This window comes from Moorena sp. SIO3I8, assembly GCF_010692325.1.
Classification (GTDB): domain Bacteria; phylum Cyanobacteriota; class Cyanobacteriia; order Cyanobacteriales; family Coleofasciculaceae; genus Moorena.
In genome coordinates, this window is sequence record NZ_JAAHHW010000016.1 from 114,610 (window position 1) to 155,508 (window position 40,899).

Consider the following 40,899-nt stretch of genomic DNA (forward strand, 5'->3'; position numbering starts at 1 on the left):
GATTCCCGATTCCCGATTCCCTTCCTTAGACGATATAAAAACAATCGTACTTTTATCTTCTGAGCCTTGACTAGTAATCTCTGACTCTTCACCTTTGGCTGCTAATTCTTGTCCAGTAATTAACTCAAAGGCACCGGCAATATTAACCTTGCCCAGCAAACAGCGTTCTGGTTCTTCTACTTCTTCTGGGTCGCAGGGAATGGCACTATTGGTAATAGCAGCACGAATCGCTTCCGCATCGGGAGCTGCCCCTTGTTGTAATTGCAAACTCATTAACAAGGCCGAAATTCCAGTAATTACCGGAGCCGCACAACTGGTTCCTTTTTTCCGCACTGCTTCATCGGTTCCCGGTTGTGCCCCCAGAATATTTTCTCCCGGAGCCAGCACCCCTTGTTTGGCATACTGGCCACCGAAGTTACTGAACTTGGCCGGTTGACCATTATCTTTGTAGGCTCCAACCGTTAGTACTCCCGGCAAAACTGCCGGAATACACCAACATTCCCCTTTATCATTACCACCAGGGGCAACCACCAGAACATTATTCTCCTGGGCTTGACGCACTGCTTTTTCCAACAGTTCATGGGCGACACCGGATTGGGTGGGGTGACAGGCGGCGCAGTGAATAATATTCGCTCCCAGTTCCAAAGCTTGATTAAAGGCATGAACTAGGTTCAGGGGGTTGATGAAGTTCTCCCCATCCCGAGCAATGGGGATATTAATGCCTCGGCAACCAGGGGCAATGCCTTCAACCGGAGAGCCTGGTTGTCCAAAAATGGTACTGGAAATATGGGTAGCATGGAAATTGCAGAAAATCCGATAACGAATCCGGTCGTCTGGAATAGCAGCTTCTAGTTTTTCTTTTTTGGTGTCGTCGTCAAAGTCATCTAACTGATTAATCTCTCGGAAGACTTTGATCAGATCGGGGTCAATTTCAAGTTCTTCTGACCAAAAGGGGGTAATTCGACTCAGCTTTGCCCCCTGGAAACAGGCTCGGTCTAAGTCTACTGAACCATCTAATACTGCGATCAGAAGGCGAGAATCACCGGTGGTGTGGGTTTGGAGTTCGGTGAAGCCGGGGATGGTGGAGAGGTCGGGCATTTTTTTTTAAGGTTATGGATGGGGAGTGGGGAATTAAGAATTAAGAATTAAGAATTAAGAATTAAAAATTAAGAATTAAGAATTAAGAATTAAGAATTTAGAATTAAGAATTTAGAATTTAGAATTTAGAATTGGGAGTGGGGAGTCGGGAGTGGGGAGTCGGGAATCGGGAGGATGGGGAGAATTTTGGTGTTGCTGAATCAAGGGATCAATAGCAGTAGAGTGGGCATCCTGCCCGCGACCAAGGATCAATAGCAGTAGAGTGGGCATCTTGCCCGCCCGACTATCTATTGTAACGGGCAAGATGCCCATTCCACAGCAAGATCACTATTTTACAGCAACGGGCAAGATGCCCGTTCCACTAAGATGCCTATTCTACTACCAAGATGGCTGTTCTACTATCAAGATGCCTATGCTATCAAGATGCCCGTTCCCGCCAAATATTACCATCAACTAGTCACACATTGACTATCTACTCCTCCCGATTCCCGATTCCCGATTCCCGATTCTAATTGGGTATTGGTGGGCATTGCTTATTTAATTGCTCGCCGTTCAATAAAGATCATGTTCAGCAATGCCCACCCTACAAGTATCCCGATTCTTACCATCAAATAGTCAGACCTTGGGTATTGGTGGGCATTGCCTATTTAATTGCTCGCCGTTCAATGCCTGATCTTTCGGAAGCAATGCCCAGCCTACAAGTATCCCGATTCTCCCGACTCCCGATTCCCGATTCTAATTGGGTATTGGTGGGCATTGCCTATTTAATTGCTCGCCGTTCCATGCCTGATCTTTCGGAAGCAATGCCCACCCTACAAGTATTCAAATTCTTAATTCTTAATTCTCAATTCTTAATTCTTCATTCTTAATTCTTAATTTCCGATTCCCCTATTTAAAACGAAAAACCCCAATAGCTGGGGTTTCTCTATCGGAATCACAACATTTGTCAAAAAAGTCTCACCAGGGCAAGCATCGAGCAAACACCCAGCCGTGCCAGGTAACCGAAGACCCCGAAGTAGCCAGGGTTTCCCGTAAATTTATAACGGCCAATCGACCGCCCAGCAATGAAAAAAAAGACTTTTGAGATAATTTGCATTAACTGTGATAGAGTGATTATTACTCGTCCCCTTCCCCCGCAAAAGGAAATGAAAAAGTGACCCCCGGTGGTGCACTTATGGAAGGGGTAACACCGTGGCTGGTGGTGCCTCCCATGCCCTCCGTCAGGGCTGTTTCTTCCAAGCCGGGGATGGGCTTAGCTGTGGTGGAACGTACGATGGGAGATTTTTGGCCAGGCAAGAGTTTTTTCTTTCCCATTTGCTTTTGCTCCTGTTAGATTTTGTTTGTTACAGGGGTTATAATACCATTGGGTAAGGGCGGGGAGTCAAGGGGGGTTTACAATTCTTTACAGTGGGGAATTGAGAATTAAGAATTAAGAATTAAGAATTAAGAATTAAGAATTAAGAATTGGGAGTAGGGAGATGGGGAGATGGGGAGATGGGGAGATGGGGAGATGGGGAGAATTGTAACAGGAGCAATGGGCAAGATGCCCGTTCCAAAGAATTAAGAATTAAGAATTAAGAATTAAGAATTGGGAGTAGGGAGATGGGGAGATGGGGAGATGGGGAGAATTGTAACAGGAGCAATGGGCAAGATGCCTGTTCCACAAAACTTTGAACAGCCACTATAAAAAAGACTTTTGATACAACTTGCCGCTTGTTTAGATCGACTGAGTCTTACTCCGCATCGTCTCCGGCAAAAGGAGGACAGGCATAACTATGTAGTGTTTGACACTGTTGGGCGGGTTGGAGCCCCTGGGCTTGCCCGTCCCATCCAGTCGTCAGCTCGGTTTCGGTCAAGCCGGGGATGGGCTTTGCGGTGGTGGAACGTAGGATGGGAGATTTTTGGCCAGGGAGTAATTTCTTTTTGCCCATTTTGTTTTGCTCCTCTTTATTTTTAGTTATTTCTAGTGGTTAGAATACCATTGGATAAGGGCGGAGAGTCAAGGGGAATGGGGAGTTGGGAATGTAGAATTAAGAATTAAGAATTAAGAATTGGGAATCGGGAGTAGGGAGTCGGGAATCGGGAATCAGGAGTCGGGAGGAGGAAGGGTGGGGAGTTGGGGTGATGGGGTGATGGGGTGATGGGGAGTATTGGAGTCAAGCAGCAACAGGCAAGGTGTTGGTGGGCATTGCTATTTAATTGCTCGTCGTTCAATAAAGATCATGTTCAGCAATGCCCACCCTACGAGTATTTATGCGATCGCTTAAAATCTCCCTATCTCCCTATCTCCCCATCTCCCTATCACCCTATTTCCCTACTCCCTACTCCCTCTTGTAAAACCCCTAACACAGTGCCTAGATCTCCTGATAATAAGGCGGATTTGGCTAGCCACAAACCAGGGAAAATTGTTGAAGTGAGAATGCCTGATTGATCAGGTTGCAAGGCAATATATTTCCCCTCTTGTAAACAGAACCAATCCAATTCTTGGTCATACACTCGCCAGACCAAATACTCCTGCACCTGATTACGGCGATAGACATTGAACTTTTGGTGTAGATCATACGACGCGCTACTGGCCGCAATTTCAACAATCAGTTCCGGTGCCCCTTCGACATAGTCGTCGTTGCTGATCGTAGATTGTCCATTTTCCTCGATGCGCAGCAGAGCATCGGGTTGGACTTCGTTGTCAGCATCTAGACCCACGGTAGAGTTATTCAAAACTTCTACACCAGTAGTAACCGCTTCGTAGGCAACCAGCCATCCCATAATGTGAGCATGGGGTTTACCGTGAGCTTTAGCATGAACAGCAGGAGTCATATACACACATCTTTCTATTAATTCAGCTTTTTTGATCTCGGGCATAGCGGCGTAGCGCTGCTCAAATTCAAAACGGGTGAGTGTGTCGCCGTTTTCTAGGGGGGGTATGGTTAAGGGTAGGGTAGAAATAGTCATAGAGCGGTTTGCAATGTAGTTAAGTACAAAGTTTTGGGTTTTTAGGGAGCAGGGAGCAGGGAGCAGGGAGCAGGTAAGAGGCAAGAGGCAAGAGGCAAAAGTGCGATCGCATAAGCTAGCTTGTAGGGTGGGCAAAAAAAGTTGGGTTCAAATCAGTATTCTAGATAATATAATTTTGCCCACCCTACTTGAATTCGTTTTTTTTTACACTCAATTTACTCTAAGTTTTAGCTTGTAGGGTGGGCAAAAAAAGTTGGGTTTAAATCAGTATTCGATACCATAAAACTTTGCCCACCCTACTTAAATTATGTGTACTGATAGCTGATAGCTCAGATTAAACGGATGCATTTCATATTTGCTGTTTTGGTGGTGCGTTACGGGACGGGCTGTTCCCCGGGCGTTGAGGCGCAAAATTAGGGTGAGCTCGTCCCTAACACACCCTACGCAGCTAATAACTGACCGCTGATTCCTTACAACTCTTCCTCTATAGGCTCGCCGTGATCAAAAATAATAATAAATTCAGCATCCGGCATCAACCGTTTCAAAGCCTTTAAATGGCCCTCGGCATCTGAACGCTTGCGGAAACGAGCAACAACGACCCGTTGCATCTTCGATAGCAGCCTAATAATCACCCATGGATGTAGGCGTTGATGGTAAGACATAATCTATGTATCTCCTTGTACTGGGGACCAAGAGCCAGCCACACCGGCCTCGCAAAATCCGTTGGCTGGCTCTTCCCGTGGACGTTTGGCGGGTAAGGCAGGAGATGTTACCATCTCCTCCTCCCCTAAGAACCGGACTTGAGACTTTCACACTCATCCGGCTCAAGCCTATTCAGTCCACCCTTTTGTGTAGATGTTTATTTTTGGCTTTNCGAAATATTGGGCAGCAGGCAAAAAATATTGTAGATTATAGCGGTTCTCATAGTAATTAGAGACATACAATATTTTTATCAATTTTTGCGTGAGCAAGGGGGAGTCTCATCACTGGTAATTACCCATCGGGGTGGTATTGGTAAAGCAAAGGAAATTCAGGAGAGTATGGGGTGCCAAGTCCTGATTCAAGAACAAGAGGCTTACTTACTGCCGGGATTAGACCTAGTTACATTTCACCAGGAGTTGACTATAAATCCCTACTGCTACGTCATTTGGACTCCTGGTCACTCTCCTGGTTCTTCTTGTCTTTACTACACTGGTGCCGGGGGTGTGCTATTTTCTGGGCGTCATTTGCTTCCTAGTAAACAAGGAGAACTGTTGCCCCTGCGAACCCCGAAAACATTTCATTGGCCGAGACAGATTCGGAGTCTGCAATCGTTGCTTGAGCGTTTTACCCCAGAGACTCTTCAATTTATCTGTCCTGGTGCCAATACTGGTTTTTTGCGAGGCAAAGGCGTGATTGACCAAGCTTATCAGCATTTATCAGCAAGTTTGGGCGAAGTTTAAAAACCCAGAAGAGCTATATATCTGACGCCCTGACCCCCTGATGCTCTGACGCCCTAATCTACAGATAATCTAACTTGCCTTAGCAAGAAAAGTATCAGAGGTTAACAACTTGATTGCTTCCTGATACTGAGTATCTGCTTTTGTTCCCACTTCGCTCAAACTAATTGCTTCTAAAGGCACTTCCAAGTCTGGCTCAATCCCTAATTTATTAATATCCCGGTGATTGGGGGTCTCGTACTTGGCAACGGTAACTGCTAATCCTGACCCATCTATTAGTTCAAATAAGGACTGAATTAACCCTTTGCCAAAGGTTTTTTCCCCGACTAGCTTTGCCCTACCATTGTCCTGTAAAGCCCCAGCTAGAATCTCACTAGCACTGGCGCTGCCTTGATTAACTAATACAACCAAGGGGTCTTCCGTAAGAGCGTCACCATAGGCTTCAAAGCTACCAATGGTGCCTTGGCGGTTAACGGTGTAAACAATAGTGCCTTGATCTAACCAGAGGCGAGCAATTTCAATACCTGCCTGCAAGAGACCCCCTGGATTATTCCTGAGATCAAGAATATAGCCATCTGCACCCATCTCCTTGAGTTTAGCAACGGCGTGGGCAACTTCCATTGGGGCGTTGGCACTAAATTGAGACAGGCGAATATAACCGACTGGGTCTCTATTGTCCTGGGTATCGAGGACAGAATACACTGGGTTTAGGGAAATGCGATCGCGTACTATTTCCACCAATTTTGGCTGTTCTTTCTGGCTTTGAATCTTCAAGGTAACTGTTGTACCAATTGGTCCACGCATCCGCGCTGCCGCTTCATCTAGAGTCATGTCCCTAGTCAGCATGCCATCAATTTCTAGGATGTGATCCCGTGGTCGGATACCGGCTAAATCCGCTGGTGATTGAGCAATTGGGGTGATTACTTCTAACTGACCAGTTTCCACATCAATGGCAATTTGTAGCCCGACACCGGAGAGTTCACCAGAGGTGCTGATTTGCAAACTATGATATTGTTCAGGTCTGAGCAATCGTGTGAAGGGATCCCCAAGACTCCCTAACATTGTTTCTATGGCAGTATAGGTAGCTTCACGATTAGGCAGCCGCTTTTTCAAGGTCTTCTGACGTAACGACCACCAATTTTGATGGTTAAAGGTATCATCAACGTAGGATTGAGAGACAATCCGCCATGCTTGGGAGAAAAGCCTTTCCTCCTGAGAGAAGGCAGCCGCTTTTGGTGTCCAGCAGGCAGACAATAGCATGATTGGCAAGATTAGTAACAGTCCAACCCACAAGGATCGTTTGTGCATGATCAAAATTATTAGAGTACTTGTTAAGTTATATTACCTGTAACCGCTATCAGGTATAATATTAGGGCTGTAACCGCCAGAGTTTACGGCAAATTAATGAAGCAAGTCATGTTAAAATTAACATCATGTAACATATAGGCTGTATTCGTTGTAACTTAGGGAGTTGAAGACTCCGACATTCAACGTCTGACGGCAAAATCCTTTCGGAAACTCTGGCCTCATGTTTTCTAAGCAAATCACTGACTCGAAAGTATACGACTGGTTTGAGGAGCGTCTGGAAATTCAGGCACTTTCCGATGACATCACTTCAAAGTACGTACCTCCCCACGTTAATATTTTTTACTGCCTGGGTGGAATTACTCTAACTTGCTTTATAATCCAGTTTGCTACTGGATTTGCCATGACCTTCTACTACAAGCCGACGGTCGCTGAGGCATTTAGCTCTGTACAGTACATTATGACTGAAGTGAGCTTTGGCTGGCTGATCCGCTCTGTTCACCGCTGGTCTGCCAGCATGATGGTGCTGATGATGATTCTGCACGTCTTCCGGGTCTATCTGACTGGTGGTTTCAAAAAGCCCCGTGAACTGACCTGGGTGACAGGGGTAGTTTTAGCAGTAATTACAGTCTCTTTCGGTGTGACTGGCTACTCCTTGCCTTGGGACCAAGTTGGTTACTGGGCGGTCAAGATTGTATCTGGCGTTCCTGAAGCTATTCCCGTAGTTGGTTCTTTAATCGTCGAACTGCTGCGCGGTGGTACTAGTGTAGGTCAGGGTACTCTGAGTCGCTACTACAGCCTACATACCTTTGTTCTACCCTGGTTTATCGCTGTCTTCATGCTGCTGCACTTCCTGATGATTCGCAAACAGGGCATTTCTGGTCCGTTGTAAATCTGTACTGACTAAAAGTCAGGAAAGTGTTAAAACTAAATGCAAACCTTCCTGCTGCCACCTGCTTACCTTTACTTATTAAGGAGAATAATTTAAGCAATGTCAGTTCTTAAAAAGCCGGATCTAGACGATCCCATTTTACGTGCCAAACTAGCCAAGGGGATGGGTCATAATTATTATGGCGAGCCAGCTTGGCCTAATGACCTCCTCTACGTTTTCCCAGTGGTAATCATGGGTTCCATTGCTCTATGCATTGGTTTAGCTGTGCTCGATCCAGCTATGATTGGTGAGCCAGCAGATCCCTTTGCCACACCGTTAGAAATCCTCCCGGAATGGTATCTATATCCTGTTTTCCAAATTTTGCGGATTCTCCCTAATAAACTTTTGGGTATTGCTGCTATGGGATCAGTTCCCTTGGGTCTGATGCTGGTTCCCTTCATCGAAGGTGTTAACAAATTCCAGAACCCATTCCGCCGTCCAGTGGCAACTACGGTATTTTTATTTGGTACCCTAGTCACCATCTGGCTTGGTGTTGGTGCTACCTTCCCCATTGATCAGTCTTTGACTTTGGGTCTGTTTTAAGATAAGCCTAACCATCAGGCTGATCCTACAACTAGAGTTTGAACAAGACGTGAGACGCATTCCCCCACCTCGTCCAGGTGGGGGTTAGTCCACGCCAACAACAATAGCTAAAAACCTAAAACATCAATCAATCTATTGTCGTCTACATTTTTAGAGGTTAAAATATTAACTAACAATAGAATCATAGACTAGTGAAAACGCCGACCAAAGTCATCAGGACTGATAAATGGAAGCTTAATCCGTCTCCCGGACAAAAAATCTTGTTTTCGGAGACGGTTAAAGTTTATCGTCAGGCTTGTAGGTACTTAGTCGGTATTATCTATACTCATTGGTCTGAGCTTGGTGGCTTGACTGCTGTACAGCTAACTCCTGCTGTCGAAAAGTTGATGCATAAAACAGCCAAGCGTCCAAATATCAAATATCCACAATTCAACAAGGCTTTTTACAAGTTCCCTAGTTACTACCGTCGAGCTGCGATAGCATTTGCCGCTGGACAGGTTAGTAGTTATGTGACTCGATACCGTGAATGGCAGTCTGGTAGTCGAAAAAGAAAAGATAGCAAGCCACCAAGATTAAATGCTGATACTGGCTGCTATCCAGCTTTGTACAAAGGTCAATGTTACAAGCTACATGGTTTTGACCAAATCGAAATCAAGGCTTTTAATGGTAAAGATTGGGTTTGGACTACAGTTCAAATAACTGGTCTAAGAGAGCGTCATAAGATAGCTACAAACAAGATGATGTCCCCTTCGTTGATTTTTAACGTACGGTACTGTCATCTGTCTGTTCCGTTTACTTGCAAACCAGAAAAACGCCAGCCATTGGCTAACATAACTGCGGTAGATTTAGGGATTAATACTACCGCTACCGTAGCAGTTGTAACCCATAGTGGCACTGTAATCCATCGTGATTTTATTCATCTTGGAAGAGACATAGACCGCAGGGACAAACGACTAAAGTCCGTATCAGCAAGAGCATCGAAAACGATGGGAAAAGGAGGAAAACTACATAAAGGTTTTTGCTCTTTGACTTATCAAAAATGCCAAAGAATCAATAACCAAATTGGCCATATTGTTTCCAAGCGGATTGTTGAGATTGCTGAAAAGTTTAACTCGGAAGCCATTGTATTCGAGAATCTTAAAGGGTGGAAGCCCATTGGTGGACGAAAGCGGTCTAATTTAAAACAAAGATTCCACGGATGGCTCAAGGCAAAAATCCGCGACTTCACAGAAATGAAATGGGCTGAATTGGGTGGAAAAGTGATAGAAGTCGTTGCGTCTTATACCTCTAAACTTGCTTTTGATGGCTCTGGTACGGTTAAGAGAAATTCTCAAAAATACTCTTTGGCAACCTTCCCTTCAGGTAAGCGGTTTAATGCCGACTTAAACGGCGCTTACAACATCGGTGCTAGAGGTGTGTTTAAACTCACTCGCAGAAATGACGGTGAGGGTCGTTCCAGCAAAAGTTCTGGACGACCACCTAGAAGCTGGGTTTGCTTGTGTGATTTGTGGGCTGCGGCTAGCCCTAGATTAGCATAAGACACCACCACCTGGCTATCGCCACGCTACGCGAACGGTGATAACCAGGTGGTGGAAGCTTCATCTAGAGTTTGTGGGATTTCGAGTGGTAGCGTAATTAGTCTTTTAAAAAAGCTTTTCTGAAAATCCCACGTACTTTGAGCCGTGGGATTTTTGCTTGATAGCAATTTCAAAGAATTTCCTCAGTGCCAAGTATCGTAACCCTGTCTCCCATGGCTACAAGTTCTTGGTTGTTTTTCCCTAATATCCCTAATGCTTTTAGAAATAGTTCGAGGGTAAGATAGGTGAATCGAATTCAAAACTAACGAATTTGAGCGACACACAGAAAACCGCATCTAACTACGTATTCATTTTCCTAGAGATTTTTGAGTGTGAAGGGGGCATCCAATCCTACGTCAAAGATATTTTCGAGGCATATTTGTCTGTTGCTGCTAAGACTGTTACCAGTTCTAGCGCTCAAGTATTTTTGCTGCGGGATGGTCTAGGTTGTGACAATCCCTTTGATGTCTACCCACTCAAATTCCATTACCTGAAAACTAAGTCTCCTGTGCTAGGGCGTGTTCGCTTAACAATAGCGCTATGGTTTTATTTATGGCAAAAACGTCCCAAGCATGTTTTCTGCGGTCATATCAAACTGGCTCCCCTGACTCAGCTGTTGTGCAATAGTCTGGGGATTCCCTATACAGTTTTGACCTATGGCAAAGAGGTTTGGCAACCCTTACCCCTAAAAGAACGTAATGCCCTAGACCGGGCAGGAGCAATTTGGACTATCAGTCGTTACAGTCGCGATCGCGCTTGTGCTGCCAATAAGCTAAATCCTGAAAAGGTAAAGATGTTGCCTTGTGCTGTTGATGGGAATACTTTTACTCCTGGTCCGAAATCACCAGCCTTAATCGAAAAGTATGGTCTGGCTGGTGCTAATGTGTTGATGACCGTTGCCCGTCTGTGGTCTGGGGATATTTATAAAGGAGTAGATGTTACCATTCAAGCACTTCCTGCGATCGCAAAAATCTTTCCAGAGGTTAAATATCTAGTCATTGGTCGTGGTGATGATCAACCTAGACTGGCACAGCTAGCGAAAGATTTGGGTGTTGCCGATCAGGTGGTTTTTGCTGGTTTTGTCCCTACACCAGAATTAGTGGAACACTACCGAGTGGCTGATGCCTACGTCATGCCCTCCCAAGAAGGCTTTGGGATTGTATACCTAGAGGCCATGGCTTGTGGTAAACCTGTCCTTTCTGGGGATTCTGATGGTTCTGCTGATCCGTTGCAAGATGGTCAGCTTGGTTGGCAAGTTCCCTATCGAGACCCTGATGCAGTTGCTGCAGCTTGTATTGAAATTCTCAAGGGAGAGGATCAGCGCTGTGATGGTCAGTGGTTACGAGAACAATCCCTAGGATTATTTAGTAAAGAGGCTCTGACAAAGCAGTTAAAAGAGTTCCTCGATTTTGCTTAAACACAGAGACATCAAGCGAGAGTTAGCCACTCAATAAATTAAGTGGCCGGGGAGCTTACCGGGATTCCCATACGGCCATCGTGTTAGAATAGAATCGTGAGTAAGAACAAGGTTGGTCGCGTTTATATTTTGCTAGTACGGTGAGATTCCGGCCAGGAGGAGACGGGGTAATTCCTACGACCATGGTACAGGCAAGTAATGCAGCAAAAGGTAGCGATTTATTGCCCTGATCTGTTTGGTACAACCACTCCGAAAGCTATTCAAATTAAAAGTAAATCCACAGGTTGACTTTTTGTTAATTCGTTCGCGTAGCGTGGCCTACGGCCAGGGAGGTAGGGCAGTTTTGAGTCTGCCACAACAGTACAGACTGGATTTTTTTCTAGTCAGTATTGTAAGCTTCGTGGAGAGGCGCTTTCCAATGGCGAATCTCATTCGCCATTGGAAAGCGCGCCAAGCGCGGTTTTAACCCGCGTAACGACACGACTCTTAGAATTCCTGCGTTTTCAAACCAGGGAGAACTCAATAGGATATAACTACCCGATCATATTTGTTATTGTTAAAAGAAAACTGTGAATCAGAATACCCCGAGACAGTTCCAGTTCAACCTGTCAGGTATGGGCTGTTGGCTAGCGTTCTTCTTAACTTGTTTCTTGCTAGGCACAGTTGGCTTGGGATGGGTAGTCAATGGTTTTTTGATTTTGATTGCTTTTTTAATCATCTCACCAGTGATTGCCTGGTTCGGAGTTCGCTGGTGGCTCAGACGTAATCTAGTGGAAGATCAATGTCCAGTCTGTGCCTATGAGTTTACTGGGTTTAATAATACCCAGTGTCAGTGCCCCAGTTGCGGGGAAGTTTTGAAGATAGAACAGGGTCGTTTTAACCGCTTAGCAGCTCCAGGCACCATTGATGTGGAAGCGGTTGAGGTATCGGTTCAGCAGATTGAAGATTAGAGTAATCGCTAATCACCAATAGACTTCGCTGCAGTTGTCAGGCAAAAGGCTTGCACCCAAAAGCCTTACGTACAATAATTATTGACTGTTGAACTTTTCATTCTGCACGCTGGTACTAGGGAGTTTTAGTGATCGATAAGGTATAAGGATGCTGTTCACCATTGCGATCGCCGACGTAGAATGAGTAGCTGCCTTGCTCCCAATATCCCATTTTAACAATATTCCCCCCAGATAAATTATCGGCCTGTGTACATGAGGTACCATTGGGCTCCTGAATCAATAGAGTGGGCTGGCCCTGGCTTTCTAGGTTGAAGCGCAAGTAGGTAAAATCTTGGTTCAAATTAATGACATGATTGGGCTGGTTACTAATCATACCGCATTGGCTCTTGTTTGATCCTCCAGAGTTTCCAGTAACTACGATGGGATCAGGCTGGAATTCAGGCTCAAGGTTGATGGTTTCGGCGCTGGCGACACCAGCGCTACTTAAGCATACAGCTATGGTGATCGGAACAATCATCCAGTGTGGGAATAGTTTAGTCATTGTCATCCCCTAAAGTCTTGTGTTCTATTACTAATACACTTGTTCTAGATTACTTGACTATCTCCATTTGAATTTGTTTCGGGTAAGCTATCAGCTATCAGCTATCAGCTATCAGCTATCAGCTATCAGTTATCAGCTATCAGTTATCAGCTAGCATTAAAATGCTGAAGGCTGAGGGCTAAGGGCTGAGGGCTGAAGGCTGACTGCTGATAGCTGACGGGTACCTCACCCAATTTAAAACTGCTATATAATGATGAGGCTTGATTTCATAGCAGTTCAGTGCTATTGCCGATATTCAACTGGTTAAGTCTAGACATAGTTAAACATAGTCATCAGGTGTTTGCAAAAAAAAATGGTATCAAGCAAAATCTGCTATAATCTCGGGGAATTTGCTTACTGATCCTTGAAATCAGCGTTTAAAGTCATTACAAAGCAACCATAAGCAGCCTGGTAATTAAATATGGCTAGCCCCACTCTAAAAACAGGTCAACATCGAGAAGGTAGCTGGTATTTTCCGCTGCGACTGAACTTGGTTCTGCCACTGGTGACTAGGCGTTGCGTGGCAGCGCTTTTGGAAGTATCGCTGGTAACTACTAGTGCATTGCTCCCTTACGGGATTGGTTTGTATGCAGAAAAATACTCGAAGGCAGAACCGGTTCCCCTTAACCCAGTGTTGGGGGCAACCCAGAATGCGATCGCAAAAACTCTAGCTTACCCGCGCCTACAACTAACCAAGCGAGTCACTCCCCTGACCAATTTTTTTTGGTGTGCTTCGTTAGTGATGCCAGTAGGAGTAACCCTATGGCAACTTTATCTGCTGGGAAAAACTGGTCAAACTATTCCCAAAGGTTGGTTTGGAGTGCGAGTGGTTACCGCTTCGGGAAAACCGCCTGGTTTGATCGGTGCGGTGTGGCGTGAGGCAGTGGGACGCTGGGGATTACCACTGGGAAGTGCTTATCTACTCTGGCGCTACACTGGAGCGTTTCCCGACTTGTTAATTTTGTTGGGATTGGCAGGATTGATGCTATTGGCAGAGAGTTTTAGTTCTGTATTAAATGCTCAACATCGCAGCCTCCACGACTACATAGCCGGAACTTATGTGTCGGATTCCTCTCGGTTGCTCTTGCCGTACTGGTCAAGTTTTGAATCCTCCCCCTCACCAGAGTATGAAGAGGTAGAGCTAGAGGAGGAGACTGATGGGCAATGGTCTCAAGAGTATGAAGAGGTTGAGCTAGAGGAGGAAACTGATGGGCAATGGTCTAATCACCAGAAAGCTACCTGGGGTTACCGTAGCGCAACAGTTAATCCCATTACCCTGTACTCAAAATCTCAACAGCACTCCCCCAATCTTTGGTTGTGGATGCGCCGAAATCCTGGTCTTACTCTGCTAATTGTTACCTTTGGCGGGATGGGTTCTGTACTCGGCACGTTTGTGGGTACCCAAATCTATATTCAAAGTCAGGCCAATTGGCGAGCGTTCAATCAGCAGAAAAATCAGGTCTTTCTGACCTTAGTGAAACAATTAAGCTCCACTGATAGCACTGCTCAAGAAGAACGTTTGGGATCAATTCTGGCTCTAGGTAGGATAGACGACCATCGTGCTGTACCGTTTCTGGTGGATTTGCTGGGTCAGGAAAATACCCCTAGCTTGATTGATACCCTCCAACAAACCTTGGTCAGTAAAGGTGTTCAACCCCTTCCCCATCTACGAATATTGAATCAATCTTTGGCCAACGACCAGAAAACCCTAACCAGGGAAGGTAAACCAGGGGTTGGGGGAGTGCTAGCGGTGCGGCACCGAGCAACTAAGCAAGCTATCTCGAAAATTCTGACTATCTACGACGGTCAAGTGCATAATGCTAACCTGAGCTATATTAACCTCAGTAAGGTTAATCAGGGTTATGGCTATTTTAATCCAATTCTGAACAATCTGAATTTGTCGGGCATTAATTTCCGCTACGCTAATTTGTCCGGTGCTAATTTGCAGGGTAGTCGCTTCTATGGCCCTGGTGAGGATGAACATTTTGGCACTTTTGATGATTGGGTCAGTGACTTCAGCGGAGCTGATCTCAGAGAAGTTAACCTAACTGGTGCTATTCTCGACAATGTCTTGATGAATCGCACCAATTTAATCGGGGCAACCCTGAACCGAGCAAGGTTTTATAACGGTAGCCTGATCGGTGCTAATCTCAGCAGTGCCCAGCTGATTAATGCTGATTTCCGTAGAGCTATCTTAGAAAATGCTAGCCTCACAGGAGCTAATTTGGGGGAAGCAAAATTCAGTCTCTCTAGTCTTCATGGTGCTCGTTTGGGCAAAGTTAGTGCTGTGGGGAGTGATTTCTCTTCTGCTGATTTAAGTCAATCAAGCTGGCAAGGAGCGAATCTTTCTAGGGCAAATTTGAGTAATGCTAATCTCAAAAATGTTGATTTCAATTCAACCCAATTGGTAGGGGCTAATTTACGCAATGCCCAGCTGTACAATGCTAAGCTACGTCACGCTAATCTAAGTGCTGCGGATTTGCGAGGGGCTAATTTAGCTGGAGCAGATTTTCTGGGAGTTACCTTTGCTATGGCTAAACAGAACAAGGCTAATCAATTTATTACCTTGCCACCACCTAAATCGAATTTAGCCCGGATTAAGGGGGTGAATTTTACCAATGTTAAAAATTTAGATGAGCAGCAACTTCGATATATTTGTACCTATGGTGGACTTCATCCTAGATGTTTGTGACACTATTTTAGAGTAGGGAGTAGGGAATAGGGAGTAGGGAGTAGGGAGTAGGGAGTAGGGAATAGGGAACAGGGAATAGGGAATAGGGAGTAGGGAGTAGGGAGTAGGAATAAAATCATGTTTACCTGATAACTATGAGAAACGCTATAAACTTTTAATCATATAAATTGACCACGAAAAAAATCAGCCTACTTGATTTTTTTCTATTGTCAAAAAATTAGCGATGCTCTGAAAGATCCGCTACGCGAACGCATAAATTCAAAAGCTACTGAGTCGATTGACTATCTTCGAGTTGACTTGAGTTGAAAACCCCCTTAACCAGAATAGATTGCTTAATGGATTGCGTTGATTTAAAGTTAACTATCAACAGTGAACAAAACATCAACCTGTATATAGCGGTTTATATTATAATCAAATAATTTTTACTTTCTTGCCTGTTCCCTGTTCCCTATTCCCTGTTCCCTATTCCCTGTTCCCTATTCCCTGTTCCCTATTCCCTTTGCTATATTAGTTTCACCAAAGCAATTAAGCTAATATGAGCGAGAAAGCAGCCATCATTAGAATTAGGTATTGAGGAGTTGAGGAAATGGGTAATGCTATTGGTTTATTGTCCACACTAGGAACGCTGGTGCTGGGGAGTCTGGCTAGTTTAATGATTAAGTCGCAACCAGCATTTGCTCAAGCTGCCTACGGAAGTTATGTGGGAATCGGTCCTACCTTTGGTATTACAAAGGATGATGATGGAGAAGGTCAGCAAATTGGTGGATTAATTGCGTTTCGCTACAAATTCCTAGAAATCCCGATTTCCTTCCGGACACAAGCCCTGATTGGTGCTGGCACTGCTATTGTGCCAACAATTAGTTACGATTTCCCCCTTAACTGGCAAACCGATGCTTACGTGGGAGCAGGGGCTGTATTTGCTAGCGGTCACTCTCCCTCACCAGTAGGAGATAAAACGAGTTTTGCTATACAACCTGGTATTGATTTTATGATCCCTAATAGCCAAACGGTTTTGTTTGGTAATGCGATTATTGCTTTTGATGCCTATCGGGAGGGTGGCGGCGTGGCTGCTTCTGTTCAAGGTGGATTTGGTTTAAGATTTTAGTTTGAATCGTCGGGAGTCGGGAGTCGGGAGTCGGGAGTCGGGAATAGGGAGTAGGGAGTAGGGAGTAGGGAATATGGCATCAAAAATTCTCACAATTCCGACACGGATTGCTATATTACTTTATAATCACCTGGCGTTAGCGATGGTGTAGTCTTGACCATGCCAGGCTTTTGCCTTGATCAAGGATAGTTTGGATTGGGAAAATGCGTTCGCGTAGCGGCTCTTTCAGAGCATCGCTCTTTTCGTTTTGCTCTTTTCGTTTTGCTCAGAAGTCCTGAATCGAGTAATATAGCAACTCTCATAGTCATAAAGTACACAGGATTTTTTCCGTTCTCCCTGCTCCGAAGTCCCTGCTCCGAAGTCCCTCCCCTCTCCCCAAACTCTTCGCCCTGTTTGCTTCAATTCAAAATAGCCCCGTCCGGTATAGTTTCCTGTTTCATTGCCCAAAACTTGCTCAGTACATGAATTTGCTTTAATCCCACTATTAAATTTAAGCCAGGTATAAAAATCCACCACACTACCAGAGGTTCTGTCATTCCTTCTCGTCGATACAGTTCGTTTACTGTGCGATAAAGCCTAAACTGCACAATGTAAATCCAAACTATACCGACCAGGGAAAACCAACCAAACCAGCCAGGAACATCGGGATCTAATATCCATAAGGCTTGTGGAACGGCGACACCTAAAACGAAAGGTAGTAAGCACAGGGTACCGGACCAACCATAACTGTTATAGTGTCGCAACTCTTCCTGAATGATCCACTTGTACCAACCGTAGTACAACATTAATGTGGCTACCGATAGCAGCATCACTTTTACCAGAGGACGGGGTTTACCAAGAGGTTGGTCAGACATAAGCCAAAACTATTGCATCGGAACATCAGTCTGTATTGTAAAATCCCTTAACAAAAATTAATACAATTGGTAAAATAACAAAGCGTTGGACTGAGGCACAGCAAGCACAAACACCATGGTAAAAGCACAAATTGGGATTATTGGCGGTAGCGGACTTTACAAAATGGCTGCTCTCAAGGATGTGCAGGAGGTACCGATTGAAACCCCCTTTGGTCCTCCGTCCGATGCCTTGATGGTGGGAACCCTAGAAGGAACTACTGTGGCTTTCTTATCTCGTCATGGTCGCAATCATCATTTGATGCCTTCGGAGTTACCCTTCCGAGCCAATATCTATGCCATGAAGCAGTTAGGCGTGGAGTATATCATTTCTGCCTCAGCAGTAGGTTCTCTCCAGGAAGAGGTCAAACCCTTAGATATGCTGGTACCGGATCAGTTTATTGACCGGACGAAGAATCGGGTTTCGACCTTTTTCGGGGAAGGGATTGTGGCTCATATTGGGTTTGGACACCCGGTGTGTAACCAACTGGCGGGAATTTTAGTGGATGCGATCGCAAGTTTGGAGTTACCAGAGGTGACCGTACATAACGGTGGGACTTATCTGTGCATGGAAGGTCCAGCATTTTCCACCATGGCGGAATCTAATCTCTACCGCAGTTGGGGCGCAAAAGTAATTGGCATGACCAATTTGCCAGAGGCCAAGTTAGCACGGGAGGCGGAAATTGCCTATGCTACCCTCGCCCTAGTCACGGATTATGATTGCTGGCATGAGGATCATGACCATGTCACCGTGAATATGATACTTGATAATCTACAGCGCAATGCGATTAATGCTCAGAAGGTGATTCAAGAGACAGTGCGCCGGTTAGTTGAAAATCCACCCGTTTCTAAAGCCCATTCCGCCTTGAAGCATGCTATTTTCACTCCCTTAGATCAGGCTCCAGAAGCAACTAAGGAGAAGTTGGAGTTGTTGTTGCAGAAGTATTTGTAAAATCGCAAATATCGAAAGGTGGCGCAGGATATATATAGCAATTCTCTTTCCCATGAGGTACAAAGGGATCCCCCTAAATCCCCCTTAAAAAGGGGGACTTTGAGGTTGATAATTGTACCTCATACATGCAATAAACGCTATATATAGCGTTTTTATCAAGGGAGCAGGGAGCAGGGACTTCGGAGCAGTAGGAAAGACCTTGGAAAATTTTTTGGTGTTATAGGTACAAGGAAATAGGGAACAGGGAATAGGGAACAGGGAAAAGTAGGAAAGAGCTTGGATAATTTTTTCCCACTCCCCACCCTCCCCAAACTTCCCACACTCCCCACTCCCTACTCCCTACTCCCTACTCCCTACTCCCTACTCCCTAAAACCCAAGAATTTATACCTCACCCCAATAATAATTGCTATTAAAAATGAGAAATGATCTACAGCAATCCCTAAATCGAAGTTATATAGACCCCTCGACTCTGAGTATTTTCCAAAGAATTCTCTTAACGACAGATGGCACAGTAACCGATATGTTGGAAGCCTATCTGTTTGAACAGATTCGTCTAGTTAAGTTGTCGGAAGAATTGGTAACGACAACTGATGATATAGATCCAATGCAATTAAATAAAGGAAGCTCAGTACTTGATAGGAAAATACTATTACAGGGTAAAATAAGTCGCAAGAATTATATCTATGCTGAGTCAATTATTGTTATTGATCGTCTAGATGAGTACTTTCAAAAAGATTTACTTAAAACTAAAACCCCCATTGGCAAAATCTGGCGAGAGCAGAGATTCGAGACCTTTAAAGAAATTGTGGATACTGGAAAAAAGCCAGCTAAGGAATTAGCTGATTATTTCCAGATTGAACCGGAAGCAAATTTGCTTTTTCGTACCTATTGCGTCTTTTCTAATCGCCAATCCGTAATGATGATTAGTGAATATTTTCCTGAAAGCTATTTTTTGAATAGAGTATAGGGAGTAGGGAGTAGGGAGTAGGGAGTCGGGAGTCGGGAGTCGGGAGTCGGGAGTCGGGAGTCGGGAGGGTGGGAAGAGGCGTAGTGGACTGGCACAGCTAAAATAGTGCAATAGAAGGATCATTATTTGAGGTCAAAAAAATGGGAAGAGGTCGTAGAGATAAAGTGCTGCTGACAATCGAACAAAGACGAAGACTAGAAAACATCAGTCGCAATGGCTATGCTCCTGCCAAGAAAATCCTCCACGCTAGGGTTCTTCTGATGTGTGACGAAGGAGAACAAGCGATAGATACATGGACAGATGAAGGGATAGCCAAAGCTTTAAATCTACATCGAAATACCGTAGGGCGTATCAGAAAAAGATATCTGACCCAAGGAGAAGAACCAGCACTCAATAGAAGGTTAAGAAAGAAACCACCAACTCCGCCAAAAATAGATGGCGCGACAGAAGCCCAAATCATTGCCATGTGTTGTTCAGACCCTCCAGAAGGAAGAGCAGATTGGACGATTAGACTACTGACATCGGAACTGAAAAAGCGAAGAGTAGTCACAGAAATCTCTCGTGAAACGGTACGTCGCACTTTAAAAAAAACCAGCTACGTCCTTGGAAAGTAAAACGTTTCTGTATTCCTGAACGAGATTTGGCCAGATTTGTCGCCCAGATGGAAGTAATTTTAGACCTTTACTGTTCTGAGCATTGTCGAGATCAGCCATTGATTTGTATGGATGAAGCATCAGTCCAACTCCTAGATCATCTCTATAAACCGATTAAAATGCAACCTGGTCAAGACCAGAAAGAAGATTATCACTATACTCGTGAAGGGACACAAGCCCTGTTTATGTTTTTTGACCCTAATGCTGGATGGCGGCGAGTTAGCAATCGAGACCATCGGTCTCGTGTAGACTGGGCGGAAGAAATTCGCCAATTACTGGATGTTGACTATCCCCATGCTAGTAAAGTCAAATTAGTCTGCGATAATCTCAATACTCATGTGGATTGCTTCTCTTTATGAAGCTTTCCCGGCTGATGAAGCTCATCGTCTTGCCAGACGACTAGAAATTTATCATACTCCTCGTAATGGCAGTTGGTTAAATGTAGCAGAGATTGAACTAAGCATTTTAACCAAACAATGTTTAGCCCGCAGGATTTCTAGTCCTGAAAAATTGGAAAAGAAGTTAAAAGCTTGGGAACAAGAGCGAAACAAAACAGCCAGTCAAGTAATTTGGCATTTTTCAACCCCGGATGCCAGAGTCAAACTTAAACACCTTTATCCAGTGTTTGAAGATGAAGAGATGGCAGATTCTAATGCACCAAATTAGCTGTGCCAGTCCAGTAGGGTGCGTTAGGGACGGGCGAGCCCTGATTTTCCACATTTTTGCCAGTGTTGGGACAGCCCGTCCCGTAACGCACCACCGGGTCAAACAGAAAAAATGAGATGCACCCGTCGGGAGTCGGGAGTCGGGAGTTGGTATAATAAACGCTATAGTTTTAATTTATTATTTTATTGCTTAATAATTCAACTGAACTATGAAACTAACAGGACCGCAATATCAACAATTAACCGATGCTTTACTTAAGGCGTTCCCATCAAAATCAAGACTTGCTGAATTAGTTGAATATAAATTCAGTAAAAATCTAGATGCTATTTCAATGGGAGACGACTTAAAAGAAATTGTATTTAAGTTAATTAAAGCTGCCCAAGCAGAAGGATGGGTTGATAACCTGATTGCAGGTGCCCGTGAATCAAATCCAGATAACTCAGCCTTATTCGCCTTTGCCCAGGAGTTTAATCTTGCTATTGCTATGCCGCAACCGCTATCAGCAAGAGGTAGATTAGAAAGACTGATTAAGAAAACCAATTCTTTTTTAGATGTAAATCAGTGGCGGGAGAAGTTAGGTCAAATTGAAGGGCAAGTCTGTCGTGTAGAAGTTACGAATAACGATAATAGTCAGGAATTTGGGACAGGTTTTCTGATTGCGCCCAATGTGGTTATTACTAATTACCATGTGGTGGAATCGGTAATTTTAGAACAAGCAACGTCTAGTAATGTTATCCTGCGTTTTGACTACAAGCAGTTAGGGGATGGTAAAGTTATCAACCCAGGTACAGAGTATCGCTTAGTAGAGGATGACTGGCTAATTGATCAAAGTCGTTATACCAACAATCCGTTACCAACCCCTGACGAATTGGATTATGCCTTGCTGAGAGTAGATGGAGTTCCTGGGGAAGAACCGATTGGGAAAAATCCCGATCCCGATTCTCCCAAGCGCCAGTGGATTGAGTTACCACAAGAGCCTTATCAGTTTGTGCCCAATACTCCACTGTTTATCGTGCAGCATCCCAAGGCCGAACCCTTAAAAATAGCCTTTGACACCGAGGCTATTATTACTATTAACGAGAATGGGACAACGGTTAAGTATAAAACCAATACCGAACCCGGTTCCTCTGGTTCTCCATGTTTTGATATTAACTGGAATTTAGTAGCCCTGCATCATAGTGGTGACCCAAGCTGGAAACCTAGTTATAACGCTGGCAGCCCCTTCAGTGCTATTTGTGCGCGGTTAGAGAAGCAAGGGTTATTGACAGATTTACTTAAAGGTGAAGCAATGTGGTGAATGGTTGTCTGAACCTGTAAGCCGCCACCAGGTTGCCAAATACCAGCAAATAAAGCAGAATTTAGGGAAGTAGTTATCATCAGAGTGTAGATACTTAATTAGAGTCAGAGTATTAACTTCTATTGTTCACAGGTCTTGAAGTAACCATCAATGAATGCTGGAAATCCCCCTGGTTATCTCCTCAAAAAGATAAACAAAGCACTGTGTAGTGCTTTCCCTAGTAAACCTGACTTAAAAATGATGGTGCTGTATCAATTCAGTATACATCTTGAAGAGGTTGCTGGTGGTAAAAATTTAAAAGAAATTGTTCAGGAATTAGTTGACGATTTTAATAATCAAAATAAATTAATAAAATTAATTAACAAAGCCCTTAAAGAAAATCCAGATAATCCTGACTTAAAGGCAATCAAGGAAAAATTTAAAATTACCACTAGTTTAGTCAAATTATTGCTTCCTTTAGAAAAAAACTTTATCAACCAAATGCAACAAGCTTATAGAGCTTGCTGTCCCGATGAATTATTGGATGATTGGGAAGACGAACTCCCTGAAAGTTTAGCTGAAATCCTAGGGAATTTGGATGATATCCCTCAACAAAATGATGATGAAAAACTTATTGTACAATTTGTCGCTCGTTTATTAAAAACTGGTGATATTCCCAAATCTCATGGTGATAAACTCAAGCAATGGATAAAAGAAAATGCTAATAACCCTTCTGATTTATTATCTCAGAGTAGCAGTAACTCTCAAAATCATCAGCAACAAAATTTACATGCACAACCTTATCTGCTTGTCAAGGTAGATCCCAGTAAGCAATATCACCAACAACGTCAACCTAGTTATTTCGTTTCAGCTTGGTTTATTCCTGACATAAGTAATTATGATTACTTCCGAAATCATCAAGACTGTAAATTTTTAGAGACTCCACTAGCTGATGGAGAATCTGAACAAGATGTCTTCTCTCTTGAAGACTTGCAAAAGTTAATAAAATTTTTTCTAAATCAGTCAAACCAATATTATAAAAAATCTTCCTGTAAACCAAGTATTGTATTTGTTTTGCCTTATCAACTCTTGAACTATGAATTTGAAAGAATTGAAATTAAAAATAATTTTGATTTAACACTTCCTATTGGTAGCCAGTATTGCGTAGTTATTCGCTCTCTTAAACGTTTGGATAATTTGAAAGAAATTCCTTACCGAACAAATTGCATCACAAAATGGGAAACAATCAAATCTAGTTGTCAAAATAGATGCGCCCAAAAATTTGTTGATGTTACTAATTTTAATGACTGGAATAAATTATATGCTTATTTAGAGACAACAAATGCGGCATTAAAATTAAATAAATCACCATGTAATAATATATTTAGAGTAATTGACACGACGGCAATACCAGTTGCTTTATGGCTCAGGAAAAATAATTTTACAACTATTAATTGTCAATATGAACTCGAGCAATTACTCAATTCTCAAATAAATCAGCTTCCCGAAAAGGTAAAACAACAACGTTTAGACGCTTTTGGAAAAGGGAATAAACAAGAACATATCGGACACCATCTTTCTCTTTTGTGGGAAGACCCCTATCTACTACCACCCCAGATTGACTATACAACCTTATGACTAATAACTCTTGGAAAATCTTTCGCGGAACTCCCGAAGAACCCCACAATGGCATTGAACGCCTTCCTGAGCCTCCTAGCTGGCGGAAATTTGACAAAACAGAACGGGGTACAACCTATCAGACCAGGCCAGAGGAAATAGAGTTAGTCAATGCAGCGTTGTATCTGCGTCGTCCTTTATTAGTAACCGGAAAACCAGGCACAGGAAAAACATCGTTAGCCTATGCAGTCGCTCAAGAGTTACAATTAGGAGAAGTGTTACGTTGGAATATTACCACTCGCTCCCATTTACAGCAAGGACTTTATAGTTATGATGCCATTGGTAGATTACAAGATGCTCAAGGAAGCGGCAAAGATAATTTAAGGAAAATTGGTAAGTATATTCAATTGGGTCCCTTGGGAACAGCGTTACTCCCCTCAACTTACCCGAGGGTATTATTAATTGATGAAATGGATAAAAGCGATATTGATTTACCCAATGATTTATTGACTATTTTTGAGGAAGGAGAATTTGAAATCCCGGAATTAACACGACTAGTTGAGCAGTTTCCAAAGATTGTTGTCAAAACCTGGGATAATCAAAGTACAACCATCGACAAAGGAAAGGTAACCTGTGATGCATTTCCTTTTGTAGTCCTGACCAGTAACGGAGAGAGGGAATTTACCCCGGCTTTTTTACGACGCTGTTTAAGATTAGATTTACGGAAACCAACTCGGGAGGAATTAGAAGCAATTGTCAAAGCTCATTTAGGGGATAGTCTTGAACAAGCTGAACCGATTATTGAAACCTTTCTCAAGCGACGGCAGAAAGGAAACTTGGCTACAGACCAATTGCTTAATGCCATTTATATATTAACTAACACAGTCAATACAGACGATGCTCCCATGGTTGACTCTCAAGAAGAAGACAAAGACCAGAACAAAGAAAGGTTAATTGACCGATTGCTGCAGTACCTCAGTAGTACCTAAGGGATATGGTTGAAAAAGCGATCGCTATTCTACAACAAGCAGGATTTGATTTAACTGCTCGGGAAATAGCAGAAATTTTCTGGTTGGCTGTTCATCTAGACCAGCCCATAGACCAGTCAGAGGAACCACAGCAGCCATTACCACAGCAGCCATCGCAATCATCAACGGTATCCCAAGACCAATCACAGCAACCACAAAAGCGATCGCAATCATCAACGGTATCCCAAGACCAATCACCGCAACCCCCAAATCAAACTCCAGATATCCAACCAGATACCCAAGAATTACCGTTACCTGAAGTCACAGAACCTGGTGCTGATGTTGGTCTTGCCTCTTCCAAACCTAAAAAGACTAAAGCAAGTGGAGAAGCAATTCCGATTAAAGTGCCAGCAGCGGTAGCATTGAGAAATAGTCTGGCGTTGGGACGGGCACTTCGTCCGTTAAAGCGGAAAGTCCCATCTGCTACAGAAACGATATTGGATGAAGAAGCTACTGTTTACCAAATTGCCGAATCAAACATTTGGCTACCAGTTCTGAAACCCGCTTCCGAACGATGGTTAGAGTTAGCGTTGGTGGTTGAAAAAACTAGTTCAACTGCGGTTTGGAAACAGACAATCATTGAACTGCAACATTTAGTCAAGCATCATGGAGCGTTTCGAGATGTACGCACGTGGGAATTAAGGATTACTGAAACACAAGACATCAATAAACCAAAGGTAGACTTATTTCCTCAAACTAGCACCGGTCGGTATGACTCCACGCCCTATCCTCCCCAGGTCTTAATTGACCCGAAGAAACAACGTTTAATTTTATTGGTGAGTGATTGTATTTCTGTGGCTTGGCGCAGACAATTAATTCATCCAGTGCTAGAGTTTTGGGGACGCAATGGTTTACTGACTATCCTTCAGCTACTTCCTGAACGGCTTTGGGAACGCACGGCTTTAGGTTCAGAAACACCAGTGCAACTGCATTCTTTTAGTCCTGGAGTTGTCAATTCTCAGTTTATTGTTAAACCTTGGGATGAAGATGACATTGGACTTCTTTCAGAAGTCGGGAACAGGGAACAGGGAACAGGGAACAGTAAGTCTATTCAGAATAAATCCTCTGTCAATGTTCCCGTCGTTACGTTAGAACCCTACCCGCTGCTGGCGTGCTCACAGGTAATAGCTGGTCAGGGAAATGTTAGTACAGTGGGGTTTAACTTTGATGTATCCCAAGACCCCCAAGCAGAGAGAACAGGGGTAGATGCTAAACCCAGTCAACCCCAACTCGAAGCACCAGCATTAGTTAGTCGATTTCGTGCGACGGCTTCTCCGATGGCGCGTCGGTTAGCTGGATTAATGGCAGCTGCTCCAGTTAGTTTACCTGTAGTGCAACTAATTCAGCAAACCCTGCTACCAAAATCTGCCCAAATTCACGTAGCGGAGGTGTTTATGAGTGGACTGCTCCAGTCTATAACCCCTGTAGACCAAGATTCAAATCCGGATTATATTGAGTACGAATTTAAGCCAGGGGTAAGGGAGTTATTAGTAGATTCTGTACCCATTAGTAAAACCGTTTCAGTTCTTGATAAAGTATCTGAGTTTATTGCTAAAAAGTTAGGGTTATCAGTAAAGGAATTTGAAGCGCTTTTACTTAAACCGGCAACTGCAAGTAATGATTGGTTAGACCAAAAAATTCGTCCCTTTGCACACCTCAAGGCTCAAGTTTTACAGCGATTAGGAGGGGAGTATGCTCGTTTAGCTGAAGAACTACTCATCTCACAAACCCCTACCTCAGCTAATCCCTCAGGGTTAAAGCAGTTTTCCTTTGAAGTAGTAACAGTTAACCGTAAAGGAGTAATAATCAAGAAAGAAAATAAGCAAGCGGATTATTTCACTCAAGATCTGGGGAATGGAGTAGACCTAGATATGGTGTATATCCCAGCAGGACCCTTCTTAATGGGTTCCCCGGAAACTGAGAGGGGGAGTTATCAAAGGGAAAGACCTCAACACCAAGTAACCATCCCACCCTTCTTCCTAGGGAAATATCAGGTAACCCAGGCGCAATGGCGAGCTGTGGCCAACAACCTCCCAAAAGTTAACCGGGACTTAAAGCCAGACCCCTCTCACATTAAAGGAGACAATCGACCAGTAGAGCAAGTAAGCTGGGACGATGCGGTGGAATTCTGCGATCGCCTTTCTGAATATACAGGAACCGAATACAGATTACCGAGTGAAGCGGAATGGGAATACGCCTGTAGAGCAGGAACTACCACGCCATTCCATTATGGAGAGACCATTAGCAATACATTAGCTAATTATGACGCTTCCTATACCTATGCACAGGAAGCAGAAGGGGAATATCGAGCAGAAACCACCGAAGTAGGAAGTTTTCCCCCCAACCGCTTTGGCTTATACGATATGCACGGCAATGTTTGGGAGTGGTGTGAGGATCCAAGGCATGATAATTACGAAGGAGCCCCTATAGATGGGAGTGTATGGCTTAATAATAATAATGATTATCGCAGACTGCGGGGCGGGTCCTGGGACGTCAATCCTAGGCTTTGCCGTTCTGCCTCCCGCAACTACTATCACGCGCGCGATTTCCTCTACCTCTTTGTCGGTTTTCGTGTGGCGAGGGGTGTTGGGAGGAAATAGCCCTTGCGCAAGTCAGAAGTTAGAAGTCAGAAGTCAAAAGTAAGCGATTACTTACGTTTCGGAGTTTAGGAGCGATGCAGCGCGGTCTTGGGGGTTTCCCCCATGAGCGACTGCATCAAGACAATGTCCTAAGCTTAATGCCTAGTGCAATACCAATAAAAAAAAATCGGTCAAGTTCTGGTTAACCCCAATGCTTGACCGATTTCTATTGTGTAAGCCACCACAAATACAGCGCAGCTCAACTCAAATCTAGATACTGCTGATCAACGAATACATTCATCAGTGGTCAGCTTTGTGGCACAGGCTTCCAGCCTGTGACCTAACCCATAAGCTGATCGCTTCAAAATAACCTCCACAATTCCTAGTCGCCAGGGCGTCAAAACCCTGGCAAAATCCTATCCTAGTCTACATAAAAATATCGAATCAAAAAGGTCATAACCTCACCAGGCTTTTCAGTAGGTTCTGGAGTGCTCCACTCGTCGGGATAGGCGTATTTCAGGCCATAGATGGCATTAATCGTATTCCGAACTTGTTCAGGAGAACCGATCAAAACGTACTTGACTTTCTTAGGTTTACGACCAGGGTTTTCAGGAGTTTGATTGTCATCGGAGTTAGGCGGAATGTTTTTAGTCATGATCAACAGTATCCTTAAATGTTGTACATTATTAATATATAAATAAATTAATCAAGTGTCAAGGGGTTTAGGAATTTTTTTTATTACGAAATTTAAAATTGCTATAATAGTAAATAGGGCATAAATAAGAGAGTAATGTGGTTAGTATGGGGAGGGTATTTAGTGTAGCTATCAAAAAATATATTAGATTTTTTGCCTAATTCAAAAAGCGATAATCCCTGCTCCCTGCTCCCTGCTCCCTGCTCCCGACTCCCGACTCCCTACTCCCTACTCCCTAAACTAAAACTGTAGATGGAGGATTTTAATAATGCCTAGTTTAACGGTCAAAGATTTAGAAACGCTGCAAGCACAGCATCCTGATTATCAGATAGAATTAATAGGGGGAGAAATTATTTTTATGAGTCCTTCAGGGTTAGAATCCGATGAAGTAGCCATAGAAATCGCTGCTCAACTTCGTAACTGGGTAAGACCCCGCAAATTAGGAAGAGTTTCTGGTTCTAGTGGTGGTTTTCGCTTACCGAATAAAGATGGGGATGTTCGTGCCCCGGATGCGTCTTTTATCTTAGCTGAACGTCTACCTCGCACTACGGAAGATTACGCCGAATTAGTCCCTGATTTGACATTTGAGGTAAAATCTAAAAGCGATAGCCTACCAAAATTGCGCCAGAAGATACAGCAATTTCTGGAATTGGGAACTACAGTTGGGGTGTTAGTAGATCCGAGAACTCGCACGATGGAAGTTTATCGCCTCAATCAGGATAAAGTTGTGCTGGGGGATGGGGATGTGCTGCAAGTACCAGAATTGCTTCCTGGTTGGGAATTACCTATTGTTGAAGTGTGGGCACCGGAATTTGATTGAGTATATACAAGGGAACAGGGAATAGGGAATAGGGAAGAGGCAATAGGCAATAGGCAATAGGCAATAGGCAATAGGCAAGAGTGAGATTATAAAGTAGGGTGGGCAAAGTAATATAATCATTAATACTCAACAAAACCAAACTGTTTTTGCCCACCCTACTACTCTCCCCTATTCCCTATTCCCTGCTCCCTGTTCCCTGCTCCCTATATAAAGCTGTAAAACCATGAGATTCATCAGCCCGAAAACTGACTTTGCTTTCAAGAAAATCTTTGGCTCAGATCAGAGTAAGGATATTCTGATTTCCTTCCTCAATGCCATGATATACTCTGGTAATTCCGTCATCCAGGATTTAGAAATTATTGATTCCTATAGTGACGAGTATTTGGTAAATTTCAAAGATACTTATCTGGATGTTAAGGCAGTATTAGAGGATGAAACGACTGTCCTGATTGAAGTGCAAATCTGGAATGTAAAGGATTTCGAGAAGCGAGTGGTTTATAACTTGTGCCAAACCTATGGAAATCAACTTAAATCGGGAAAGATATATTTCGATATCAATCCGGTCATTGCTTTAACCATCACGGATTTTAAGTTATTCCCCTCAACCGAAAAAGTCATTAGCTGTTTTTACTTTCAAGAAGAAGAAGACCACTTGCCTTATCAGGAAAATGAATTAAAGCTGGTGTTTGTGGAACTCCCTAAATTTACTAAGCAACTGGAAGACTTGGAAAGTGTGATCGATAAGTGGATCTTTTTTATCAAAGAAGCACCCAACTTAGAAATCATTCCTGACCAGCTCAAAGAAATCCCACAGCTAGAAAAAGCTTTAACTATAGCGAATCAAGCGGGGTTTAGTGAGTCAGAATTGGAAAAGATTTGGAAACAGGAAATGGCCTTGTGGGACTGGCGAGGTGCATTGAATTTTGCGAAAAGGGAAGGACGAGAAGAAGGACGAGAAGAAATAAGGCTAGAAGGACGAGAACAAGGTAGACTTGAAGGAAAATACCAGATTGCTAAACAGATGAAGGCCGCTGGGTTACCCCTGAGTGATATTGCTCAATATACGGGGTTGACTATCGATGAAATTAATCAGTTGTCCTAAGAGAGTAATAAAAAGTTCAAAAAAATACCAATTAACGTAGGGTGGGCAAAATAGTATAATCATTAATAATCAAAAAAAACTATTTTTGCCCACCCTACTACTCTCCCCGATTCCCGATTCCCGATTCCCGATTCCCGATTCCCCTTCCTATATCCCTTAACTAATCCATTCGTTTCAACCGCACCATAAAAAAACCATCCATCTGGTCTCGATAGGGCACAACTTTGAGCCAACCTTCCGGTCTTGAAAACCCCTTAAGAAACGAAAGAGTAGGGGGTTCAATTTGCCACTGAGAATGACCTTCCAGAAACCATTGTATTACCCCCTCATTTTCTTGAGGATTTAAGGTACAGGTAGCATAAACTAAAACACCTCCGGGCTTGACCCAAGTTGCGCTATGCTCTAACAATTGTTTTTGCAAAACAGTAAGTTCCTGGACTTTTTCTGGAGTCATGCGCCAACGAATATCAGGACGTCGGTGAAGGGTACCATTACCGGAACAGGGAGCATCTAATAACACAGCATTAGCGAGGTTAGTAAATTCAGGGCAATCCCGACTATCACCAGTAGTAATGTGAATCGATTGTAATTGTAACCGTTCGGCATTCTGTTGGACTTTTTTGAGGCGGGAAGCTGAGCGATCGCATGCCCAAATCTTGCCCTGATCAGCCATTAATTCCGCAATATGAGTTGTCTTGCCCCCCGGTGCCGCACAGGCATCAATCACCACATCACCAGGTTGAGGGTCCAGCAGATAACTGACCAGCTGGGCACTACAATCTTGAACAGTCCACCAACCTTCCTTAAATCCTGGTAGCTCTTGAATCGCACCAACACCACCCACAATCCGCAGTGCTTGGGGTACCTGAGCTGCATTGCTGAAAATAGGGATAATCTCACCATTCCCCTCGTCCTGGTGGGAGACCAAGGTCGGTACCCGCTGAATAGCCAGTTCAGCAGATTGCATCCCTGCCTCCACCTCCTCCATGGACACCTTGAGGGGATTTACCCGTAAGTCAATAGTAGGAGATTGGTTAAACCATTGACACAGCTGTTCTGTTTCCTCTGCTCCCAGCTGTTGTAACCACAGCTGGATCATCCAATCGGGAAAACTGTGTAAAATGCCCAAACCCTCGATATCCCCTTCTGGCAACTGCAAAGGGTCAGGGGAATTGGCAGCTAAACGGGCATAGTTTCGTAATAAACCATTAACCACCCCTGCCAGTCCTTTGAAGCCATTGTTCTTAGCTAGCTCAACGGTGGTATTGACCGCTGCTGAAGCAGGAATTCGGCCTTGATAGCGCAGCTGATATAGTCCAAGGTGAAGTATAGTGCGCAAATCTGGAGGTTGTTGATTCGCTTTCTTTTTGCCCAACTGGTCAAGTAGAGCATCCAAAGTGCGCTGTCGTCGGACACTACCATAAACTAATTCTGTCACTAAGCCCCGATCAGCACCAGTTAACTGAGCAGTGTGTAGCACTCGATTCAGGGCAATATCAGCAAAAGCACCCCGCCGATGAATATCCCGGAGAGCTAGGAATGCTAACTGGCGAGGATTTTGTTTATCAAAGGTTGACGGTTGACCCTTGACCGTTGACGATTTATATTGGCTCACAAACTCTGTACTCCTCTGGATGTCAACTGATCAGCTAATATGCAGTTATAACAGTTATTAATTCGGTTCGGAACAAAGTCCTGGGTTTTAGGGAGTAGGGAGTAGGGAGTAGGGAGTAGGGAGGAAAAGGAAGACAAGTCCAATCACCCCACACCCCACACCCCAAAGTTGATACTCACGTCTTTGTTAAAAACCTACCCTGATCAGCTCCTCCCTGTTCCCAGATCCGCTGTTCCCTATTCCCTGTTCCCGACTTCTGCAAGAAGTCTAGTTATCAATTCGGTATTGAGAACTGCTATAAATAAAATGGTTAATCCTTTTTAAACATTGGGTATGTCAGCCACCTCAAGCCCTTTACCAGAAGCTCTTGCTCGGATTGTAGAACGCTTTCAGCGCCGCAAAGACCCCAAGCAACGGTATCAGCAGTTGCTGTGGTACGCCAAGAAGCTTCAGACAATGCCAGAAACTGATAAAGTGCCAGAAAACAAGGTTCCTGGCTGCGTGTCCCAGGTTTATATCACTGCTAACTTGGATGATGGCAAAGTCTTGTATCAGGGAGACTCAGATGCCCAATTGGTTAAAGGATTAGTAGCGTTGTTGATTGAAGGCTTGAATGGACTGACGCCGACAGAGATTGTCAACCTATCTCCTGACTTTATTCAAGACATAGGATTGAACGCTAGTTTAACCCCTTCTCGCGCTAATGGATTTTACAACATTTTCCAGACCATGAAGAAGAAGGCCCTGGGATATCAGTTGGGAATGTCTTCCAGAGAATTGAATTGAGGGATTTTCCCTTCTATTTTCCCCACACCCGGTCACCCACCCCGGACCGGGGATTAACTGACAAGACCCTTGAAATGCTGATTCTCCCGTAGGTTGGATTACGCGATCGCTAACCCAACGAACACCTCACGCTTTGTTGGGTTTCGTTGCCTCAACCCAACCTACGCCATGATCTAAAGTCACTCAACCAGCTCTGTTCCCTATTCCCTGTTCCCGATTCCCGATTCCCGATTCCCGATTCCCGATTCCCGATTCCCGATTCCCGATTCCCGATTCCCGATTCCCGATTCCCGATTCCCTAGATTTGGCTCCTGATTAAATTAAGCCTGAAACCCTTGTATAAACAGGGTTTCAGGTGTTTTTCTATGACAAAGCTACTTGAATTCCAGCCTAGCATGGGCAATTTGCCCTTGACTTATCCACTGGAGTTTCAGTACAATCAAGGAGAACATTTGTACTACTATAGTCTTTCCTCTTAACCATTGCACCCACACCCCTAGAGGCATCACATCCCTCCTACAACGAACGATTCTAGAGCAGCGATTGGCCTACGGCCACGCTACGCGATCGCGTATCGCTGTGGGTAGTTTCGGGTACTTGCCATTAGCCACTGGCTGATAGGGAAACCTCTTGTTTGGGAATTATCTCAAATAAGAGCATTGTCAATACTGCGTGGCTTTTGGATAAATTCCCCCAACCCCCCGTCGGGATCCTCACAGGGGTAGGTTTTTTACATTTGGGTCGGGAGTCGGGAATCGGAACCCACCCCTAACCCCTCCCAGGAGGGGAACGGGAATCGGAACCCACCCCTAACCCCTCCCAGGAGGGGAACGGGAATATTATATTTGAGATATCAAAGCAAAATGCTATAGCAATTCTGATACTCATCAGGTAAACAGGATTTCTTCCCGATTCCCGATTCCCGATTCCCGACTCCCGTTCCCCTCCTGGGAGGGGTTAGGGGTGGGTTCCGATTCCCGACTCCCCGATTCCCTACTCCCTACTCCCTACTCCCTACTCCCTGCTCCCTCTAACAACTGCTATACAATAGAACGGAATTAGCTGATTCAACAGGAGACACTAAGCTAATGCGAATGCTACACACAATGCTGCGAGTCGGCAATCTTGAGGAATCGATCAAGTTTTACTGCGATGTCCTAGGCATGAAGCTGCTCCGTCAGAAGGACTTTCCAGGGGGAAAATTTACCTTAGCATTTGTAGGCTACGGGGATGAATCTGACAACACAGTTATTGAACTAACTTATAACTGGGGGGTTGATCAGTACAACATCGGGGATGCTTTCGGTCATATTGCCCTTGGTGTAGACGATATCTACCAAACCTGCAACCAAATTAAATCCCTTGGTGGTAAGGTAGTGCGAGAGCCAGGACCGATGAAGCACGGTTCAACAGTGATTGCTTTTGTGGAAGACCCGAGTGGATACAAGATTGAACTGATCCAGCGCAAAGATCAGGAGTCTGCCCAGAAACCAGAAGCAACAGCAGTAGCTGGGTAATAACTATCGGGAGTCGGGAGTCGGGAATCGGGAATCGGGAATCGGGAGTCGGGATAAGAAAATTGAATCTAGCTGGTAAGTATGGGAAACCCTATAAAAATGTTTCCCATCTCCCCATCTCCCTATCCTCATAAGGGTAGGTTTTTTACAAAGGGGCGAGTAGGTACTTTGATTGTCTTGATGCAATAGCGAGTGGTTTGAATTTACCGTAAGATAGTGGAGCCTTATTAAAAAATATTTAACCCTTTTCTGCATAACCTGCTAACTATAAAGGCTCCACTATCTAAGGTTTTGTCTCCGGGGGAAACCCCCAAGACCGCGCTGCATCGCTACGTAGAAATTCCTAAAAATATGTATCAAAAGACACACTAGTTTCCGGGATAATTCTCCCCATTTCCCGCTCTTCCCCTCCTGGGAGGGGTTAGGGGTGGGTTCCGATTCCCGACTCCCGATTCCCGACTCCCGATTCCCGACTCCCGACCCAAATGTAAAAAACCTACCCCTGTGAGATCTCCCTATCTCCCCATCTCCCTATCTCCCCATCTCCCCACACTCTTACCCCTGTTCCCTATTCCCTTTGAAAAATGATCACTCAAGCATCTACTACAAAAGGCTGGGCGAATGCGATCGCAAAACCCGCAACTGAATTTCCGCCTACTGCCCTCCCGGTCATCTCTGGCAAAATTCCAGAAGGGTTGCGAGGTTCTCTGTATAGAAATGGTCCTGGACGGTTAGAGCGAGGTGGTGTAACGGTTGGACATTGGTTTGATGGTGATGGGGCAATTTTAGCAGTACATTTTACCCCTGCTGGTGCCACAGGAGTTTATCGCTACGTCCAAACCTCTGGCTATCAAGCAGAAGCAGCTGCTGACAAATTACTGTACCCCAACTATGGCATGACAACACCAGGACCAATCTGGAAACGCTGGAGTAAGCCAGTTAAAAATGCTGCCAATACCTCAGTGCTACCATTACCTGATAAATTGTTAGCCCTCTGGGAAGGTGGTCATCCCCATGCCTTAGACCTGCAGACCTTAGAAACCAGAGGCACTGATGACTTATCTGGCCTAGGCAAAGGAGCAAGCTTTTCTGCCCATCCCAAGATTGATCCCAAAACTGGAGAGATTTTCAACTTTGGACTGACCCCTGAACTTAATAGCAGACTCAACATTTACAAGAGCAACTCCACTGGCAAAATTATCCAACAAGGGTCAGTACAGCTAGAGGGTTTCCCCTTCATCCATGATTTTGTCCTCGCAGGGCAGTATCTAGTATTTTTTGTACCCCCAGTGCGAGTGAATTTCCTGAAAGTAGCTCTAGGTTGGTGCAGCTATGGTGATGCTATGGAGTGGCACCCAAATAAGTCAACCCAAATTATTATTGTAGACCGTGACAGCCTTAGTGTAGTCAGTCGCGGTGAAGCTGAACCCTGGTATCAGTGGCACTTCAGCAATGGCTATGTGGAGAAAGATGGCTTGATCGTGATTGATTTTGTCCGTTATGGTGACTTTCAGACCAATCAGTATTTGAAAGAAGTTCCCACTGGTCAAACTAAAACCAAAGCGAAAGGAACCCTTTGGCAAGCCCGACTCAATCCTGACACTGGTCAGGTAGTGCAGTTACAACAGTTGTTCGATAGAAGCTGTGAATTTCCTGTGGTGCCGCAACAGCGAGTAGGACAATTCTCATCTCATACTTATCTATCACTACATCGCGAAGTCGTCGATATTAGTAAAGAATTGCATGGTGCAATTGGATGTTTTGAGCACAAAACTGGCACCTTGATTGTGGCTGATTTAGGGGAAAATCGCTATCCCTCGGAACCAGTCTATGCACCGGATAGCCTGAATCATGACCAGGGTTGGATATTAACAGTTGTGTATGACGGAAATTCTGATACCAGTGAAGTGATGGTATTTAGTAGAAACACCCTAAATCAAGAACCTATATGTCGTCTGGGATTACCAAAGGTTATCCCCTTCAGCTTTCATGGTCAGTGGAAATCCAGGTAGTAATATTTTTAATTTACCTGATAAATTAACCTGAACTGTAGCTATTAATTAATGCAGTATATAGCCATTTTTTTAAGGATAAAGGATTTCAATTTAAACAATCAGAAGTATCTCGTCGTCCGGTTCCTGGAGGACAACTTTCCTCCTCTAAAGCTAGTAATTGCTGTTCAACAGAATCAGACTGGTATCCCTTTCGAAAACTAGACTTACCTAGGTAAAAATTAATACCAACAGTAACTAGTAGAGTAGATAACAAGATATAGCTTTTAAAACCCATTGTGGTGACCTTGCTCAAAGTTTATACTCATTACTTCAAAACTTTCCCAGCAAAATCAGCAAAAAAAGTCAATAAATAGAAAAGGATTGTTTATAAGATAAAATCACCGTTTTTTTGCTAAAAAAAATAATTTATTAACTTATTTTTATAAAAATTAAAACGATAAATTTAGGTATATTTTAAATAGTTTAAAAGTTAAAATACGTGTATTTACGGATACTATTAAATAGTTAAACCAGGTAAAGTAAGCATAAAAAAATCTGGTTAATATAGCGTTTATCAGAGTAATGAAATACACAGGATTTGTTCCCTACGCCCTACTCCGAAGCTCCCTGCTCCCTACGCCCTACTCCCTGCTGCCTTTGAGAAATTCTATAGATAAATTCACCTTTGCCATAGGGATCAGAAAAAGGAGTAGGTTTGAAAATTTATAATTAGAGGAGATCCCCTGATCCAATCCTTAGCTGTTTAACGTAAGATGACCTCATTTCCCCGCCGCTACCATATCACCACCTTTGGCTGCCAGATGAACAAAGCCGACTCCGAGCGGATGGCTGGCATCCTGGAGGATATGGGCTTCCAGTGGTCAGAAAATCCCAACGAGGCTGACTTAATTCTCTACAACACCTGCACGATTCGAGATAATGCTGAGCAAAAGGTTTATTCCTACCTAGGAAGACAGGCAAAGCGCAAACACCAACAACCAGACCTGACCCTGGTAGTAGCGGGTTGTGTGGCACAACAGGAGGGAGAAGCACTGCTGCGGCGAGTTCCAGAAGTTGATTTAGTCATGGGACCGCAACACGCCAATCGTTTGGGGGATTTGCTAGACCAGGTATTTGATGGCAACCAGCTAGTTGCTACAGAACCAATTCATATTGTTGAAGACATCACTAAACCAAGACGGGACAGCAGCATTAGCGCCTGGGTAAATATAATTTATGGGTGTAACGAACGCTGCACCTACTGTGTAGTCCCCAATGTCCGAGGTTTAGAGCAATCCCGTACCCCAGAAGCAATTCGGGCAGAAATGGAGGAGTTAGGACGGCAAGGGTATAAGGAAGTCACCCTGTTGGGACAAAATATTGATGCTTACGGACGTGACTTACCAGGAGTGACTGAATCGGGGCGGCATCAGCACACCTTGACAGATTTACTGTATTATGTTTCCAATGTCCCAGGGATTGAGCGGCTCCGTTTTGCTACTAGTCACCCACGCTACTTTACAGAACGGCTAATCCGCGCTTGTCACGAGTTGCCGGAAGTGTGCGAACATTTCCACATTCCCTTCCAATCTGGGGATAACGATATTCTCAAAGCTATGGCACGGGGCTATACCCACCAGAAATATCGCCGTATTATTAATACCATTCGGGACTATATGCCCGATGCGTCCATTAGTGCCGATGCGATTGTGGGCTTTCCTGGGGAAACGGAAGCACAATTTGAGAATACCCTAAAACTAGTAGATGATATTGGCTTTGACCAGCTCAATACCGCTGCCTATTCTCCTCGTCCTGGCACACCAGCCGCATTGTGGGAAAATCAACTCCCTGAGCAGGTCAAATGCGATCGCCTTCAACGTCTCAACCACCTGGTTGCGGTAAAAGCAGCTGAGCGATCGCAACGTTATCTGGGACGGATTGAGGAAGTGTTGGTAGAAGACCAAAATCCCAAAGACAAGACTCAAGTGATGGGCAGAACCAAAGGAAATCGTCTGACGTTCTTCACTGGGGATATTAATCACCTGAAAGGGGAGCTAGTTCTAGTTAAAATTACCGAAGCTCGTGCCTTTAGCTTGACTGGTGAGCGAGTAGAGGAATAGGGAATAGGGAGTCGGGAATAGGGAGTCGGGAGTCGGGAGTCGGGAGTCGGTAGTCGGTAGTCGGGAGTCGGGAGTTGGGAGTCGGGCGGGGGTAGGTAAACTACCCTGATCAGGTAGTTTACCTACCCCCTTAAAAATAGAAACTGAAACTATAGCAGTCGAAGTAAAGGTTAAAACATAATTTCTGCTCCCAGATCCGCTGTTTCCGATTCCCGATTCCCGATTCCCGATTCCCGATTCCCGATTCCCGATTCCCGATTCCCTATTCCCTTTAAACCAAAAACTATGTCCTAAACTATACTTCCGTTGCTATCAAAGATGTTTCCTAATCTTCCCGCTGGAAGAAGCAAACCACATCCCGTATGTAAAAATCGTTATAGAGGTCGCCAGCAGAGGGGTTGGGCAAATCTACGGCTTCAACCTCCAGCTCATTATCGCCGTCCTTGAGAATTCCAGCACCAATGTTAATGATTTGGGTAAACCAATGCTTCGGATTAGCTCCCTCGTAGGAGTAGATCTTCCCTACACTTTTACCATTGATTTTGACCTCTGCATCACTGTCGGTTGCTGTCAATCCTTTAACCATCAACATCAGGATCGCAGCCCCGCCCTTGTAGCGTCCCCCTGTGTTGAAGGTCTTGTTCCAGAGGCTAGCACCACCATCGCCAATTCTGCGATTGATATCTCCCTGGATCACCACAAAGTTACCGGTGACTAGTTTAGTAGACGCAGTTGCTTTCTGTTCCATAGCTTGTTGCCTTCTTGTTTGTAATTATCTACTTATATCAAGTTATAAGCTAGTTGGTAAGCATATGCGCTACTTGAGGTGCTACTTGATATGCAATCAGCTATCAGCTTATGGGCTATGGGCACGCTTTTGTCAATTGTTTAAACGTTATCTTACACTCAAAGGTTAAGACACATTAGAATTATCCTGTTAGCATTCAGCATTCAGCTGTCAGCATTCAGCTGTCAGGTTTCCGTAACTCAAATTAAACTAATGTCTAACTCTTTTATTGAACGCACATCAAGTAGCCTCTTTCAGGGGTGACAAGCAGCATTCCGCGCCTTATATCATGTCAGGATAATTACCCTTAATAAAAATCTCCCTATCTCCCCATCTCCCTATCTCCCTATCTCCCTATCTCCCTATCTCCCTATCTCCCTATCTCCCTATCTCCCTATCTCCCTATCTCCCCACACCTCCCACCCTCTCCTTAATATAGCAGAAGTCAGAAGTCAGAAGTCAGAAGTCAAACTCTTGCGCTTACTTAGGTTTGAGACTTTTGTCATGTCCGCGCCTGCCCTGGCGACTGCTATAATTATCGGTATTCAACCAGACTTGATATTACTGGGTGTGGGGTGTGGCCGGGAGCCGCACTGTTAACAAAAAGGCACCTATAAATTACTAGGTGCCTTGAGCAGACCAAAAACTATAAACTATCAACAACTATTGACTGAAGTTCCCCAGTACACATGTACTAAAGAAGTCCGAAAGTACTGCCAATTCTAGCTTTGAGGGTTGTATAACAATAGTATTACTGGGTACAGACTGACTTGGAAAACGACTGAACCTATTGCTATGAATAAATTATAGCTTACTCGTGCATTGAAGGGTGTACAGTGTTGCCATTCATTTTAGCTTGTCGCGACAGTTCAATGCAACTCCTCCGCCATGTAAAAACTTGTTTTTGGTTAGCGTACGCACTACAATTAAGGGTAATTATCCCGACATGATATCAGAAGTCATAATAATTGATTTTCCAGGAATTTTTAAGATAAAGTTAGAGTCGATGCCTGGTATTACCCAGGGCACCTCTCCTTCAGAACTGGGCGTGAGACTTTCACCTCACCCAGCTCCTAGATATCCTCTCCTTTCGGAGTGCTCCAGTGTATCTGTTGATGGCAGCGAAATTTATTAAGTATGAGTGGATTGAAATTGATGCTTACGAAAACTGGAAAAGCTTTCTTGAATATCTCAAAAAAGTGCTTGACAATTTTGGGGAAGAATATGTAATTAATTTTGTTTAGGTGCTTATAACCATAAATTTCATTACTTAACTAATCAAATACTATAGCAATTATATTTCCCATGAGGTACAAACTGAGCCCCCGTTGGTCCCCCTTAAAAAGGGGGACTTTGAGCTTGATAAGCGTACATAAATTCAATAAACGCTATCTTCATTTTATCTGTTCCCGATTCCCGATTCCCGATTCCCGATTCCCGATTCCCGATTCCCGATTCCCGATTCCCTATTTAATCCCTCTAATTATAACGTTCAAATCCATTGCAACTTCTCCATAAAACTTCCAAAAAAAAATTTTTAAAACCCTTGACAAAATAAAATATAATAATTATGATTATATTTATAACGTCGAGTTCAATATTTGAAACATGTCACCAGAATTTAACCCAAACCTCAAAAAATACCCTGTTGAGCACACTCTCAAAGGCTCTCGTAAAGCAGTAATCTATAGCATGCACACCCTTTATGTTTTTGGGTATGCAGAGATTTGCGAGTGGAGCCCTATGGAGCCGACGGAGGTGCCAGGGGAAGTGAAGACTACAATGATGAAGTATTGGCTGTTGCCATAACACTTTAAATTTCTGGGGGGGTTTTCCCCCCTAGCAAAGCCTCCTGGTCTTATAAAATAAGATCAGATCAGGTTTGGTTTGGGATCTGACTGACATGACAATTTCAATCCACTTATTGTGGCATTGAAAAAGCCGTAGACATAATGTCTACGGCTATTTTTTTTTCTTTTTAGACTTATTGCCTATTGCTAGCATGCCTATTGCCTATTGCCTAGTCTTGCCTATTACCTAGGGGGTGTTTTCAAAGTTTTCCGCAAGATTATGATCCCCCCCAGCCCCCCTTAAAAAAGGGGGGAGCCATACTCAAAGTCCCCCTTTTTTAAGCTATCCATTAGGCAAAAGTAGTCGAAACGGTGATAGAGACTAGGATTTAGGCAAGGATTGGGAGAGGAGTGGTGAGAGCCATTATTAGACGAATAGGGGTTTCCCAAGACTGC

43 protein-coding genes and 2 pseudogenes (1 of these 45 only partly in view) are annotated in these 40,899 nt (G+C 44.0%); 29 read left to right on the top strand and 16 right to left on the bottom strand.

What is annotated here, in order from left to right; genetic code table 11:
- Nucleotides 1–1,098 carry the 5' portion of a PatA/PatG family cyanobactin maturation protease gene (locus F6K51_RS09010; RefSeq protein ID WP_293019711.1) on the bottom strand. Its footprint begins 1,071 nt before the window's first position, so only the first 1,098 of its 2,169 coding nucleotides appear in the window; its start codon is at nucleotides 1,096–1,098; its stop codon lies off the left edge, out of view.
- A gap of 111 nt (nucleotides 1,099–1,209) precedes the next feature.
- Nucleotides 1,210–1,401 (bottom strand): hypothetical protein, encoded by a 192-nt coding sequence (locus tag F6K51_RS09015; RefSeq protein ID WP_293019712.1) that lies wholly within the window; start codon nucleotides 1,399–1,401, stop codon nucleotides 1,210–1,212.
- Nucleotides 1,402–1,484: 83 nt separating this feature from the next.
- On the opposite strand from F6K51_RS09015, the gene F6K51_RS09020 reads away from it, so the two are divergent.
- Nucleotides 1,485–1,610, top strand: a complete 126-nt coding sequence (locus tag F6K51_RS09020) for a hypothetical protein (RefSeq protein ID WP_293019713.1) — start codon at nucleotides 1,485–1,487, stop codon at nucleotides 1,608–1,610.
- Between the two features lie 120 nt (nucleotides 1,611–1,730).
- Nucleotides 1,731–1,967 (top strand): hypothetical protein, encoded by a 237-nt coding sequence (locus F6K51_RS09025; protein WP_293019714.1) that lies wholly within the window; start codon nucleotides 1,731–1,733, stop codon nucleotides 1,965–1,967.
- A 247-nt stretch (nucleotides 1,968–2,214) separates the two neighbouring features.
- Here the strand turns inward: F6K51_RS09025 and F6K51_RS38360 are convergent, their stop codons facing one another.
- From F6K51_RS38360 to F6K51_RS09045, 5 genes are all read right to left on the bottom strand, one after another.
- Nucleotides 2,215–2,412 (bottom strand): cyanobactin class RiPP, encoded by a 198-nt coding sequence (locus F6K51_RS38360; protein ID WP_364301995.1) that lies wholly within the window; start codon nucleotides 2,410–2,412, stop codon nucleotides 2,215–2,217.
- A gap of 419 nt (nucleotides 2,413–2,831) precedes the next feature.
- Nucleotides 2,832–3,029 carry a cyanobactin class RiPP gene (locus F6K51_RS09030; RefSeq protein ID WP_293019716.1) on the bottom strand — a complete coding sequence of 66 codons (198 nt, stop codon included), beginning with the start codon at nucleotides 3,027–3,029 and terminating at the stop codon, nucleotides 2,832–2,834.
- A gap of 106 nt (nucleotides 3,030–3,135) precedes the next feature.
- A complete protein-coding gene (locus F6K51_RS09035) occupies nucleotides 3,136–3,312 on the bottom strand; it encodes a hypothetical protein (protein WP_293019717.1) in 177 nt (58 codons plus the stop codon).
- A gap of 87 nt (nucleotides 3,313–3,399) precedes the next feature.
- Entirely contained in the window at nucleotides 3,400–4,050 is a 651-nt protein-coding gene (locus F6K51_RS09040; RefSeq protein ID WP_293019768.1) for a Uma2 family endonuclease, read from the bottom strand.
- A gap of 470 nt (nucleotides 4,051–4,520) precedes the next feature.
- The gene (locus F6K51_RS09045; protein WP_071105647.1) at nucleotides 4,521–4,712 is read right to left on the bottom strand and encodes a hypothetical protein; all 192 of its coding nucleotides are present in this window, start codon (nucleotides 4,710–4,712) and stop codon (nucleotides 4,521–4,523) included.
- Between the two features lie 246 nt (nucleotides 4,713–4,958).
- Between F6K51_RS09045 and F6K51_RS09050 the strand changes: the two genes are divergently transcribed.
- Nucleotides 4,959–5,492 (top strand): MBL fold metallo-hydrolase, encoded by a 534-nt coding sequence (locus F6K51_RS09050; RefSeq protein WP_293019769.1) that lies wholly within the window; start codon nucleotides 4,959–4,961, stop codon nucleotides 5,490–5,492.
- 69 nt (nucleotides 5,493–5,561) lie between these two features.
- Here F6K51_RS09050 and ctpA read toward each other — a convergent pair whose 3' ends face one another.
- Entirely contained in the window at nucleotides 5,562–6,797 is a 1,236-nt protein-coding gene (gene ctpA, locus F6K51_RS09055) for a carboxyl-terminal processing protease CtpA (RefSeq protein ID WP_293019720.1), read from the bottom strand.
- A gap of 220 nt (nucleotides 6,798–7,017) precedes the next feature.
- On the opposite strand from ctpA, the gene petB reads away from it, so the two are divergent.
- The 5 genes from petB (at nucleotide 7,018) to F6K51_RS09080 (ending at nucleotide 12,212) form a co-directional block, all read left to right on the top strand.
- Nucleotides 7,018–7,686 (top strand): cytochrome b6, encoded by a 669-nt coding sequence (gene petB, locus F6K51_RS09060; protein ID WP_070391575.1) that lies wholly within the window; start codon nucleotides 7,018–7,020, stop codon nucleotides 7,684–7,686.
- A gap of 99 nt (nucleotides 7,687–7,785) precedes the next feature.
- Nucleotides 7,786–8,268, top strand: a complete 483-nt coding sequence (gene petD, locus F6K51_RS09065; protein WP_075897229.1) for a cytochrome b6-f complex subunit IV — start codon at nucleotides 7,786–7,788, stop codon at nucleotides 8,266–8,268.
- A 191-nt stretch (nucleotides 8,269–8,459) separates the two neighbouring features.
- Nucleotides 8,460–9,806 carry a transposase gene (locus F6K51_RS09070; protein ID WP_293019724.1) on the top strand — a complete coding sequence of 449 codons (1,347 nt, stop codon included), beginning with the start codon at nucleotides 8,460–8,462 and terminating at the stop codon, nucleotides 9,804–9,806.
- Nucleotides 9,807–10,116: 310 nt separating this feature from the next.
- Nucleotides 10,117–11,262 carry a glycosyltransferase family 4 protein gene (locus F6K51_RS09075; protein WP_293019725.1) on the top strand — a complete coding sequence of 382 codons (1,146 nt, stop codon included), beginning with the start codon at nucleotides 10,117–10,119 and terminating at the stop codon, nucleotides 11,260–11,262.
- 569 nt (nucleotides 11,263–11,831) lie between these two features.
- Nucleotides 11,832–12,212: a hypothetical protein gene (locus tag F6K51_RS09080; RefSeq protein WP_070391577.1), complete on the top strand. Its 381-nt coding sequence runs from the start codon at nucleotides 11,832–11,834 to the stop codon at nucleotides 12,210–12,212.
- A 115-nt stretch (nucleotides 12,213–12,327) separates the two neighbouring features.
- Here the strand turns inward: F6K51_RS09080 and F6K51_RS09085 are convergent, their stop codons facing one another.
- Nucleotides 12,328–12,753 (bottom strand): hypothetical protein, encoded by a 426-nt coding sequence (locus F6K51_RS09085; protein WP_293019728.1) that lies wholly within the window; start codon nucleotides 12,751–12,753, stop codon nucleotides 12,328–12,330.
- Between the two features lie 460 nt (nucleotides 12,754–13,213).
- Between F6K51_RS09085 and F6K51_RS09090 the strand changes: the two genes are divergently transcribed.
- Together F6K51_RS09090 and F6K51_RS09095 are read left to right on the top strand one after the other, a co-directional pair.
- On the top strand, nucleotides 13,214–15,484 hold the full coding sequence (locus F6K51_RS09090; protein ID WP_293019730.1) for a pentapeptide repeat-containing protein: 2,271 nt from the start codon (nucleotides 13,214–13,216) through the stop codon (nucleotides 15,482–15,484).
- 586 nt (nucleotides 15,485–16,070) lie between these two features.
- On the top strand, nucleotides 16,071–16,589 hold the full coding sequence (locus F6K51_RS09095) for a hypothetical protein (RefSeq protein ID WP_075897241.1): 519 nt from the start codon (nucleotides 16,071–16,073) through the stop codon (nucleotides 16,587–16,589).
- Nucleotides 16,590–16,987: 398 nt separating this feature from the next.
- Here the strand turns inward: F6K51_RS09095 and F6K51_RS09100 are convergent, their stop codons facing one another.
- Entirely contained in the window at nucleotides 16,988–17,443 is a 456-nt protein-coding gene (locus F6K51_RS09100; protein ID WP_293019732.1) for a hypothetical protein, read from the bottom strand.
- Nucleotides 17,444–17,558: 115 nt separating this feature from the next.
- On the opposite strand from F6K51_RS09100, the gene F6K51_RS09105 reads away from it, so the two are divergent.
- The 8 genes and pseudogenes from F6K51_RS09105 to F6K51_RS09140 all read left to right on the top strand — a co-directional run bounded on the left by F6K51_RS09105 (nucleotide 17,559) and on the right by F6K51_RS09140 (nucleotide 27,239).
- Nucleotides 17,559–18,431, top strand: a complete 873-nt coding sequence (locus F6K51_RS09105) for an S-methyl-5'-thioadenosine phosphorylase (RefSeq protein WP_293019734.1) — start codon at nucleotides 17,559–17,561, stop codon at nucleotides 18,429–18,431.
- A 276-nt stretch (nucleotides 18,432–18,707) separates the two neighbouring features.
- A complete protein-coding gene (locus F6K51_RS09110; RefSeq protein WP_293019735.1) occupies nucleotides 18,708–18,845 on the top strand; it encodes a hypothetical protein in 138 nt (45 codons plus the stop codon).
- Nucleotides 18,846–18,847: 2 nt separating this feature from the next.
- Complete coding sequence (locus F6K51_RS09115) at nucleotides 18,848–19,399, top strand: chorismate pyruvate-lyase family protein (protein ID WP_293019737.1); 552 nt, start codon at nucleotides 18,848–18,850, stop codon at nucleotides 19,397–19,399.
- Between the two features lie 140 nt (nucleotides 19,400–19,539).
- Nucleotides 19,540–20,718, top strand: a pseudogene (locus F6K51_RS09120) (IS630 family transposase).
- Between the two features lie 208 nt (nucleotides 20,719–20,926).
- Nucleotides 20,927–22,015, top strand: a complete 1,089-nt coding sequence (locus tag F6K51_RS09125) for an effector-associated domain EAD1-containing protein (RefSeq protein ID WP_293019739.1) — start codon at nucleotides 20,927–20,929, stop codon at nucleotides 22,013–22,015.
- 150 nt (nucleotides 22,016–22,165) lie between these two features.
- Nucleotides 22,166–23,632 (top strand): effector-associated domain EAD1-containing protein, encoded by a 1,467-nt coding sequence (locus F6K51_RS09130; protein ID WP_293019741.1) that lies wholly within the window; start codon nucleotides 22,166–22,168, stop codon nucleotides 23,630–23,632.
- A complete protein-coding gene (locus tag F6K51_RS09135) occupies nucleotides 23,629–24,600 on the top strand; it encodes a MoxR family ATPase (RefSeq protein WP_293019743.1) in 972 nt (323 codons plus the stop codon). The genes F6K51_RS09130 and F6K51_RS09135 overlap by 4 nt, the downstream gene beginning before the upstream one ends.
- 5 nt (nucleotides 24,601–24,605) lie before the next feature.
- Entirely contained in the window at nucleotides 24,606–27,239 is a 2,634-nt protein-coding gene (locus F6K51_RS09140; protein WP_293019745.1) for a formylglycine-generating enzyme family protein, read from the top strand.
- 400 nt (nucleotides 27,240–27,639) lie between these two features.
- Here the strand turns inward: F6K51_RS09140 and F6K51_RS09145 are convergent, their stop codons facing one another.
- Nucleotides 27,640–27,873: a hypothetical protein gene (locus tag F6K51_RS09145; protein ID WP_009149134.1), complete on the bottom strand. Its 234-nt coding sequence runs from the start codon at nucleotides 27,871–27,873 to the stop codon at nucleotides 27,640–27,642.
- Between the two features lie 307 nt (nucleotides 27,874–28,180).
- On the opposite strand from F6K51_RS09145, the gene F6K51_RS09150 reads away from it, so the two are divergent.
- Nucleotides 28,181–28,732, top strand: coding sequence for a Uma2 family endonuclease (locus F6K51_RS09150; protein WP_293019747.1), 552 nt, complete (start codon nucleotides 28,181–28,183; stop codon nucleotides 28,730–28,732).
- Here the strand turns inward: F6K51_RS09150 and F6K51_RS09155 are convergent.
- Nucleotides 28,698–28,886 (bottom strand): hypothetical protein, encoded by a 189-nt coding sequence (locus tag F6K51_RS09155; protein WP_293019748.1) that lies wholly within the window; start codon nucleotides 28,884–28,886, stop codon nucleotides 28,698–28,700. The genes F6K51_RS09150 and F6K51_RS09155 overlap by 35 nt on opposite strands.
- 69 nt (nucleotides 28,887–28,955) lie before the next feature.
- Here F6K51_RS09155 and F6K51_RS09160 point away from each other — a divergent pair, with 69 nt between their 5' ends.
- Complete coding sequence (locus F6K51_RS09160) at nucleotides 28,956–29,834, top strand: Rpn family recombination-promoting nuclease/putative transposase (protein WP_075897259.1); 879 nt, start codon at nucleotides 28,956–28,958, stop codon at nucleotides 29,832–29,834.
- A 160-nt stretch (nucleotides 29,835–29,994) separates the two neighbouring features.
- Here the strand turns inward: F6K51_RS09160 and rsmB are convergent, their stop codons facing one another.
- On the bottom strand, nucleotides 29,995–31,449 hold the full coding sequence (gene rsmB / locus F6K51_RS09165; protein ID WP_293019750.1) for a 16S rRNA (cytosine(967)-C(5))-methyltransferase RsmB: 1,455 nt from the start codon (nucleotides 31,447–31,449) through the stop codon (nucleotides 29,995–29,997).
- Nucleotides 31,446–31,586, bottom strand: a complete 141-nt coding sequence (locus tag F6K51_RS09170) for a hypothetical protein (RefSeq protein WP_158069451.1) — start codon at nucleotides 31,584–31,586, stop codon at nucleotides 31,446–31,448. Before F6K51_RS09170 ends, rsmB begins: the two co-directional genes overlap by 4 nt.
- A 196-nt stretch (nucleotides 31,587–31,782) precedes the next feature.
- Here F6K51_RS09170 and F6K51_RS09175 point away from each other — a divergent pair, with 196 nt between their 5' ends.
- The 3 genes from F6K51_RS09175 (at nucleotide 31,783) to gloA (ending at nucleotide 33,752) form a co-directional block, all read left to right on the top strand.
- The gene (locus F6K51_RS09175; protein WP_075897267.1) at nucleotides 31,783–32,235 is read left to right on the top strand and encodes a SufE family protein; all 453 of its coding nucleotides are present in this window, start codon (nucleotides 31,783–31,785) and stop codon (nucleotides 32,233–32,235) included.
- Between the two features lie 146 nt (nucleotides 32,236–32,381).
- Nucleotides 32,382–32,537, top strand: coding sequence for a hypothetical protein (locus F6K51_RS09180; RefSeq protein WP_293019753.1), 156 nt, complete (start codon nucleotides 32,382–32,384; stop codon nucleotides 32,535–32,537).
- A gap of 786 nt (nucleotides 32,538–33,323) precedes the next feature.
- Entirely contained in the window at nucleotides 33,324–33,752 is a 429-nt protein-coding gene (gene gloA / locus F6K51_RS09185) for a lactoylglutathione lyase (RefSeq protein WP_293019755.1), read from the top strand.
- Between the two features lie 3 nt (nucleotides 33,753–33,755).
- On the opposite strand, the gene F6K51_RS09190 is transcribed toward gloA, so the two are convergent.
- On the bottom strand, nucleotides 33,756–33,884 hold the full coding sequence (locus F6K51_RS09190; protein WP_293019757.1) for a hypothetical protein: 129 nt from the start codon (nucleotides 33,882–33,884) through the stop codon (nucleotides 33,756–33,758).
- 452 nt (nucleotides 33,885–34,336) lie between these two features.
- On the opposite strand from F6K51_RS09190, the gene F6K51_RS09195 reads away from it, so the two are divergent.
- The 3 genes from F6K51_RS09195 (at nucleotide 34,337) to miaB (ending at nucleotide 37,866) form a co-directional block, all read left to right on the top strand.
- Complete coding sequence (locus tag F6K51_RS09195; protein WP_293019758.1) at nucleotides 34,337–35,764, top strand: carotenoid oxygenase family protein; 1,428 nt, start codon at nucleotides 34,337–34,339, stop codon at nucleotides 35,762–35,764.
- A gap of 564 nt (nucleotides 35,765–36,328) precedes the next feature.
- On the top strand, nucleotides 36,329–36,475 hold the full coding sequence (locus tag F6K51_RS09200; protein ID WP_293019759.1) for a hypothetical protein: 147 nt from the start codon (nucleotides 36,329–36,331) through the stop codon (nucleotides 36,473–36,475).
- Nucleotides 36,476–36,519: 44 nt separating this feature from the next.
- On the top strand, nucleotides 36,520–37,866 hold the full coding sequence (miaB, locus tag F6K51_RS09205) for a tRNA (N6-isopentenyl adenosine(37)-C2)-methylthiotransferase MiaB (protein ID WP_293019760.1): 1,347 nt from the start codon (nucleotides 36,520–36,522) through the stop codon (nucleotides 37,864–37,866).
- A 325-nt stretch (nucleotides 37,867–38,191) separates the two neighbouring features.
- Here miaB and F6K51_RS09210 read toward each other — a convergent pair whose 3' ends face one another.
- The gene (locus tag F6K51_RS09210; protein ID WP_293019761.1) at nucleotides 38,192–38,614 is read right to left on the bottom strand and encodes a hypothetical protein; all 423 of its coding nucleotides are present in this window, start codon (nucleotides 38,612–38,614) and stop codon (nucleotides 38,192–38,194) included.
- A gap of 1,163 nt (nucleotides 38,615–39,777) precedes the next feature.
- Here F6K51_RS09210 and F6K51_RS09215 point away from each other — a divergent pair.
- From F6K51_RS09215 to F6K51_RS09225, 3 genes and pseudogenes are all read left to right on the top strand, one after another.
- Nucleotides 39,778–39,897, top strand: a pseudogene (locus F6K51_RS09215) (IS630 family transposase); the annotation flags it as partial.
- Nucleotides 39,898–40,006: 109 nt separating this feature from the next.
- Nucleotides 40,007–40,171, top strand: coding sequence for a hypothetical protein (locus tag F6K51_RS09220; RefSeq protein ID WP_293019762.1), 165 nt, complete (start codon nucleotides 40,007–40,009; stop codon nucleotides 40,169–40,171).
- Nucleotides 40,172–40,261: 90 nt separating this feature from the next.
- Nucleotides 40,262–40,462: a hypothetical protein gene (locus tag F6K51_RS09225; protein WP_293019763.1), complete on the top strand. Its 201-nt coding sequence runs from the start codon at nucleotides 40,262–40,264 to the stop codon at nucleotides 40,460–40,462.
- Nucleotides 40,463–40,899 lie beyond the last annotated feature (437 nt).

Excerpts from the sequence above, each read along its gene's own strand:
- gloA (WP_293019755.1), top strand. The coding sequence starts at position 33,324 with ATGCGAATGCTACACACAATGCTGCGAGTCGGCAATCTTGAGGAATCG.
- F6K51_RS09200 (WP_293019759.1), top strand. The coding sequence starts at position 36,329 with ATGAAATACACAGGATTTGTTCCCTACGCCCTACTCCGAAGCTCCCTG.
- F6K51_RS09140 (WP_293019745.1), top strand. The coding sequence starts at position 24,606 with ATGGTTGAAAAAGCGATCGCTATTCTACAACAAGCAGGATTTGATTTA.
- F6K51_RS09105 (WP_293019734.1), top strand. The coding sequence starts at position 17,559 with ATGGTAAAAGCACAAATTGGGATTATTGGCGGTAGCGGACTTTACAAA.
- F6K51_RS38360 (WP_364301995.1), bottom strand. The coding sequence starts at position 2,412 with ATGGGAAAGAAAAAACTCTTGCCTGGCCAAAAATCTCCCATCGTACGT.
- F6K51_RS09045 (WP_071105647.1), bottom strand. The coding sequence starts at position 4,712 with ATGTCTTACCATCAACGCCTACATCCATGGGTGATTATTAGGCTGCTA.
- F6K51_RS09130 (WP_293019741.1), top strand. The coding sequence starts at position 22,166 with ATGAATGCTGGAAATCCCCCTGGTTATCTCCTCAAAAAGATAAACAAA.
- F6K51_RS09195 (WP_293019758.1), top strand. The coding sequence starts at position 34,337 with ATGATCACTCAAGCATCTACTACAAAAGGCTGGGCGAATGCGATCGCA.
- petB (WP_070391575.1), top strand. The coding sequence starts at position 7,018 with ATGTTTTCTAAGCAAATCACTGACTCGAAAGTATACGACTGGTTTGAG.
- ctpA (WP_293019720.1), bottom strand. The coding sequence starts at position 6,797 with ATGCACAAACGATCCTTGTGGGTTGGACTGTTACTAATCTTGCCAATC.
- F6K51_RS09020 (WP_293019713.1), top strand. The coding sequence starts at position 1,485 with ATGGCTGTTCTACTATCAAGATGCCTATGCTATCAAGATGCCCGTTCC.
- F6K51_RS09210 (WP_293019761.1), bottom strand. The coding sequence starts at position 38,614 with ATGGAACAGAAAGCAACTGCGTCTACTAAACTAGTCACCGGTAACTTT.
- F6K51_RS09090 (WP_293019730.1), top strand. The coding sequence starts at position 13,214 with ATGGCTAGCCCCACTCTAAAAACAGGTCAACATCGAGAAGGTAGCTGG.
- F6K51_RS09040 (WP_293019768.1), bottom strand. The coding sequence starts at position 4,050 with ATGACTATTTCTACCCTACCCTTAACCATACCCCCCCTAGAAAACGGC.
- F6K51_RS09030 (WP_293019716.1), bottom strand. The coding sequence starts at position 3,029 with ATGGGCAAAAAGAAATTACTCCCTGGCCAAAAATCTCCCATCCTACGT.
- F6K51_RS09115 (WP_293019737.1), top strand. The coding sequence starts at position 18,848 with ATGAGAAATGATCTACAGCAATCCCTAAATCGAAGTTATATAGACCCC.
- petD (WP_075897229.1), top strand. The coding sequence starts at position 7,786 with ATGTCAGTTCTTAAAAAGCCGGATCTAGACGATCCCATTTTACGTGCC.
- F6K51_RS09135 (WP_293019743.1), top strand. The coding sequence starts at position 23,629 with ATGACTAATAACTCTTGGAAAATCTTTCGCGGAACTCCCGAAGAACCC.
- miaB (WP_293019760.1), top strand. The coding sequence starts at position 36,520 with ATGACCTCATTTCCCCGCCGCTACCATATCACCACCTTTGGCTGCCAG.
- F6K51_RS09085 (WP_293019728.1), bottom strand. The coding sequence starts at position 12,753 with ATGACTAAACTATTCCCACACTGGATGATTGTTCCGATCACCATAGCT.
- F6K51_RS09100 (WP_293019732.1), bottom strand. The coding sequence starts at position 17,443 with ATGTCTGACCAACCTCTTGGTAAACCCCGTCCTCTGGTAAAAGTGATG.
- F6K51_RS09175 (WP_075897267.1), top strand. The coding sequence starts at position 31,783 with ATGTCAGCCACCTCAAGCCCTTTACCAGAAGCTCTTGCTCGGATTGTA.
- F6K51_RS09160 (WP_075897259.1), top strand. The coding sequence starts at position 28,956 with ATGAGATTCATCAGCCCGAAAACTGACTTTGCTTTCAAGAAAATCTTT.
- F6K51_RS09150 (WP_293019747.1), top strand. The coding sequence starts at position 28,181 with ATGCCTAGTTTAACGGTCAAAGATTTAGAAACGCTGCAAGCACAGCAT.
- F6K51_RS09125 (WP_293019739.1), top strand. The coding sequence starts at position 20,927 with ATGAAACTAACAGGACCGCAATATCAACAATTAACCGATGCTTTACTT.
- F6K51_RS09190 (WP_293019757.1), bottom strand. The coding sequence starts at position 33,884 with ATGAGGATAGGGAGATGGGGAGATGGGAAACATTTTTATAGGGTTTCC.
- F6K51_RS09145 (WP_009149134.1), bottom strand. The coding sequence starts at position 27,873 with ATGACTAAAAACATTCCGCCTAACTCCGATGACAATCAAACTCCTGAA.
- F6K51_RS09225 (WP_293019763.1), top strand. The coding sequence starts at position 40,262 with ATGTCACCAGAATTTAACCCAAACCTCAAAAAATACCCTGTTGAGCAC.
- F6K51_RS09095 (WP_075897241.1), top strand. The coding sequence starts at position 16,071 with ATGGGTAATGCTATTGGTTTATTGTCCACACTAGGAACGCTGGTGCTG.